Origin of the sequence: Amycolatopsis nalaikhensis, assembly GCF_030264295.1 — a bacterium.
In the GTDB taxonomy this organism is placed as follows: domain Bacteria; phylum Actinomycetota; class Actinomycetes; order Mycobacteriales; family Pseudonocardiaceae; genus Amycolatopsis; species Amycolatopsis nalaikhensis.
Genome location: NZ_CP127173.1, coordinates 2,666,897 through 2,721,766, shown reverse-complemented (window position 1 = coordinate 2,721,766; position 54,870 = coordinate 2,666,897). Strand labels below are relative to the sequence as shown.

Annotated in this window: 57 protein-coding genes, 1 tRNA gene and 1 pseudogene (2 of these 59 only partly in view); 33 read left to right on the top strand and 26 right to left on the bottom strand. The window is 70.8% G+C overall.

Annotation, left to right across the window (positions count from 1 at the left end; all coding sequences use genetic code 11):
* Window positions 1-318, top strand: partial view of a cytochrome P450 gene (locus tag QP939_RS13500; protein WP_285457093.1) — the end only. 897 nt of this gene lie to the left of the window's left edge; 318 of the gene's 1,215 nt are visible here — the last part of the coding sequence; its start codon lies off the left edge, out of view; it ends in the stop codon at window positions 316-318.
* Window positions 319-334: 16 nt separating this feature from the next.
* Here QP939_RS13500 and QP939_RS13495 read toward each other — a convergent pair whose 3' ends face one another.
* From QP939_RS13495 to QP939_RS13480, 4 genes are read right to left on the bottom strand one after another with little or no spacing between them, the layout of a single operon-like run.
* Window positions 335-1,726, bottom strand: a complete 1,392-nt coding sequence (locus QP939_RS13495) for an alpha/beta fold hydrolase (protein WP_285457092.1) — start codon at window positions 1,724-1,726, stop codon at window positions 335-337.
* 44 nt (window positions 1,727-1,770) lie between these two features.
* Window positions 1,771-2,910 carry an SMP-30/gluconolactonase/LRE family protein gene (locus QP939_RS13490; RefSeq protein WP_285457091.1) on the bottom strand — a complete coding sequence of 380 codons (1,140 nt, stop codon included), beginning with the start codon at window positions 2,908-2,910 and terminating at the stop codon, window positions 1,771-1,773.
* Window positions 2,911-2,962: 52 nt separating this feature from the next.
* Window positions 2,963-3,601 (bottom strand): pyridoxine/pyridoxamine 5'-phosphate oxidase, encoded by a 639-nt coding sequence (locus tag QP939_RS13485; protein WP_285457090.1) that lies wholly within the window; start codon window positions 3,599-3,601, stop codon window positions 2,963-2,965.
* Window position 3,602: 1 nt separating this feature from the next.
* The gene (locus QP939_RS13480) at window positions 3,603-4,286 is read right to left on the bottom strand and encodes a hypothetical protein (protein WP_285457089.1); all 684 of its coding nucleotides are present in this window, start codon (window positions 4,284-4,286) and stop codon (window positions 3,603-3,605) included.
* Window positions 4,287-4,389: 103 nt separating this feature from the next.
* Between QP939_RS13480 and QP939_RS13475 the strand changes: the two genes are divergently transcribed.
* Together QP939_RS13475 and QP939_RS13470 are read left to right on the top strand one after the other, a co-directional pair.
* Complete coding sequence (locus QP939_RS13475) at window positions 4,390-4,917, top strand: DUF2020 domain-containing protein (RefSeq protein WP_285457088.1); 528 nt, start codon at window positions 4,390-4,392, stop codon at window positions 4,915-4,917.
* Window positions 4,918-5,063: 146 nt separating this feature from the next.
* Window positions 5,064-5,516 carry a DUF6918 family protein gene (locus tag QP939_RS13470; protein ID WP_285457087.1) on the top strand — a complete coding sequence of 151 codons (453 nt, stop codon included), beginning with the start codon at window positions 5,064-5,066 and terminating at the stop codon, window positions 5,514-5,516.
* Window positions 5,517-5,577: 61 nt separating this feature from the next.
* Here QP939_RS13470 and QP939_RS13465 read toward each other — a convergent pair whose 3' ends face one another.
* Window positions 5,578-6,114, bottom strand: a complete 537-nt coding sequence (locus QP939_RS13465; protein ID WP_285457085.1) for a hypothetical protein — start codon at window positions 6,112-6,114, stop codon at window positions 5,578-5,580.
* Between the two features lie 154 nt (window positions 6,115-6,268).
* Here QP939_RS13465 and QP939_RS13460 point away from each other — a divergent pair, with 154 nt between their 5' ends.
* Entirely contained in the window at window positions 6,269-6,787 is a 519-nt protein-coding gene (locus QP939_RS13460; protein ID WP_285457083.1) for a peptidylprolyl isomerase, read from the top strand.
* 38 nt (window positions 6,788-6,825) lie between these two features.
* The gene (locus QP939_RS13455; protein WP_285457082.1) at window positions 6,826-7,785 is read left to right on the top strand and encodes a rhomboid family intramembrane serine protease; all 960 of its coding nucleotides are present in this window, start codon (window positions 6,826-6,828) and stop codon (window positions 7,783-7,785) included.
* Here the strand turns inward: QP939_RS13455 and QP939_RS13450 are convergent.
* Both QP939_RS13450 and crgA read right to left on the bottom strand, forming a co-directional pair.
* Window positions 7,782-8,201, bottom strand: coding sequence for a PH domain-containing protein (locus QP939_RS13450; RefSeq protein WP_285457081.1), 420 nt, complete (start codon window positions 8,199-8,201; stop codon window positions 7,782-7,784). The genes QP939_RS13455 and QP939_RS13450 overlap by 4 nt on opposite strands.
* Window positions 8,202-8,271: 70 nt before the next feature.
* Window positions 8,272-8,538, bottom strand: coding sequence for a cell division protein CrgA (crgA, locus tag QP939_RS13445; RefSeq protein WP_043787021.1), 267 nt, complete (start codon window positions 8,536-8,538; stop codon window positions 8,272-8,274).
* Between the two features lie 334 nt (window positions 8,539-8,872).
* Here crgA and QP939_RS13440 point away from each other — a divergent pair, with 334 nt between their 5' ends.
* From QP939_RS13440 to QP939_RS13430, 3 genes are read left to right on the top strand one after another with little or no spacing between them, the layout of a single operon-like run.
* Window positions 8,873-9,886, top strand: coding sequence for a class E sortase (locus QP939_RS13440; RefSeq protein WP_285457079.1), 1,014 nt, complete (start codon window positions 8,873-8,875; stop codon window positions 9,884-9,886).
* Window positions 9,886-10,041, top strand: a complete 156-nt coding sequence (locus tag QP939_RS13435) for a hypothetical protein (RefSeq protein WP_043787019.1) — start codon at window positions 9,886-9,888, stop codon at window positions 10,039-10,041. The genes QP939_RS13440 and QP939_RS13435 overlap by 1 nt, the downstream gene beginning before the upstream one ends.
* Window positions 10,014-11,027: an LLM class flavin-dependent oxidoreductase gene (locus QP939_RS13430; RefSeq protein ID WP_285457078.1), complete on the top strand. Its 1,014-nt coding sequence runs from the start codon at window positions 10,014-10,016 to the stop codon at window positions 11,025-11,027. The genes QP939_RS13435 and QP939_RS13430 overlap by 28 nt, the downstream gene beginning before the upstream one ends.
* On the opposite strand, the gene QP939_RS13425 is transcribed toward QP939_RS13430, so the two are convergent.
* The 3 genes from QP939_RS13425 to QP939_RS13415 all read right to left on the bottom strand — a co-directional run bounded on the left by QP939_RS13425 (window position 10,996) and on the right by QP939_RS13415 (window position 12,925).
* Window positions 10,996-11,388, bottom strand: coding sequence for an SCO5389 family protein (locus tag QP939_RS13425; RefSeq protein WP_285457077.1), 393 nt, complete (start codon window positions 11,386-11,388; stop codon window positions 10,996-10,998). The two genes, QP939_RS13430 and QP939_RS13425, sit on opposite strands and share 32 nt — an antisense overlap.
* Window positions 11,389-11,480: 92 nt before the next feature.
* Entirely contained in the window at window positions 11,481-12,215 is a 735-nt protein-coding gene (locus QP939_RS13420) for an ABC transporter permease (RefSeq protein WP_285457076.1), read from the bottom strand.
* The gene (locus tag QP939_RS13415; protein WP_285457075.1) at window positions 12,212-12,925 is read right to left on the bottom strand and encodes an ABC transporter ATP-binding protein; all 714 of its coding nucleotides are present in this window, start codon (window positions 12,923-12,925) and stop codon (window positions 12,212-12,214) included. The genes QP939_RS13420 and QP939_RS13415 overlap by 4 nt, the downstream gene beginning before the upstream one ends.
* A 169-nt stretch (window positions 12,926-13,094) precedes the next feature.
* Between QP939_RS13415 and QP939_RS13410 the strand changes: the two genes are divergently transcribed.
* Entirely contained in the window at window positions 13,095-14,924 is a 1,830-nt protein-coding gene (locus tag QP939_RS13410) for a sensor histidine kinase (protein WP_285457074.1), read from the top strand.
* Window positions 14,858-15,520: a response regulator gene (locus tag QP939_RS13405; protein WP_285457072.1), complete on the top strand. Its 663-nt coding sequence runs from the start codon at window positions 14,858-14,860 to the stop codon at window positions 15,518-15,520. Before QP939_RS13410 ends, QP939_RS13405 begins: the two co-directional genes overlap by 67 nt.
* Here QP939_RS13405 and QP939_RS13400 read toward each other — a convergent pair.
* Window positions 15,517-16,837: pseudogene (locus QP939_RS13400) on the bottom strand (FAD-dependent oxidoreductase). The gene QP939_RS13405 and the pseudogene QP939_RS13400 overlap by 4 nt on opposite strands.
* Before the next feature lie 112 nt (window positions 16,838-16,949).
* On the opposite strand from QP939_RS13400, the gene QP939_RS13395 reads away from it, so the two are divergent.
* Genes QP939_RS13395 through QP939_RS13380 form a run of 4 tightly spaced genes read left to right on the top strand, consistent with a single transcriptional unit; the run spans window position 16,950 to window position 19,427 of the window.
* Window positions 16,950-17,594 carry an aminodeoxychorismate/anthranilate synthase component II gene (locus QP939_RS13395; RefSeq protein WP_285457071.1) on the top strand — a complete coding sequence of 215 codons (645 nt, stop codon included), beginning with the start codon at window positions 16,950-16,952 and terminating at the stop codon, window positions 17,592-17,594.
* Window positions 17,591-18,382 (top strand): ABC transporter ATP-binding protein, encoded by a 792-nt coding sequence (locus QP939_RS13390; protein WP_285457070.1) that lies wholly within the window; start codon window positions 17,591-17,593, stop codon window positions 18,380-18,382. Before QP939_RS13395 ends, QP939_RS13390 begins: the two co-directional genes overlap by 4 nt.
* A complete protein-coding gene (locus tag QP939_RS13385) occupies window positions 18,370-19,011 on the top strand; it encodes a hypothetical protein (protein WP_285457069.1) in 642 nt (213 codons plus the stop codon). The genes QP939_RS13390 and QP939_RS13385 overlap by 13 nt, the downstream gene beginning before the upstream one ends.
* Window positions 19,008-19,427 carry an effector-associated constant component EACC1 gene (locus QP939_RS13380; RefSeq protein ID WP_285459736.1) on the top strand — a complete coding sequence of 140 codons (420 nt, stop codon included), beginning with the start codon at window positions 19,008-19,010 and terminating at the stop codon, window positions 19,425-19,427. Before QP939_RS13385 ends, QP939_RS13380 begins: the two co-directional genes overlap by 4 nt.
* Window positions 19,428-19,485: 58 nt before the next feature.
* On the opposite strand, the gene pknB is transcribed toward QP939_RS13380, so the two are convergent.
* From pknB to QP939_RS13345, 7 genes are all read right to left on the bottom strand, one after another.
* Window positions 19,486-21,447: a Stk1 family PASTA domain-containing Ser/Thr kinase gene (gene pknB / locus QP939_RS13375; protein WP_285457068.1), complete on the bottom strand. Its 1,962-nt coding sequence runs from the start codon at window positions 21,445-21,447 to the stop codon at window positions 19,486-19,488.
* Window positions 21,444-22,760 (bottom strand): serine/threonine-protein kinase, encoded by a 1,317-nt coding sequence (locus tag QP939_RS13370; RefSeq protein ID WP_285457067.1) that lies wholly within the window; start codon window positions 22,758-22,760, stop codon window positions 21,444-21,446. The genes pknB and QP939_RS13370 overlap by 4 nt, the downstream gene beginning before the upstream one ends.
* A gap of 3 nt (window positions 22,761-22,763) precedes the next feature.
* Window positions 22,764-24,230 (bottom strand): peptidoglycan D,D-transpeptidase FtsI family protein, encoded by a 1,467-nt coding sequence (locus QP939_RS13365; RefSeq protein ID WP_285457066.1) that lies wholly within the window; start codon window positions 24,228-24,230, stop codon window positions 22,764-22,766.
* Window positions 24,227-25,714, bottom strand: a complete 1,488-nt coding sequence (locus tag QP939_RS13360) for an FtsW/RodA/SpoVE family cell cycle protein (RefSeq protein WP_285457065.1) — start codon at window positions 25,712-25,714, stop codon at window positions 24,227-24,229. Before QP939_RS13360 ends, QP939_RS13365 begins: the two co-directional genes overlap by 4 nt.
* Complete coding sequence (locus tag QP939_RS13355; RefSeq protein ID WP_285457064.1) at window positions 25,714-27,111, bottom strand: PP2C family protein-serine/threonine phosphatase; 1,398 nt, start codon at window positions 27,109-27,111, stop codon at window positions 25,714-25,716. Before QP939_RS13355 ends, QP939_RS13360 begins: the two co-directional genes overlap by 1 nt.
* Window positions 27,108-27,569, bottom strand: a complete 462-nt coding sequence (locus tag QP939_RS13350; RefSeq protein WP_003079002.1) for an FHA domain-containing protein FhaB/FipA — start codon at window positions 27,567-27,569, stop codon at window positions 27,108-27,110. The genes QP939_RS13355 and QP939_RS13350 overlap by 4 nt, the downstream gene beginning before the upstream one ends.
* A 100-nt stretch (window positions 27,570-27,669) precedes the next feature.
* On the bottom strand, window positions 27,670-28,905 hold the full coding sequence (locus QP939_RS13345; protein WP_285457063.1) for an FHA domain-containing protein: 1,236 nt from the start codon (window positions 28,903-28,905) through the stop codon (window positions 27,670-27,672).
* Window positions 28,906-29,035: 130 nt separating this feature from the next.
* Here QP939_RS13345 and QP939_RS13340 point away from each other — a divergent pair.
* Window positions 29,036-29,118: transfer RNA gene (locus QP939_RS13340), tRNA-Leu, on the top strand.
* A gap of 94 nt (window positions 29,119-29,212) precedes the next feature.
* Here QP939_RS13340 and QP939_RS13335 read toward each other — a convergent pair.
* The 3 genes from QP939_RS13335 to QP939_RS13325 all read right to left on the bottom strand — a co-directional run bounded on the left by QP939_RS13335 (window position 29,213) and on the right by QP939_RS13325 (window position 31,243).
* On the bottom strand, window positions 29,213-29,953 hold the full coding sequence (locus tag QP939_RS13335) for a S1 family peptidase (protein ID WP_285457062.1): 741 nt from the start codon (window positions 29,951-29,953) through the stop codon (window positions 29,213-29,215).
* Window positions 29,954-30,058: 105 nt separating this feature from the next.
* A complete protein-coding gene (locus QP939_RS13330) occupies window positions 30,059-30,811 on the bottom strand; it encodes a S1 family peptidase (RefSeq protein WP_285457061.1) in 753 nt (250 codons plus the stop codon).
* A gap of 57 nt (window positions 30,812-30,868) precedes the next feature.
* Entirely contained in the window at window positions 30,869-31,243 is a 375-nt protein-coding gene (locus QP939_RS13325) for an FKBP-type peptidyl-prolyl cis-trans isomerase (RefSeq protein WP_285457060.1), read from the bottom strand.
* Window positions 31,244-31,383: 140 nt separating this feature from the next.
* On the opposite strand from QP939_RS13325, the gene QP939_RS13320 reads away from it, so the two are divergent.
* The 4 genes from QP939_RS13320 to QP939_RS13305 all read left to right on the top strand — a co-directional run bounded on the left by QP939_RS13320 (window position 31,384) and on the right by QP939_RS13305 (window position 37,110).
* On the top strand, window positions 31,384-34,602 hold the full coding sequence (locus QP939_RS13320) for a penicillin acylase family protein (RefSeq protein ID WP_285457059.1): 3,219 nt from the start codon (window positions 31,384-31,386) through the stop codon (window positions 34,600-34,602).
* Between the two features lie 72 nt (window positions 34,603-34,674).
* Window positions 34,675-35,715, top strand: a complete 1,041-nt coding sequence (locus QP939_RS13315; RefSeq protein WP_285457058.1) for a trans-sulfuration enzyme family protein — start codon at window positions 34,675-34,677, stop codon at window positions 35,713-35,715.
* A gap of 61 nt (window positions 35,716-35,776) precedes the next feature.
* Window positions 35,777-36,526: a hypothetical protein gene (locus QP939_RS13310; protein WP_285457057.1), complete on the top strand. Its 750-nt coding sequence runs from the start codon at window positions 35,777-35,779 to the stop codon at window positions 36,524-36,526.
* Window positions 36,523-37,110 (top strand): class F sortase, encoded by a 588-nt coding sequence (locus QP939_RS13305; protein WP_285457056.1) that lies wholly within the window; start codon window positions 36,523-36,525, stop codon window positions 37,108-37,110. The genes QP939_RS13310 and QP939_RS13305 overlap by 4 nt, the downstream gene beginning before the upstream one ends.
* Here QP939_RS13305 and QP939_RS13300 read toward each other — a convergent pair.
* Window positions 37,096-38,136: a patatin-like phospholipase family protein gene (locus QP939_RS13300; protein WP_285457055.1), complete on the bottom strand. Its 1,041-nt coding sequence runs from the start codon at window positions 38,134-38,136 to the stop codon at window positions 37,096-37,098. The two genes, QP939_RS13305 and QP939_RS13300, sit on opposite strands and share 15 nt — an antisense overlap.
* Before the next feature lie 10 nt (window positions 38,137-38,146).
* On the bottom strand, window positions 38,147-38,893 hold the full coding sequence (locus QP939_RS13295) for a FadR/GntR family transcriptional regulator (protein ID WP_285457054.1): 747 nt from the start codon (window positions 38,891-38,893) through the stop codon (window positions 38,147-38,149).
* A 67-nt stretch (window positions 38,894-38,960) separates the two neighbouring features.
* On the opposite strand from QP939_RS13295, the gene QP939_RS13290 reads away from it, so the two are divergent.
* From QP939_RS13290 to QP939_RS13245, 10 genes are all read left to right on the top strand, one after another.
* Window positions 38,961-40,451, top strand: a complete 1,491-nt coding sequence (locus QP939_RS13290) for an ABC transporter substrate-binding protein (RefSeq protein WP_285457053.1) — start codon at window positions 38,961-38,963, stop codon at window positions 40,449-40,451.
* Window positions 40,448-41,392 (top strand): ABC transporter permease, encoded by a 945-nt coding sequence (locus tag QP939_RS13285; RefSeq protein WP_285457052.1) that lies wholly within the window; start codon window positions 40,448-40,450, stop codon window positions 41,390-41,392. The genes QP939_RS13290 and QP939_RS13285 overlap by 4 nt, the downstream gene beginning before the upstream one ends.
* Window positions 41,392-42,198: an ABC transporter permease gene (locus QP939_RS13280; RefSeq protein ID WP_285457051.1), complete on the top strand. Its 807-nt coding sequence runs from the start codon at window positions 41,392-41,394 to the stop codon at window positions 42,196-42,198. The genes QP939_RS13285 and QP939_RS13280 overlap by 1 nt, the downstream gene beginning before the upstream one ends.
* On the top strand, window positions 42,195-42,926 hold the full coding sequence (locus tag QP939_RS13275) for an ABC transporter ATP-binding protein (protein WP_285457050.1): 732 nt from the start codon (window positions 42,195-42,197) through the stop codon (window positions 42,924-42,926). Before QP939_RS13280 ends, QP939_RS13275 begins: the two co-directional genes overlap by 4 nt.
* Complete coding sequence (locus QP939_RS13270; RefSeq protein ID WP_285457049.1) at window positions 42,923-43,693, top strand: ABC transporter ATP-binding protein; 771 nt, start codon at window positions 42,923-42,925, stop codon at window positions 43,691-43,693. Before QP939_RS13275 ends, QP939_RS13270 begins: the two co-directional genes overlap by 4 nt.
* Window positions 43,686-45,098, top strand: a complete 1,413-nt coding sequence (locus QP939_RS13265) for an aldehyde dehydrogenase family protein (RefSeq protein WP_285457048.1) — start codon at window positions 43,686-43,688, stop codon at window positions 45,096-45,098. Before QP939_RS13270 ends, QP939_RS13265 begins: the two co-directional genes overlap by 8 nt.
* The gene (locus QP939_RS13260; RefSeq protein WP_285457047.1) at window positions 45,095-45,847 is read left to right on the top strand and encodes an SDR family NAD(P)-dependent oxidoreductase; all 753 of its coding nucleotides are present in this window, start codon (window positions 45,095-45,097) and stop codon (window positions 45,845-45,847) included. Before QP939_RS13265 ends, QP939_RS13260 begins: the two co-directional genes overlap by 4 nt.
* A gap of 12 nt (window positions 45,848-45,859) precedes the next feature.
* Window positions 45,860-47,245, top strand: coding sequence for an amidase (locus QP939_RS13255; protein ID WP_285457046.1), 1,386 nt, complete (start codon window positions 45,860-45,862; stop codon window positions 47,243-47,245).
* Between the two features lie 62 nt (window positions 47,246-47,307).
* Window positions 47,308-47,823, top strand: coding sequence for an RNA polymerase sigma factor (locus QP939_RS13250; RefSeq protein ID WP_285457045.1), 516 nt, complete (start codon window positions 47,308-47,310; stop codon window positions 47,821-47,823).
* Window positions 47,816-48,640 (top strand): CU044_5270 family protein, encoded by an 825-nt coding sequence (locus QP939_RS13245; RefSeq protein WP_285457044.1) that lies wholly within the window; start codon window positions 47,816-47,818, stop codon window positions 48,638-48,640. Before QP939_RS13250 ends, QP939_RS13245 begins: the two co-directional genes overlap by 8 nt.
* Before the next feature lie 2 nt (window positions 48,641-48,642).
* On the opposite strand, the gene QP939_RS13240 is transcribed toward QP939_RS13245, so the two are convergent.
* On the bottom strand, window positions 48,643-49,506 hold the full coding sequence (locus tag QP939_RS13240) for an HpcH/HpaI aldolase/citrate lyase family protein (protein WP_285457043.1): 864 nt from the start codon (window positions 49,504-49,506) through the stop codon (window positions 48,643-48,645).
* Entirely contained in the window at window positions 49,503-50,573 is a 1,071-nt protein-coding gene (locus QP939_RS13235) for an HpcH/HpaI aldolase/citrate lyase family protein (RefSeq protein ID WP_093945709.1), read from the bottom strand. The genes QP939_RS13240 and QP939_RS13235 overlap by 4 nt, the downstream gene beginning before the upstream one ends.
* Window positions 50,574-50,994: 421 nt before the next feature.
* On the opposite strand from QP939_RS13235, the gene QP939_RS13230 reads away from it, so the two are divergent.
* Genes QP939_RS13230 through QP939_RS13220 form a run of 3 tightly spaced genes read left to right on the top strand, consistent with a single transcriptional unit; the run spans window position 50,995 to window position 53,253 of the window.
* Entirely contained in the window at window positions 50,995-51,645 is a 651-nt protein-coding gene (locus tag QP939_RS13230; protein ID WP_285457042.1) for a hypothetical protein, read from the top strand.
* 10 nt (window positions 51,646-51,655) lie between these two features.
* Entirely contained in the window at window positions 51,656-52,306 is a 651-nt protein-coding gene (locus QP939_RS13225) for an SDR family oxidoreductase (protein ID WP_285457041.1), read from the top strand.
* Window positions 52,303-53,253, top strand: coding sequence for a ribose-phosphate diphosphokinase (locus tag QP939_RS13220; protein WP_285457040.1), 951 nt, complete (start codon window positions 52,303-52,305; stop codon window positions 53,251-53,253). Before QP939_RS13225 ends, QP939_RS13220 begins: the two co-directional genes overlap by 4 nt.
* Here the strand turns inward: QP939_RS13220 and QP939_RS13215 are convergent.
* Entirely contained in the window at window positions 53,250-54,545 is a 1,296-nt protein-coding gene (locus QP939_RS13215; protein WP_285457039.1) for a D-arabinono-1,4-lactone oxidase, read from the bottom strand. The genes QP939_RS13220 and QP939_RS13215 overlap by 4 nt on opposite strands.
* An 86-nt stretch (window positions 54,546-54,631) precedes the next feature.
* Here QP939_RS13215 and QP939_RS13210 point away from each other — a divergent pair, with 86 nt between their 5' ends.
* Window positions 54,632-54,870, top strand: partial view of an amino acid deaminase/aldolase gene (locus QP939_RS13210; protein ID WP_285457038.1) — the beginning only. Its footprint extends 946 nt past the window's final position; 239 of the gene's 1,185 nt are visible here — the first part of the coding sequence; its start codon is at window positions 54,632-54,634; the stop codon falls past the right edge of the window.

Here is a 54,870-nt window from a genome sequence, read left to right as displayed (position 1 = left end):
GAACTCGGCGGCGAGACGATCCCGAAGGGCTCGACGGTCGTCGTGTCCCTGCTGGCCGCCAACCGCGACCCGCAGCGCTTCGAGAACCCGGACGAGCTGGACATCCACCGCAACGCGCGCGGGTTGCTGTCCTTCGGCCACGGCGTCCACCAGTGCCTCGGCCAGCAGCTAGCCCGCATCGAGATGCGCGCGGGCTTCGAGGGCCTGCTGCGCCGCTTCCCGACGCTGGCGCTCGCCGTCCCCGCCGAGGAGGTGCGGCTGCGGACGGACATGAACATCTACGGGGTGCACGAGCTGCCGGTCACCTGGACGGCTTGAGCGGGCTGGCCGGTGCTCAGCGCAGGAAGCTGAGCACCGCGTCCCGGCCCGCGTGCCCGCGCTCGCGGTTCTGGATCGAGTGCGACTCGCCCGGGACGATCACCAGCTGACCGCGCGGCGCCTGGGCCGCTTCCTCCCGCGCCCACTCCAACGGCGTCGACAGATCGCGGTCGCCGTTGAGCAGCAGCACCGGGACGTCCGGCAACGGCCCGGCCGGGTTCGAGCCGGGCCGTTCCGCGGGCCACGGCAGGCAGCTCTGGATGAATCCTTGCTGCGTCGCCACTTCCGTGGTGTACGGCCAAGTCGCCGAAGGCGGCAACGCACGCGCGGCCAAGGACAACAGCGGCTGCCGCAACGCGACCGGCGTCGCCGCGGAGCCCCACGGGAAGCGCTGGTCCGCGCACAGGGTCGCCGCGTGGAGGCCGGCGCTGAACGACGCCGGGTCGTCGCCGCCGGACTTGTACGCCTCCAGCAGTTCGTCCAACCGCGACGGTGCGCCGGAGCGGGCCGCGTGCACCGCGCCGATCACGTCGCCCGCTTCGGGATTGCGGTAGGTGGGATCGACGAACTCGTACGTCACGATCAGGTCGAAGATCTTCACGCCGTCCGCAGTGCCGCGATTCCGGACCACCCACGCCAGGTCCTCGGCCGGGTCGTAGCCGCACGCCGGGGCCACCGCGCACGCCGCGCGCAGCACGCGGGCCTCCGCCGTCAGCCCGGTCAGGTACAGCGATGCCGATGCCGTCGCGTGGTGCGGCAGCACCGAGTCCAGCACCACCTTGCTGACGTGGCCCGGGTGCGCGATCGCGTACCGCGCCGCCGTGAACGAGCCGTACGAGACGCCGTCGACCACCATCTTCGGCACGCCCAGCGCCTGGCGGAGCTGGTCGAAGTCCGCGACCGTCTGGTCGGTCGAATACAGCGGTGCCGTCTCGCCGAGGATGCCCGCGCACTCCTTCACCGCTTCGGGCGTCGGCGTCGCGATGTCCGAACTGCCCATCTGCGCCTGCAGGCCGGGGCACTTCAACGCGCCCTGTGGCCCGGTCCCGCGCTGGTCGAGCATGACGAACCGGTAGTCCTTCGCGACCTCCGGCAGCCGTTGCGTCGCGATCCGCGTGATGGACCCGACGCCGCCCTGGCCGGGGCCGCCGGTCAGGAACAGCAGCACGCCCTTGGGCGCGGTCACGTTGTCGGCGGTCGCGACGGCGAGGTCGAGCGTGCCCGGCAGCCGGCCCGTGTGGTCGAACGGGACGGTCAGCGTCGAGCACGTGAAACCCGGTTGGCCCGGGCACGGGTGCGGATCCGTCAGCTTCGGTCGTCCCCCAGGACGCGCGTCGGCCGCGGCCACACCCCCGAGTGCGGCGGTCAGCGCCAGGACCAGCCCGGCGGTCAGGATCTTCGAGCGCATGACTGCATCATGCGCACAGCCGCCCGCGCCCGGCATACCCCCGATCAGGGCTTCACGCAGGAGATCTTCGCGCGCACCGGGCCCGTCGGAGTGGCTTCGCCCGCCGTGTTCGGTGAGTTGTCGCGGCGGTTGCCGTCGGACTGCGTGACGCAGAGACGGCCGTCCGGCAGCAGGACCGGGCTGGTCGGGAACTCCAGCGGTCCGCCGTTGCGCAGCTTCGTCGTCGCGTCGGCCAGGTTGCGGAAGTACTCGATGACGCGGCCGTCGCGGCGGGCCAGGACGATCGCGTTGCGCTCGTTGACCGCCGTCCAGACGTTGCCCGCGCGGTCGAGGACGATCCCGTCGGCGCCCTCGAGGTACGGGTGCTGCACGTCGACCGCGTCCAGGCACAGGGTGTTCGCCGGGAACGCGACGTCGCAGCCGGTCGACGCGCGCGGGCGGCCCGAGCGGTCCATCGGCACGCGCCAGAGCGCGCCGCGTGCGGTGTCGGCGATCAGGAGGGTGCCGTCGGCGGTGAACGCCAAGCCGTTCGCCACGATGTGCTGCGAACCCGCGGTGTCCGCCGCGGTACGCCCGTTCGGCGTGATCGTGACCGTGCCGGGCGGCAGGCCGCGCACGTCCCGGCCGATCCCGCCGACGCCGTTGACCGCGTTGACGTCGCTGACCATCGGCTGCACGCGGAACGCCTCGGCCGCGACGCCGTCCGCGCCGGCTCGCCACACGCGGCCCTGTCCGGTGCCGCCGTCGGAGATCCACAGCGCGCCGTCGCGGTCGAACGCGAGTCCGTTCGCGCCGGGGACACCGCGGGTGAACACCGTCGCGGACGGCGGGTTCGCCGCGTCCGGCACGAACGACACGACGGTCTCGCCGTTCGCGACGTACAGGCGGCCGTCGCGGTCGAACGCCAGCCCGGCGGGGTTGCACGGACCCGGGATCGTGCCGACGACCGCCGCCGGACCACCGGAAGCCGCGACGCGGTAGACGGGACAGGGATCGGCCCCGCGCGCCGGTGAGTAGAGGTTGCCGCGGCCGTCGGTCGTCAGACCCTCCAAGCCGAGCGGTGCGGCGAACACCGTCTCGAAGACGGCCGGGTGCTGCGACGGCGACACTTCCCCCGCGGAGGCACCGGAAAGCAGTCCGGCGGACAACGCGGCGGTGGCGGTCAGGACGACGGCTCGGCGCATCAGGGCCTCCCGATTTGTCGGGTTTCCTGCCTACGCCGCCGCACCGGGCCCGTCAAGGCCAGAGGCGCTCGCGGACCCAGCCGCCGTCGGTCTTGCGGTACCGCAGCCGCACGTGGCGGCGGTCGTGGCTGGCCTGCCAGAACTCGACTTCGTCCGGGTCGACCAGGTACCGCGTCCACGTCTCCGGGGCCACGCCGGGGTTTTCTTCGACCCACCGCTCGGCTTCCGCGGCCGCCGCGTCGAGGTCGGCCGGGTCGTGCAGCACCTGCGACTGGTGCCCGATGAACGCCTCGACGCGCGACGCCGGCGGCCGGGCCAGGAAGTCTTCGGCCGACACCTCGGGTGCGGCGGGGGAGACCGGACCGCGCAGCCGCACCTGGCGGCCGCGTCCCGGCCAGAAGAACGTCAGCGCCGCACGCGGATCTTTGCGCAGCTGCAGGCCTTTCGGGCTTTCGGAGCTGGTCGCGACCGCCCAGCCGCCGGGGCCGACGTCCTTGAGGATCACCACGCGCGCGTCGGGCGCGCCATCGGCGTCCACAGTGGACAGCGTGACGGCGTGCGGCGCCAACACGTGCTCGCCCGCTTCGGTCAGCCACTCCAGGAAGAGCGCCCGCGGGTCCGCCGGCGCCGTTGCCGGCGTGAACACGGGAAGTTCTTCGGGGAAGGACGGCCAGCCGCGCAACGCCACCATGTCAGTAACCGTACGGCCCCTGCTGCGGCGGGTGGCCCGGCGGTGGGTAGACCGGTGGCTGCGGGCCCGCCGGGCCGACGAACGGCGGCGGCGGCACTTGCGGCGCAGGCTGTTGCTGCTGCCAGCCCGGCGGCGGCTGCTGCCCCTGGGGCGGGAGCTGCTGCTGTTGCTGGGCCTGCTGCCACTGCACCTGCTGGTACACCTCGGCGGGCTGCGGGAAGCAGTACGTCAGCTTGGCGTTCACCGAGCCCTGCACCGCGGCGCCCCAGAACTTCCCGCCGACGAACGCGTACATCTGCCCGGCCGACAGGTCGACCGCGACCATCCGCGTCTCGCCGCCGAACTGGTTGCTCGACTTCGCGGACGCGGCCTGCGCGGCGTCCGGGTACACGCGCTGGCCGACGAGCCCGGCGATGACGACCGAGGCCGCCGTCCAGCCCATCGTGCCGATCAAGTTGGCGCGCGCGTGCTGCGTGGCGCGGCCGGTGAAGTCGTACAACGCGGCGGCGCTGACCTCGGGCACGGCCGCGGCGATGACGCAGTAGTTCATCGTCGACATCAGCACGGACTCGGTGAACAGCCCGACGACGGCCGTCGCGGGGCCGATCTGCACGGAGTTCAGCCGGCCGCCGGATCGCTGGATCCGTTCGGCGACCGCGCCGAGGTACTGCTCGGGGGTGAGCACGCCGGGACCTCCCTCACTGAGACGGCCATCGTCGCACGCGGAGCCGTCTCGCCGTCGTCAGCCAGCGGTTTTCACACACGCTTCATGGTTGACTGTCCGCGCTATGCGACGACTCGTACTTCTCGCGCCCGCCGTGGCCCTGCTGGCCGGCTGCGCGCCCACCATCGTGGCCGGCACCGCGACCCCCAGCCCGCCGTCCGCGTCCACGGCCGCGGGCGGCGAGCTGCCACCGGACCCCCAGCCGGGGGCGACCGAGGACTGCCCGTACCTCGACAAGGAGTTCGTGGCCGAGTCGAACGGCCAGCACGTGTCGAAGGTGCGCGTGTCGGCCGACCAGCCGCACCCGGCGTGCTTCTTCTACCGCCCCGACGGCAAGGTCCAGCTCACCGTGCGTGTCTACGTCGGGGACGCGAAGACGGCGACGGCGCTGGTCAACAAGGCGGCGCCGGTCGACACGTCGAACCCGGCCAGCGACCCGAGTGGCTGGAAGGGGGGCTACCAGTCGACCGATGACGGGGCCGTCTACGCGGTCGCGAAGGGGACCGCGGCGGTCATCGCGACCACCAACCAGAAACAGAGCGTGAAGGCACGCACAGTGGTCAAGAAGGCTATCGCTGCCCTGAAGCTCTAGGTAGCGGGCTCCACACGGGTGAGTGATGTTGATCTTGTATTACCCTGTGCGTCACGCGCAGGCTTCGTGGACTCGCGCACCGCAGCCATCGGGGGATCCCCACCCCGGGGCCGGGCACAAAATCTGCAACGCAAAGGACAAGATTCGTGGCTGACACCCTCAAGGACATCCTGCTCGACTCCAGCCGTCGTCCGGCTGTCGTGAGCGACTTCGAAGGCCTCGTCGACGCCGAGGTCTCGGACAAGGGCGGCGTTTCGGGTGCCGTCGTCAAGACCGGCTTCGCCGCGGTCAAGAAGATCAAGCCGGGCATCATCCCGTCGGCCGTCGACACGCTGCTGCCCGACTTCGCCACCGCGCTCGAGCCGTTCTACGGCGACTACCGCGCCAAGGGCGGCAACGACTTCGGTGCCTACCTGTCCAGCCGCTCGGACGAGGCTTCCGACGCGCTGCTGAGCGTCACCGACTCCCGCGCGGAGCGCAGCAGCCGCGACAGCATCAAGAAGGTCTACTCGAAGCTGCGCCCGAACGGCAAGAAGAACGTCGAGGAGGCCCTGCCCCGCCTCGGCCAGCTGATCGACAAGCACGCCGCGAACGCCTGATCGCACGCAGCACTGAAGAGGCCCCTCGGGTGCACGCCCGAGGGGCCTCTTCCTGTGCGGCTCAGTTCTTCTTCTCGGCGGGCGCCGGGGACGGCGCCTTGCCGTTCGCCTGCGGGCTCGGCTTCGCCGCTTCGGCGGGCTTCGGCGCGGGCGGGGTGGCCTTCGGCGGCGCGGGCGCGACCGGCGGCTCCTGCTTGGACCGGAGCGCGTAGGCGGCGCCGGCGCCGACCACGAGCAGGCCGACCAGCCACGGCCACTTGCGCCGGGAGCGCGTGCCCTTCGCGGCGGCCTTGGCCTCGACGACGGCGGCGTAGAAGTCCTTCTTCGCCGCCTTGAAGTCCTTCTTGCCGCGGCGCTTCGACTCGCCGGCCGCCTTCGCGGCCTTGATGGCGGCCTTCTTCGCCTTGCGGCCCGGCTTGCGCAGCTCGGAGAGCCGGGCGAGGGCCTCCTTGCGGGCGGCCTTCGAGCTCTTCTTCAGCTCCTTGCGGGTCAGCTCCGTCTTCTTCGCCAGCTGCTTCTGCACGCGGCGGCCGGACTTGGTCCCTTCGGAGACCAGCTTGTCGGCGGCGTCGACGGCCTGGGCTGTCGCCCGGGACATGGCCTTCACCTCATCAATCGTTTTGACACTGCTCTGTTGCCCGTAACCTATCGTGCCCTTTTTCGCGCGGCTTCGCTCCGTCTTCCTGCGTGAGTACCCGGTTACTCACCCCGCAAAGCCCCCGGAACCCCCAAAAGCCTGAACGGATGGCACGATGATGAGCGTGAAAGCTACGCTGCACACCAACCAGGGTGACATCCACCTGAACCTGCTCCCGGACCACGCGCCGAAGACGGTCGCGAACTTCGTCGGGCTCGCGGAGGGCACCAAGGAGTACACCCAGCCGAACGCGGCGGGCACGAACTCCGGCCCGTTCTACGACGGTTCGATCTTCCACCGGGTCATCGACGGCTTCATGATCCAGGGTGGCGACCCGACCGGCACCGGCCGCGGCGGCCCCGGCTACAAGTTCGGCGACGAGTTCCACCCGGAGCTGCAGTTCAGCAAGCCGTACCTGCTGGCCATGGCGAACGCCGGGCCGGGTACCAACGGCTCGCAGTTCTTCATCACCGTCGCGCCGACCACCCACCTGAACTTCCGGCACACGATCTTCGGCGAGGTGGCCGACCAGGAGTCGCGCAACGTCGTCGACGCCATCGCGCGCACGTCGACGGGTCCGGCGGACCGTCCGCTGGCCGACGTCGTCATCGAGAAGATCACCATCGAGCACTGACGGTCTCTCCGCGTGGGTTTCGGTAGGTTGGTTCCATCGTGAACCAACCGCCGAACCCCGCCGCCGAACAAGCCGCGCTCCCCGGGTGCTGGTGGCACCCGAACCGCCCGACCGGGCTGAGCTGTTCCCGGTGCGGGCGTCCGGCGTGCCCGGACTGCCTCCGCGAAGCCCCCGTCGGCTTCCAGTGCACCGACTGCGTGCACAGCGGCGGCCAGCGGCAACGCCGTCAGCACCGCGGGTACCAGGAGGCCGGGTTCGGCCAGCGCACCGTCTTCGGCGCGCGCCTGTCGCAGTCGGTGCTCGTCACCCAGGCCATCCTCGCGGTGAACGTCCTGGTCTACCTGTTCACCGTGCTGCAGGCGAAGAGCCTCAACGACAACGACCTGTCGTCGGCCTTCCAGTACGGCGCCCTCTACGGCGACGCGACCATGGGCCACGGCGAGTGGTGGCGCGTCCTGACCAACGGGTTCCTGCACTACGGGCCGATCCACATCGCGGTCAACATGTTCTCGCTGTGGATGATGGGCCGGTCGCTGGAACAGGTCTGCGGCCGCGGCCGTTACCTCGCGCTCTACTTCGTCTCGATGCTTGGCGCGTCCACGGCGGTGCTGTTGTTCGGCGACCCCCGCGGCTTCCCCGGCACGGCGGGCGCGTCCGGCGCGCTGTTCGGCCTGATGGGCGCCTACGCGGTCACCGTGCTGAAGCTGCGGCTGAACCCCACCGGCCTGATCATCACGCTCGCCCTGAACGCCTTCATCACCTTCGGCATCCCGGGCATCTCGATCTTCGGGCACCTCGGCGGCCTGGTGACCGGCGCGCTGATCACCGTCGCGCTGCTCTACGCCCCGCAGGTCAAGCAGGCGCAGTGGCAGGCGATCGGCATCGGGATCATCGTCGTCGCGCTGCTCGGCCTGCTGGTCTATCGCGGCGCGCAGGCCGCGCCCGCGACCTGCGAATTCGTCCAGTACCGCGTCGGCCTGTACTACACCTGCGGCTAGCTCCGCGCGCGCAGCGTGCTGAGGACGTCCAAGACGTCGCGCGGGTCTTCGCCCAGGTCGAGCCAGCCGAAGACGTAGAGCTCGTCCTCGTGCTCGACCTCGAGGGTGACGCCGTCGCGGCCGAATCGCCTGGTGGTGCGCAGCCGCGTGCGGGTCTGCGGCCAGGGCAGCCGGTGCGAGCCGCCGAGCGTGCGGGCCACCAGGCCCTCGGCGTCGGCGGCCAGGCGTGGCCGGACGAGCGTCGCGTGGGCGGCGAACGCCCCGACGGCCACCGCCGCCAGCGCGAACAGCACCAAGCCGCCGCGGTCGCCGGTCAGCGCGTCGGCCACCACGCCGACCAGCAGCAACGCCGTGACCGCCCAGGCCGATACCACAACGGCCGACCGCGGCGCCCAGGAGGTGGGGTAGTTATCCACAGGGGTTATCCACACTGGGGATGAGTCACACCGGTGTAATTCGGCGTCAAGCCGCCATTCGGAGTAATAATCAGCGCCAGCGCATAGTCATGAGCAGACCCGCGATCATCAGCGCGAACCCGCCGGCGAAGTTCCAGTTGCCCAGGTCGGCCATCCAGGAGATCTTGTCCCCGGCGATGTAGTTCACCAGCAGCCAGACCAGGCCGAGGAGCATCAACCCGAACATCGGGATCTTCCAGGCCAGGCCGGTGGGACCGGCGGCACGCACCTTCACCGGCGTGCGCCGGTCGGCAGGCGGGGTGTAAGCGGTCTTCTTGCGGACCTTGGACTTGGGCATCGTCAGTTTCCTCGCGGTGCTGTTCGGGCTCGTCTGGTGGCGATGTCCCGCTCGGGGTGCGCAACCAGCGCCACGTGCACACGTTAACGTAAATGACCGCAGGAAAGCAGCGGCCGGGAGTGGTCGGATTTCCCGTACCGTGACGTCGGGGTCACCCGGTGAACCTTATTCAGCCGTCGGCCGGCGCAAGGGTCACCGCAGGTGGCCACGTGCGGTCCGTGGCGCCGTCCTAACCAGAATAAGGTTCAGTGTTCGACGCGGCTTGAGAGGAGCTTGCGTGGCTACGCGCGAAGGACCGGATGACGACCGGCGCAGACAGCCCGGACAACGGCCGATGCCCCCGCGGCGCACACCCCCGACACCTCCGCGCGGCCAGCTGCCGCCCCGCCGTCCCCAGGGCCAGCCGCCGCGACGTCCGCAAGGCCCGCCGCCGCGTCGCTACACCAGCCCGCCCCCGCCGCCCGGTGCGAACGAGGAGACCGTCGTTTTCGCCCCCGTCGGGAAGGGCGGCACCGCGACCAAGGAGAAGCCCGGTCCCGCGCCGCTCGGCAAGGGCGGTGTCGCCATCCGGACCGCCGGCGAAATCCTGATCACGCTGGGCCTGGTCGTCCTGCTGTTCATGGTCTACGAGCTGTACGTGACCGACCTGTTCTCGGCGGGCAAGCAGTCCGAGGCGAGCGACCAGCTCGACGGCGAGTGGGCGCACGACCGCACGCTGCACCCCGAGCTCGTCGACGGCAAGGCGTTCGCCCGCATCCACATCCCGAGCTTCGGCGTCGACTACAACTTCACGATCCAGGAGGGCACCGACGAGGCCGCCCTCGAAGTCGGCCCCGGCCACTACAAGGGCACGGCGCTGCCCGGCGAGCCCGGCAACTTCGCCGTCGCCGGCCACCGCGTCGGCAAGGGTGCCCCGTTCAACGACCTGGACAACCTCTCCTCCTGTGACCAGATCGTGATCGAGACCTCGACCGACTTCTACATCTACAAGGTCCTGCCCTACGACGACGAGATCGAGAACTGGGCGGGCGGCAAGGGCGCCGACCCGAAGTGCAAGGGCGTCTCGACCCTGCGCGACGCGAACGCCGAAGACGGCGGCGCGTACAGCGAGACGTTCGGCCGCAAGGTCGTCCTGCCGAGCCAGGGCACGGCGGTGAACCCGGTCCCGTACAAGGACGCCGAGGTGCTCCCGAAGGCCCAGCAGGCGGCCCTGCTGACGCTCACGACGTGCCACCCGCAGTTCTCCGCCCGCGAGCGGCTCATCATCACGTCGGTGCTGACCCAGCAGGTGCCGAAGAACCAGGTCAAGGACTACGGCGACCTGCTCTCGAAGATCGGGGAGGCCTGATGTACGCCTGGATCTGGCGGAAGCTCCCCGGCCCGTTCGCGGCGAAGCTGACGATCGCGGTCGTGCTGGTGCTCGGCGTCGTCGCGCTGCTGATGTTCGTGGTGTTCCCCTGGCTGGAGCCGCGGCTGTGGTTCAACGAGGTCGCGGTCAACTGAGGTTCGGCGTCTTCCTGGTCAGCGGTCGCTTCCCCGGCCAGGCGGACGGCGACGTCCTCCGCCGGTCGGTCCGCGCCGCCGAGCTGGCCGAAGAGGCCGGCTTCGACGACGTCTGGTTCGCCGAGCACCACTTCATGCCCTACGGCGTGTGCCCGTCGGCGATCACGCTGGCCGGGCACGTGCTCGGCCGGACGTCGCGGATCGGCGTCGGCACGGCGGTGAGCGTCCTGTCGACGACGCACCCCGTCGCGCTGGCGGAGCAGTGGTCGATGCTCGACGCCGTGTCCGGCGGACGGCTGCGGCTCGGCGTCGGGCGCGGCGGCCCGTGGCAGGACCTCGAGGTCTTCGGCACCGGGCTGGCCCGCTACGAGCACGGCTTCGAGGAGACGCTCGACGTCTTCCTGCGCGCGACCACCGGCCGCGTCGAGGCGAGGGGAAGGCACTTCGGCTTCCGGGAGGTCCCGGTGGTGCCGACGCCCGAACGTCGGCCGGATGTCGTGGTCGCGTGTGGCGGGCCGAAGTCGGACGCCGTCCGGCAAGCCGCCGCGCGAAATCTGCCGCTGCTGCTCGGCCTGCACGCCGACGACGAGGAGAAAGCGGCGACCATCGCGGCCTACGGGAAACCCGCGGACCACGTCTCGACCGTGCTCTGCCAGGTGGGCGACGCCGACGTCGTCCGGCGAGCGCTCCCGGCGTGGCTGAAGGACGGGCTCGGCGCGCACGTCACGGTCGACGGGCGGCCCGGCCCCACCCGGGATCCGGGGGAGTACACCGAACGGCTCTGCGAGATTCACCCGGTCGGCGACGCGGCGCACTGCGTCCGGACCCTGGAAACGAGCCTCCGGCGCACCGGCGTCTCCCACGTGCTGATGCTCGTGGAAGCGTCGGGTACGCCGGAGGGCACGTTCGAAAACATCGCGCGGATCGGCACCGAGGTGCTGCCCGCGCTGCGGGCTAGCAGTCCCGCAGCTCCGGGCTCTGGTTGAGCAGCTGGCCGCGCGGCGAGACGAACGCGCGGTAGCGGTCACCGTCCACTTCGGACGTCTTGAAGACGGCGACGCGGTGGCAGTTCTGGAAGGCCAGCTTGACGCCGAAGTGGCGCTCGAGGCCGCCGCGGATCGCGTCCGAGGCCAGCGCCCGCAGCAGCTGCCCGCGGGCGGCCTCGCTCGGCGGTGGCGTCTCGTTGTCGGCGAACCCGTCCGCCGCGCCCCCGGCGTCGGCGATGACGCCGGTGATGACCTCCCAGGCGTACGGCAGGGATTCCTTGACGCAGGTGACGAACTCGGCGTCGGTGACCTCCCCGCGCTCGGCCTTCTCCAGCAGCGCGGGTGACACGTCCAGGGACATCGAACCTCCAGTTTGAGCAGGGCCACCCTCTTGGCTACCTGCCGGGTGGCCCGGCCACAAGAGAAAACGATGATCATCACCACTTTGGCGGATCACTCCCAGCGGAAGAGTTTCGCCGCCAGCGCCGTGCCGATCACGGCGAACGCGGCCAAAACCACCAGCTGAAGGGGCTGCACGCCGGTGCCGACCCAGGCGTCCTGCAGCGGCTGCGAGCCCGGCGGCACGTAGTCGCCGATCCGGCGGACGACCTCCGGCAGCAGCGGTCGCGGCAGGTAGACGCCGCCGAAGAACATGATCGGCAGGAACGCGACCATCGCGACCCCGGTGGCGGCCTTCGACGTCCGGGCGACGGCGGCCGCGATCAGGCCCAGCGCGAAGGTCGAGACCACGCCGAGCAGCAGCGTCGCGGCGAACGACAGCGGGTGCTTCGGCATCGGGACGTCGTAGACGGCGTTGGCCAGCCCGAGCACGAGCGCGATGCCCGCCAGCGAGACGACGACGTGGATCAGCAGCTGCGCGCCCAGCAGGTTCGCCGGGTGCACCGGCGTCGTCGCGAGCCGCCGCAGCACGCCCTGCTCGCGGTAGGTGGCGACGGCCGCCGGGATCGACTGCAGGGCCAGCATCGCGAGGCTGACGACGATCAGCGACGGCACCCACGCGTCGATGAACCGGTAGCCGCCCGCCGCGTCGCTAGGCTTCGTCATGCCCGGGATCGCCCCGATCGCAAGCAGCAGGACCGACGGCAGCAGGATGCCCGCGACCGCCATGAACGGCGAACGGAGGAAGAGCTTCGTTTCGGTGGCGGTGATCTTGGCGAAGGTGTTCACAGTGCGCTCCTGGTCAGCGAGACGAACGCGTCGTCCAAAGTGGACGCGTTGGCGGATCGGCGGAGTTCGGCCGGGGTGCCGGTGGCGACCACGCGCCCGGCGTCGAAGATCGCGACGCGGTCGCAGAGCCGCTCGGCCTCGTCCATGAAGTGGGTGACGAGCAGGACCGTGACGCCGGTAGCGCGCACGCCCTCGACGAGCCGCCACGTTTCGCGGCGGGCGTGCGGGTCGAGGCCGGTGGTCAGCTCGTCGAGGATGGCCAGATCGGGCTGGCCCACCAAGGCGAGCGCGATCGACACGCGCTGCTTCTGGCCGCCGGAGAGCTTCCCGAAGGCGCTGCGGGCGTGGTCGCGCAGGTCGAGCTGGTCGAGCAGGACGTCGATGTCCGCGGGGTCCGGGTAGAAGGAGGCGAACAGCTCCAGCGCCTCGCGCACCCGCAGCTTCGCGGGCAGCGCGCTCTCCTGGAGCTGGACGCCGACGCGGCGGGTGAGCGCCGCGCGGTCGGTCGCGGGGTCGAGGCCGAGCACGGAGATCGTGCCGCCGTCGGCGCGGCGGAGGCCCTGGAGGCATTCGACGGTGGTGGTCTTCCCGGCGCCGTTCGTGCCGAGGATGCCGAAGATTTCGCCGCGCTCGACGGTGAACGAAACGCCGTCGACCGCGACCCGGGTGCCGTAGCGCTTGCGGAGGTCGGTGACTTCGATGAGTGGCATGGCTTCGAAACTACGAAGCGGCGCCCGCTCGCGTAATGACGCTGAATCCCCAGCTCAAGTAGGGTTTTGCTGACGCGGGGGTGGGGCTGGGCCCACCCCGTTCGGGGAGCTTCGGGCAGTGCGCGGCCGCCGGTCGTCCGGCGAAGATCTCGGGGGAAGGAGGTGCCGGATGACGTACCTGCGGGCACTGGGCCGGGCGCTGGCGCTGGCCGCGTTCGCGTTGCTCAGCTGGTTCGACGTCTTGGTCGAGCTGGTCGCGTTCGCGCTGCTGTGCGGCGGGCTGGTCTTCTTCCTCGGACCCGCCGTCGAATGGGCGCGCGGCCGGTCGGCGCGGGCGCGCGTGCTGGCCGCGCGCTGGTGCGACGTCGAAATCGCGGCGCCGTACCAGCCCGAGCCGCCGGAGCCGGTGCGCGAGCGCGACGGCTGGTACCGCGACGGCAACACGCTCTACAAGCGGGCGTTCTGGATCCGCTGGCAGCGCCGGCTCACCTGGGCGCTGGAAGACCCGGCGGCGGAACGCGAATTCGGCTGGCAGCTGGTGAACCCGCTGGTGACGCTGCTGCTGCCGGTCGCCGTGCTGCTCGGCGGCCCGTCGGTGCTGCGCGGCTACGGCCGGTGGACGCGCTGGTTCCTCGGCCCGCGCCCGCCGGTCGACGAGAGCCGCAAGCGGTGGCTGCACCGGCACCTCGAATCGCTCGGCCACCAGCTCGGCATCCTCGCGCTTTCGGTGGTGCAGTTCGTCTTTTCGGTGTGGCAGCTGGTCGTCATCGTCGGTGCCGTGCCGGTCGCGGCCCCGGTCGTGCTGTGGAGCCGGACGATCACGGACACTCTGCGCCGCGAGGTCGGCAACTGGACGGGCGTGCGGATCGCGCGGCCGTACCTGCCGCCACCTGGGTTGCCGGTGCCTCGGCCAGACGGGCTCTACCAGGTCGGCAAGCAGCTGTACGAAGAGCCGTTCTGGCCGGTGCAGCAGGCCCGCACGCGGTGGGTCCTGCGCGACCGGGCCACCTGGCGCGACCTGGCGGGCGGCGGCCTGATCCCGCTGGTGTCGCTGGCTTTGGTGCTGCCGACGGTCGCGTTGCTGGGCTGGGGTCTCGTCGGCGTGCTGACGCTGTGGGTGTGGCGGCCGTTCGTGTCGTCGCCGGTCGAGTGGCTCTTCCTGCCGTCGGTGTCGACGCACCTCGGTGCGCTCGCGCAGACGCCGCTGATCCTGGCGATGTTCGTTGCGGGCTTGGCGCCGACGCCGTGGCTGGCCCGCCAGCAGGCCCGGTTCGCCCGCGTGTGGCTGGGGCCGACGGAGTCGTCGCGGCTCGCCCAGCGCGTCGAGCGGCTGAAGCAGACCCGCACGGACGTCACGGTGACGCAGGCGGCGGAGCTGCGCCGGATCGAACGCGACCTGCACGACGGCATCCAGTCGCGGCTGGTCGCGATGGGGATGAAGCTCGGCGCGGTCGAGGCGCTGGTGGACACGGACCCGGCGGCGGCGAAACGGCTCGCGGCCGAGCTGCGGGCGGCGTCGTCGGAGGCGCTCACCGAGCTGCGGGTGCTGATCCGCGGCATCCACCCGCCGGTGCTGTCCGAGCGCGGGCTGCTGGACGCCGTGCGCGCGATGGCGCTGGACAGCCCGCTGAAGACGCAGGTCACCGGCTCGCTGCCGGGGCGCGTCGAGGAACCGGTGGAGGCGTGCGCGTACTTCGCGGTGTCGGAACTGCTGGGCAACGCGGCCAAGCACGGCGCGCGGCGAGCGTCGATCGAACTCTCCTTCGCCGACGACCTCCTGACGGCGACGGTGTCCGACGACGGCCCGGGCGGCGCGAACCCGGCCGGCGGGTCGGGGCTGCGCGGGATCGAGCGCAGGCTGGGCGGGTTCGACGGTAAGTTGACGCTGACCAGCCCGATCGGCGGCCCGACGAAGGCGACCCTGGAGATCCCGTGTCAGCTCGACTCCCCACCACCGCCGTCGTCGCCGAAGACCAGTACCTCCTCCGAGACGGCTTGACGCACCTGCTGGCGGCGCACGGGTTCGACGTCGTCGCGGCGGTCGGCAGCGGCCCGGAACTGGCTGCCGCGTTGCGCACGCTGCGGCCCGACGTGTCCATTGTGGACGTCCGAATGCCGCCGACGCACACGGACGAGGGACTGCAGGTCGCACTGGCGGCCCGCCGCGAAACACCGGGGCTGCCGATCCTGGTGCTGTCCCAGCACGTCGAGCAGCTGTACGCGCGCGAGCTGCTGGCCGACGGCACCGGCGCGATCGGCTACCTGCTCAAGGACCGGGTGTTCAACGCGGAGCAGTTCATCGACGCGGTCCGCCGGGTCGCCGCGGGCGGCACGGTGATGGATCCCGAGGTGATCGCGAAACTGGTGGCGGGCAACGCTTCCGACCCGCTGTCGGCGTTGACGCCTCGCGAGCGCGAAGTGCTGTCGCTGATGGCGGAGGGCTGCTCGAACGCGGCGATCGCGTCCCGGCTGCACTTCAGCGAAGGCGCGGTCGGCAAGCACACGGCGAACATCTTCGCGAAGCTGGACATCACCGCTTCGGACGACACGAACCGCCGTGTGCTGGCCGTACTCGCTTATCTCGGTGCGGCTTAGCCGCGCGAGACCCGGGTCATCTCGTCGCGCTCCACGACCTTGATCCGCTCGCGTCCCGCGGCCGAACCCAGCGCCTTCTCGTGGGCGTCGAGGCGACCCCAGCCTTCCCACGTCGTGAACGGGATCCCGCGCGCGGCCAGGAACTCGAGGATCGCATCCGGCGACGCGTACTTCGGCGGGGTGAGCGTCTCGGCGTCGGCCAGCAGGCTCGCGATCGTCTCCGCCGCGTCGCCCTTCGTGTGGCCGATGAGCCCGACCGGGCCGCGCTTGATCCACCCGGTCACGTACACCCCGGGCAGCTGGTTCTCGTCGAGGTCGAGCACGCGGCCCGCCTCGTTCGGCACCACCCCGGCGGCGTGGTCGAACGGGATCTCCGCCAGGTGCGAGGACAGGTAGCCCACCGCGCGGTACACCGCCTGGACGTCCCAGTCGTGGAACTCGCCGGTGCCGCGAACGGTGCCGTCGCCGGTCAGCTCGGTCCGCTCGGTGCGCAGGCCGGTCACCCGGCCGTCTTCGCCCAGGACCTCCGACGGCGAGTGGAAGAAGTGCAGGTGGAGCCGCTTCGGGCGGGTGCCCTGGTCGCGGATCGCCCACTCCTGCAACGTCTTCACGACCATGTCGATCTGCTTCGACGCCCGCAGCGCCGCGACGCTGCCCTCGTCGAACTCGATGTCCTCGGGGTACACGATGACCTCGACGTTCGGCGAGTGGTCGAAGCTCGCGCAGCTCCAACGGCGTGAACTTGGCCTGCGCCGGCCCGCGGCGGCCGAACACGTGCACGTCGGTCACCGGGCTGGACTTCAGCCCCTGGTAGACGTTGTCCGGGATGTCCGTCGTCAGCAGCTCGTCCGCCGTCTTCGCCAGGATGCGGGCCACGTCGAGCGCGACGTTCCCGACGCCGAGGACCGCGACCGAGGTGGCGGTCAGCGGCCACTCGCGCGGCACGTCCGGGTGGCCGTCGTACCAGGACACGAAGTCCGCGGCGCCGTAGCTGCCGTCCAGGTCGATGCCCGGGATGTCGAGCGCGCGGTCGGCGGACGCGCCCGTCGAGAAGATCACCGCGTCGTAGAACTCGCGCAGCTCGTCGAGCTTGATGTCGGTGCCGTAGTCGATGTTGCCCAGCAGCCGGATGTTCGGCTTCGCCAGCACCTTCTCGAGCGCCGTCACGATGCCCTTGATGCGCGGGTGGTCGGGCGCGACGCCGTAGCGGATCAGCCCGAACGGCGCGGGCATGCGCTCGAACAGGTCAATCGTGACGTCGGCGTCGGACTTGTCCAGGATGTCGGCGGCGTAGATGCCGGCAGGACCAGCGCCCACCACGGCCACGCGAAGAGATCGGCTCACACCCTCCACGGTAAGTTAGGCTCACCTAACCAGAAATGTGATTTGGCGTACGGTCCACCAGGTGGGAGCCGGTAAGCTCGGCCCCATGCGCGTTCTCGTCGTCGACAACTACGACAGCTTCGTCTACAACCTGGTCCAGTACCTGGCCCAGCTCGGCGCCGACTGCACGGTCTGGCGCAATGACGTCGTGGACCTCGACCGCGTGCCCGAGTTCGACGCCGTGCTCGTCTCGCCCGGCCCCGGCACCCCCGAACGCGCTGGTCAGAGCATGGACGTCATCCGCAAGTGCGCCGAGACGCGCACCCCGATGCTCGGCGTCTGCCTCGGCCACCAGGCACTGGGCGTCGTCTACGGCGCGACCGTCGACCGCGCGCCCGAGCTGCTGCACGGCAAGACGAGCCAGGTGCGCCACACCGGCGCCGGCGTCCTCAAGGACCTCCCCGAGGAGTTCACGGCCACCCGGTACCACTCCCTGACCGTCCTGCCGGAGACCATTCCGGAAGAGGTCTTCGAGGTCACCGGCCGCACCGAGTCCGGCATCGTGATGGGCATGCGCCACCGCGAGCTGCCGCTGGAAGGCGTCCAGTTCCACCCCGAGTCGGTGCTCACCGAAGGCGGCCACCGGATGCTGGCGAACTGGCTGGCCGCGGCGGGCCACCCGGTGGACCCGGCCCGCGTCGACGAGCTGGAGCGGGCGACCAAGGCACTGCAGAAGGCCGCTGTTGCGTGATCCGGCTGGCGGGGGTCGGCAAGCGGTACGGGCGTGGTGACTTCGTCCTCCGCGACGTCGACCTGAGCGTCGAGCCCGGGCACGTCGTCGGCGTCCTCGGCAGCAACGGCTCCGGCAAGTCGACGCTGCTGCGGATCATGGCCGGCGTCTCGCAGCCGACCACCGGCACCGTCGCCGGCACCCCGCGCATCGGCTACCTCCCGGACCGCTTCCCGGCGGGCCAGCGCATGGGAGCCCGCGCGTACCTGCGGCACATGGCGCGCATCCGCGGGCTGACCGACCTTTCGGTGATCGACCCGCTGCTCGAGCGGCTCGCGCTGGTCGGCGGCCCGACCGCGCCGCTGCGGACGTTGTCCAAGGGCAACGCGCAGAAAGTGGGGCTGGCGCAGGCCGTCATGGTGCGGCCCGATCTGCTGATCCTCGACGAGCCGTGGTCCGGCCTCGACGTCGGGACGCACGCGATCCTCGGCGAGCTCGTCGCCGAGACGCGGGCGCGCGGGGCGAGCGTCGTGTTCACCGACCACCGGCCGCAGGTGGTGCACGACCACGCCGACGTCGTCCACCTGATGAACGATGGACAGCTGACGGCCGAAAGCGCCGAGCCGACCACGCGGATCGTCCTGCGCGGCCGCAGCACCGACTGGGCGGACGAGCCCGGCGTGCGGCACGCGGTCGTCGAAGGCGCGCACGTGGTGCTCACCGTCGAGGTCGCCAGCGTGGACGCGGTTCTGCTGCGGGCGTTGAAGGACGGCTGGTCCGTGAGGGAGGTGGCGCCGTGCTCGCCCTGACGCGCTACTACCTGGCGCTGCTCGGCCATTCGCAGCGGTACCTCCCGGCGTTGCTGGCGTACCTCGCGCTGTGCGTGATCCTCTACGCCGACCCGAACTCGCCGCCGCTGCCCCTGTTCGGCGTGAGTGCGGGCGGTTTGCTCGTCGTGTCGTGCTGGCTGACGATCGCGCTGCTCGACATCGAGGACCCGGTGCAGCGCCTGGTGACGTTGAGCCACGCCCGCCAGTGGCGACGGATGATCACCGGGGCGATCTGCACCGTGCTGGTCTGTTCGGCCGTGCTGACGGTGATCACCGAGGCGTGGTCGGCGCTCAAGTCGTTGAAGGTCCAACCCGCGGCGCTGGGCATCGGCCTGCTCGCCCACCTCGCGTGCGCGCTGGTGGGGATCGCGATCGCGCTGCCGTGCTCGCGGCTGCTGGTGCACCGGATCGGCTGGACGGTGCTCGCCGCCGTGGTCGCCCTGATCGTCGTGCTGCTGGCGAAGATCCCGCTGGTCCACCCGCTGCTGCACGCGCTGACCGACGACGAACCGGTCGGCGGCCCGCTGGCGCTGGCGCTCGTGACGTCCGTGATCGTGCTGGCCGCGAGCTACTTCGCCGTGTCGGGACTCGTGCGCCGTCGCTCCTGACTGCAATTTGCAGAATTCAATTCCCGTACCGGCCTTCCAGCGAGACCGTCCGGCCGACTAAGGTTCGGGTCTCTCCGGTTCCGGGCGAAGGGAGAACGGGTGACGGCTGGGATCGTCGCGATCACCGTGCCAGACTCCGACGGCGAGCTCCCGAGCTCGCCGCCTGGCTGCGCGGAGAAGACGAACTCCGCGGCCGCGTCCAGCTTTTCGACGCCGTCGTCGTCGGCGTCACCAGCAACTCCGCCGGCGTCTTCTGCCGCTCGCTCTTCGCGTGGCTGCGGCGGTGCCGCGAAGCCCGCGTTTCCCTCAAGGTCAAGCGCTCGGGCGCGGCCGAGGAACTCGAACTCCACTGCGGTGCCGCCAGTGACGCCGACCAAGTGCTCGGCGCCGTCCGGGGATTCCTCGACAAAGCCTGAACAAACGAAGAGGCCCGCACGGCGAACCGTGCGGGCCTCTCTCGGTCAACTCCGGGGATCAGCCCCCGCCGGGGGTCGACGTCGTCGGGAACAGGCCGCCTTCCGACACGCCCACCGTGATCTTCTGGTCGTTGTCGATCTCGGTGCCGGGCGAGACGCTCTGCTTGGTGACCGTGCCCTCCGGCTCCCGGCTGAGCTTGTCGGACTGCTGGTTGAGGGTGCCCTTCCAGCCCATGCTCTCCATCTTCGACTGCGCCTCGTCGACCGTCATGCCGACCAGGTTCGGCATCTGGATCTTGGTGTCCTGGGGGCCCGTCGACACCGTCAGCGTGACCGTCTCACCCACCGCCAGCTGGCCGCCGTTGGGGTTCTGGGTGATTACCGTGTCCTTCGGGACCGTGTCGGACGCCTGCTCGACCTTCTTCGTCTTGAAGCCCGCCGCGCGCAGCGACGAGTCGGCCTGCGAGTACGGCTTGCCGGTGAAGTCGGTGACCGTCTTGAGTTCCTTGGACTTGGCCACCGTGATCTTCACGCTGCTGCCCTGGTCGACGTCCGTGTCGGCGGCCGGGGTCTGGTTCTGCACCAGGCCCGCCTGGTTCGGGTCGTTGACCTCGATCTCGTCGACGGTCGGGTCCAGCGTCAGCTTCGCGTCCTTCAACAGCTGCTCGGCTTGGTCGCGCGTCTTGCCCTTGAGGTCCGGCACCTTGGCCTTGCCCGGGGCGACCCCGACGTACAGCGTGATCTTCGTGTTGGTCGCGACCTGCACCCCGACCGACGGGTCGATCTTGATGACCCGGTTGATGTCGTCCTGGGTGCACGACGGGCTGCCGTCGGTCGGCTGAACGCCGCACGTCACGTTCTTCGGCTCGACCGTGCCGTTGAAGCCCTTGCTGATCAACGTCTCCCGGGCCTGCGGCACCGTCTGGTGCACCACGTCGGGGATCGCCACCAGGTTCGTGTCGTTGCTCTTGAACGCGTTGGACAGCCACATGATCAGCAGCACCGCGCCCAGCACGAACAACGCGCCCAGCACGGCGAGCAGCGTGCGACGGCGGCGCTTCGCGCGCGGGTCTTCGTCGTCCGGTGCGTCGTACTCCTCGTAGCGCTGCGGCTGGCGCCGGTCGGCGTTCATCACCTGCGTGCGCTCGTCCTCGGACATCACCATCGGCGCCGCCGGGCGCTGGCCGGACAGGGTGCGCACCAGGTCCGAGCGCATCTCGGCCGCCGACTGGTAGCGGTTCGCCGGGCCCTTGGCCAGCGCCTTCAGCACGACCGCGTCCAGCTCCGGCGCCACCGCCGGGTTCACCGACGACGGCGGGTTCGGGTCCTCCCGGACGTGCTGGTAGGCCACCGCGACCGGGGAATCACCCGTGAACGGCGGCTCGCCGGTGATCAGCTCGTACAGCACGCACCCGGCGGCGTAGACGTCCGACCGCGCGTCGACCGACTCGCCGCGGGCCTGCTCCGGCGACAGGTACTGCGCCGTGCCGATCACCGCGGCCGTCTGGGTCATCGCGGACTGGCCGTCGTGCATCGCGCGCGCGATGCCGAAGTCCATCACCTTGACCGCGCCGTTCTTCGTGATCATCACGTTGGCCGGCTTGACGTCGCGGTGCACGATGCCGTGGCGGTGCGAGAAGTCCAGCGCCGCGCAGACGTCGGCCATGACCTCCATGGCCCGCTTCTGCGACATCGGGCCTTCGGTCTTGACGATGTCGCGCAGCGTCCGGCCTTCGACGTACTCCATGACGATGTACGGCAGCGGCCCGAACTCGGTGTTGGCCTCACCCGTGTCGTAGACCGCGACGATCGCCGGGTGGTTCAGCGCGGCGGCGTTCTGCGCCTCGCGGCGGAAGCGCTCCTGGAACTGCGGGTCCCTGGCGAGGTCGGCACGGAGGATCTTGATCGCGACTTCCCGGCCGAGGCGCACGTCGTGGCCGTGATGGACCTCGGACATGCCTCCGTAGCCGAGCGTCTCGCCCAGCTCGTACCGGTTGGAGAGCAGTCTGGGTGTGCTCATCTCTGGGTGCCGTTCCATTCCGTCCAAGGTGCGGTCATGATGCCTTGCTGGCCATCGTCGGTCGTGCCGGGAGTGTCCGCCGGGTAGGCGCTCGACGCGGGCGGTTCCTCGGTGGGCGGCTGTCTGCCCGGGACCACCTGGCTCGACGTCTGGCCGGTGTGCGGTGGCGACCCGGAGCTGCCGAGCATCTTCGCCACCAGCACGATGGCCGCCACCAGGACAACGAGCAGGATCGCCGCGAGCAGCGCCCACCAGCCCCACTGGGACTTCTTCCTGGCCGCCGGCGCCATGACCGGGCGCATCGCGGGCCGGGACTGCGGGCCGATGGCGACCATCGGGTTCACCGCCGGAGAGGGCGGGCCGCCCGGCATCTGCTGCTGGGGCGGCAGCTGCTGCGGCACGGGTTGCTGGGGTGGCTGCTGCTGCGGCTGCTGTCCGGTCGCGTACGCGGCGTTGACCAGCCCGGACGGCGTCGGCAGCGGCATCCCGGCGCGGACCGCGGCGACGGCGTTCGCGAACTCGCCGCCGTTGTTGTAGCGCTGCCGCGGGTCCTTCACCAGCGTCGCCTCGATCACCGCGCGCGCGGCGGGCGGGACGTCCGGCGGCAGCGGCGGCGGGATGTCGCGGATGTGCATCATCGCGACCGTGACGGCGTTCTCCGACAGGAACGGCCGGTGCCCGGCCAGGCATTCGTAGCCGCACACGGCCAGCGAGTAGACGTCGGACGCCGGCTCGGCCGGGTGCCCGAGCGCCTGCTCCGGCGCGATGTAGTGCGCGGTGCCCATGACCATGCCGGACCGGGTGACCGGCGCCGCGTCGGCCGCCTTGGCGACGCCGAAGTCGGTGATCTTCACCTGGCCCGCCGACGTCACCAGGATGTTGCCCGGCTTGACGTCGCGGTGGACCAGACCTTGCTCGTGCGCGGCCTGCAGGGCGTTGCCCGCCTGCTCCAGCATGTCGAGCGTGAACTCCGCCGACAGCCGCCCGTGCTTGGCCAGCAGGCCGGCCAGCGGGTCGCCGTCGACGAGCTCCATCACCAGGTACGCGATCGACAGGTCGCCGTCGAAGATGGTCTCGCCGTAGTCGTGCACCGCGGCGATGCCGGGGTGGTTGAGGGACGCCGTCATCCGCGCTTCGGTGCGGAAGCGGTGGAGGAATTCGGCGTCGCCGGAGAGTTCGGCCTTGAGGATCTTGACGGCCACGGTCCGGTCCAGCCGGGTGTCGCTGGCCTGCCAGACCTCGCCCATCCCGCCGACGGCGATCCGGTTCGTCAGCTTGTACCGCTCGGCCAGCAGCTGACCCGAGGACAGCATGCGCTATCCACCCCCGAGCTTGGCGTTGATCGCCGCGCGGCCGATGTCCGCCGCGACCGTGCCGCCGGTGGCCGCGAGCCCGCGGTTGCCGCCGTCCTCGACGATCACGGCGACCGCGATCTGCGGGTCGTTCGCCGGGGCGAAGGCGGTGTACCAGGCGTGCGGGGCGGTGTTCTTGGAGTCCGTGCCGTGCTCGGCGGTGCCGGTCTTCGACGCGATCTGGATGTCGGCGCGCTTGCCGCCGCCCTTGGTGAAGCCCTCGGAAGCGATCATCATGTCCTTGAGGATCGCGGCGTTCGACGACGACAGCGCCGGGGTGCCGGTGAGTTCGGTGGGGCTGTAGTCCTCGATGGTCGACAGGTCCGGCGCCAGCACCGACTGCACCAGCTGCGGCTTCATCGCCATGCCGCCGTTGGCCACGGTGGCCGCGAGCAGGCAGTCCTGCAGAGGGGTCAGGCGGACGTCGCGCTGGCCGATGCCGCTTTGGTAGAGCGCGCCCTGCGAGTCGAGCGGGCCGACGGTCGACGCGGCGACCTTCATCGGCACGGTCAGGTCGGTCTGCCCGATGCCGAAGTTCGCCGCCGTCTTCTTCATCTTGTCCGCGCCGAGTGCGCCGGCGAACTGCGCGAAGGGCACGTTGCAGGAGTGCGCGAGCGCGTCCTTGAACGTCGTGCCCGGGCAGGCCGCGCCGGCGTAGTTCTCCAGCGTGACGCTGGTGCCGGGGAGCTTCGTGTTCGGCGCCGGGTCGACCGGGGTGTCCGGGCCCTTGCCGTCCTCGAGCACGGCGGCCGCGGTGACCAGCTTGAACGTCGAGCCCGGCGGGTAGGTCTCCGAGATCGCCCGGTTCAGCATGGGCTTCTTCGGGTCCTTGATGTTCGCGTTCCAGGCGTCGGTCTGCGCCTTCGACGTGTGCGAAGCCAGCTGGTTCGGGTCGTACGACGGGGTCGAGACCATCGCGAGGATCCGGCCGGTCTTGGGCTCCATCGCGACGACGGCGCCGGTGTAGCCCTTCTGCGTCATCAGGTCGTACGCGGCCTTCTGCACGGCCGGGTCGATGGTGAGCCGGACGTTGCCGCCGCTCGGGTCGCGGCCGGTGACCATGTCCGACAGCCGCCGCACGAACAGCCGCGGGTCGGAGCCGTTGAGGACGTCGTCCTCGGCGCGCTCGAGGCCGCCCGCGCCGTAGTTGATCGAGTAGTAGCCGGTGACCGGCGCGTACATCGCGCCGTCGGCGTAGGTCCGCGTGTACTTGTACTTGTCGTTCGACGGCACGACGTTGGCCAGCACCTCGCCGCCGGGCGCGACGATCTTGCCGCGCTGGCGGGCGAACTCGTCGTAGAGCACGCGGGCGTTGCGCGAGTCGGTGCGGTAGTCGTCGGCCTTCACCACCTGGATGTAGGTGGCGTTCGCCAGCAGCAGGACGATCATGACGAGCATCGCCATGCCGACCTTGCGGAGCGGGGTGTTCATGCCTGTGCGCCCCCGTCCGCCGGCGGGCGCTGCACGAGCACGGTGTGCGCTTCCGCGATCGGCGCCTGCGGCTGCTGCTGCGGCTTGGGCCGGGCGGCTGGCCGGCGGGCGGCGTCGGAGATCCGGAGCAGCAGCGCGACCAGGATGTAGTTCGCCAGCAGCGACGAACCACCCTTGGACAGGAACGGGGCGGTGATACCGGTCTCCGGGATGAGTTTCGTGACCCCGCCGACGACGACGAAGATCTGCATGACCATGGTGAACGCGAGCCCGCCGCCGAGCAGCTTGCCGAACGTGTCGCGCACCGCGAGGGCGCTGCGCATGCCGCGCATGGCGACCAGCAAGTACAGCATCAGGACGGCGGCCAGCCCGATGAAGCCGAGCTCCTCGCCGATGGCCGCGGTGATGAAGTCGGTGGCCGCCTCCGGCACCATGTCCGGGCGGCCCGCGCCGAGCCCGGTGCCGCCGACGCCGCCGGTGCCGAGCCCGAACAGGCCCTGCGCGAGCTGGTAGCCGCCGCCGGCCTGGTCGTAGGTGGCCAGCGGGTCCAGCCAGTTCGCGACGCGCTGCTGGACGTGGGTGAAGAGGTTGTACGCGATCACGCAGCCGACGGCGAAGAAGCTCAGCCCCAGCACGACCCAGATGGCCCGCTCGGTCGCGACGTACAGCATCACCAGGATGACGCTGAAGAACAGCAGCGACGTGCCGAGGTCCTTCTCGAACACGAGGATGCCGATGCAGACGAACGCGGCGATCAGGATCGGCCCGAGGTCGCGGGCGCGCGGCAGCTCGACGCCGACGAGCTTCTTGCCCGCCACCATGAACAGGTCCCGCTTCGACACCAGGAACGAAGCGAAGAAGATCATCAGCAGGATCTTCGCGAACTCGCCGGGCTGGATGGAGAAGAACGGGAGCTTCAGCCACACCTTGGCGCCGTTGACCTCGGACAGGCTCGACGGCAGCAGCGCGGGCAGGGCCAGCGCGACGATCCCGACCAGGCCGGCGGTGTAGCCGTAGCGGGTCAGCGTGCGGTGGTCGTTGACGACGATCAGCACGACGACGAACAGGGCCAGCGAGACGACCGTGAACAGCACCTGCTTGGTGACGTCCGGGGTGAAGTCCTTGCCGTTCTGGGCGGCCCGCTCGGCCAGCGCCAGGTCGATCCGGTGGATCATCACCAGGCCGATGCCGTTGAGCAGCGCGACGCAGGGGAGCAGCACCGGATCCGCGTACGGCGCCCACTTGCGGACGGCGAGGTGCGCGGCGGTCAGCACGCCGAGGTAGGCCAGCCCGAGCCAGAGGATCGACGCCGTGAGCTCCTGCTCCTGGTTCGCCTCGACCAGCACCAGCGCGATGGTGACGATGAACGCGGCGAAGCCCAGCAGCACCAGCTCGGTGTTGCGGCGGGTCGGGACCTCGCGCGGCGGGTTCGTCTGGAACTGGGCGGCGAGGGGTTCGGCGGAACGCGCGACGGGCTGGCCCATCAGTTACCGCCTCCCGTCGTCGGTGCCGTCGAACTCGGCGTCGAGCAGTCCCTCCCCGCTGGCTGGTTCGCCGACGACGGAGCAGTGGAACCCGCCGGCGCCGACGGGGTCGTCGTCGGCGAGACCGGGTTGGTCGGCGTCGGCGAGGTCTGGCCGCCCGCCGGCGCGCAGTTGTTCAAGCGCTTGTGCAGCTGCAGAAAGTCGTCGATGTACTTCCGGGCGTCGTCCAGGCTGTCCTTCTTGACGCCGTTCTGCACCGCGAGCCGCGCGTCCTCCTGGAGCTGGCTGACCCGCAGCTTGTCCGTGCACACCTGGTTGGGCGGGCAGGAGCCCTGCTCGTAGGTGTGCAAGTCGATGCCGAGGATGCTGCCGGGGACGCCGCGGTAGATCACGACCTCCTCGTCCGCTCCCTCGCCGACATAGTACTGACTCAGCACGAAGTACCGGGTCGCGATGGCGGCCGCGGCGAGCACCACGAGGACCACCAGCGCCCCGGCCAGCCAGCGGAACCGCTTCCGGCGCTTGGCCTTCGGGTCTTCGGTCGGCTGCGGCAGCTCGGGACGCGGTTGTGGCGGCGGCTGGGTGAGCGCCCTGGCCCGCGCCGCGGGGGAGTCGCCCTGGTGCCGTTCGTCGCTGCCGTCGCCGGCGGCGCCGCCCACGATGGGCGCGTCCTCGCCGAAGTCGACGTCGACGACGTCGGCGATGATCACCGTGACGTTGTCGGTGCCGCCGCCCTTGAGCGCCAGCTCGATCATCCGGTCCGCGCACTGCTGGGGGTCCGGGATCTGCACGGCTTCGGCGAGCGTCTCGTCGCTGACCATGCCGGACAGGCCGTCCGAGCAGATCAGGTACCGGTCGCCGGAACGCGCTTCGCGCACGGTCAGGCTCGGCTCGACCTCGTGCCCGGTGAGCGCTTTGAGCAGCAGCGACCGCTGCGGGTGGACCGCCGCCTCTTCCGGCGTGATCCGGCCCTGCTCGAGGAGTTCGTTGACGAAGCTGTCGTCGCGCGTGATCTGCGCGAACTGCCCGCCGCGCAGCAGGTACGCGCGCGAGTCGCCGACGTGCACCAGCCCGAGGCGGTTGCCGGCGAACAGGACGGCGGTGAGCGTGGTGCCCATGCCGTCGAGGTCCGGGTCCTGCGAGACGAGCTCGGCGATCGCCGCGTTGCCGTTCGCCACGGCCTCCCGCAGCTGCGCGAGCAGGTCGTCGCCCGGCTCGTCGTCGTCGAGCGGGGCGAGCGAGGCGATGACCACCTTGCTGGCCACTTCGCCCGCCGCGTGGCCACCCATACCGTCGGCGAGCGCGAGCAGGCGAGGGCCGGCGTACACGGAGTCCTGGTTGCTCGAACGCACCAGGCCCCGGTCGCTGCGGGCTGCGTAGCGGAGGACGAGAGTCATGGGCGAAGCTCGATCACCGTCTTGCCGATCCGGATGGGGACTCCGAGCGGGACCCGGAGGGGTGCAGTGACCTTAGCCCGGTCGAGGTAGGTCCCGTTCGTCGAGCCCAGATCTTCCACGTACCAGTCCTCACCGCGCTGGGCGATCCGGGCGTGCCGGGTCGACGCGTAGTCGTCGTCGAGCACCAGCGTGGAGTCGTCGGCGCGGCCGATCAGGATCGGCCGGCCGTCCAGCGCGATGCGCGTCCCCGCCAGCGCCCCGTGGGTCACGAGCAGCTGTTGCGGGGACTTGCTGTTGCGCGGCTTCTTCTCCTTCTTGCGCCCGAAGGTCGGCACCTGGACGCGCATGCCCGACGCCGCGTAGAGGTCCGAGCGGACGACTCTGAGCGCGGCGAACACGAAGAGCCAGAGCAGCACGAGGAAGCCCACCCTGGTGAGTTGTACGACCAGCTCTGGCACTTGGTGTGTCCGCTCCCGACTCGTCCGCGCAGCCGCGACGCGGGTACGCCGCGGTCCCCCCGCACGTCAATTCTGCGGGAACAGTATTCCGTGCCCGGAGTCAGCCCTGTGTACGGAACACGAGGGACGAATGCCCCACCCGGATGACGTCGCCGTCGGCGAGCTGCCAGGTCTGGACCGGGGTGCCGTTCACGGTCGTGCCGTTGGTTGACCCGATGTCGGCGAGCGTCGCGCTCTGGCCGTCCCAGGTGATCTCGAGGTGGCGGCGCGAGACGCCGGTGTCGGGCAGGCGGAAGTCGGCGTCCTGGCCGCGGCCCACGACGTTCCCGCCCTGCTTCAGCGAGTACGTGCGGTTCGAGCCGTCGTCGAGCTGAAGGCTCGCCGCGAGCTGACGCCCCGGCGCGGGCTGGCCGTAGCCGCCGGCCTGCTGCGCGTACGGGTCACCGGCCGGCTGGCCGTACGCCTGCTGCTGGCCGTACTGGTCGTAGCCGCCGCCGGCCTGCTGCTGGCCGTACTGGTCGTACCCGCCCTGCTGCGCGTAGCCGCCCTGGTCGTAGCCACCGCCCTGCGGCTGGCCGTAGCCCTGGTCGTAGCCGCCGCCCTGGGGCTGCGCGTAGCCGCCCTGGTCGTAGCCACCGCCCTGCGGTTGACCGTAGCCCTGGTCGTAGCCGCCGCCCTGGGGCTGCGCGTACCCGCCCTGGTCGTAGCCACCCTGCTGCTGCCCGTACTGGTCGTAGCCGCCACCCGGCTGCTGCTGCCCGTACTGGTCGTAACCGCCCTGCTGGCCGTAACCCTGGTCGTACCCGGGCTGCTGGCCACCCTGCTGTCCGTAGCCGTACTGGCCCTGCTGGCCGTACGGGTCACCCTGGTCGTATTGGCCGTAGCCGGGGGGCTGGCTCATTGCTGGGTCTCCTGCGTTGCTGGGTCGTGCCGACCGCGGTGAACCGGCGCCTGAGGGGCGGGCGTCGGGATCGACGGACGAACGGGTCTTGAACTGTCCAGTATGCAGCGCCTCGTTGCGCTCGAGTGATACGACGACGTCACCATAGGTGTCCAGGCCTTCGGCGGCGAGGTGTTCCGCCACCGCCTTGGCCAGCACCTGGGTGACCCGCTGCTCGTCACCGGCCATGCGCTCGTGGTCAGCCGCCCCCAAGGACACGATGTAGTGATTCGGGGCGAGCTGCCGACCGCCTGCCAGCTCACGAACGTTCTCCTCACTCTCCCGCTCGAGGGCGATCGCCACTTCCTGCGTGACGACGTTGCCACCGAACATGCGCGCGAAAGTGTTCCCCACCAGGTTCTCGAGGCGTCTGTCGAAACGCTCGGCGCGGCCCACCGGGGAAAACCTCCTCACACGTGTGCTTCCGCACCGATCCTATCCGGGTAGGCGAGCCCGGACACGGCCCCCGGTGAAACCCGCGAAAACCACCTGCTAGTCTTCTCATCGCTGCCGCAAGGAAGCACTCGGGCGAGTGGCGGAATGGCAGACGCGCACGGTTCAGGTCCGTGTGTCCGAAAGGACGTGAGGGTTCAACTCCCTCCTCGCCCACTCGAAAAGGGCCCCGGCTGGTTGCCGGGGCCCTTTTTCGTGCGCTGACCAGGTCGTGGGCTTTCTCACCCGAGGCTGTTCGCCCTGGGCGAAGTTACGCCGTGTGGGTGGCGATCCAGTCGGCGATCACGTCCGCCCGGCTCGTCGTCTCGATGCCCGCGTGGGGGCAGCCCGGCCCCGTCGCCTCCACCGCCACCAGCTCGCCGTCCGCGAAATACGGTGCTCCCGAGTCGTACGTGCACGCGCTCGTCGTGATCTCCGGGGCCGCGCCGCGGACGCCGAGGGTGGTCTGGTCCACCTTCGCGACCGTCACCGTGCCCTGCTGCATGCGGGTCGCCGGGGCCGGGTTGGTGCCCGTGAGGCTGCCCCAGCCCGCCAGGGTCAGCTGGCGGCCCACCTTCGGCACCGCGCGGCTCACCTCGAGCGGGGTCACCGTGCTCACCGGGGTGTCGAGGCGGACCAGCGCGACGTCGTTCTCCTTCGCCTGGAGGACCTCGGTCGCCTTGCGGGCCACGCCCGATTCCGTCGCCTCGTCGACCAGGCCGAGCGTCACCGTCGTCGGGTACGGCACCTTGCCGGACACGCGGGTGCGGTGCGCGTCGTGGAAGCAGTGGCCCGTCGTCAGGACCCAGCCGGGCGCGACCAGCGTGCCGGTGCAGTAACTGCCGTACGTGGAGCCGTCCGGGCGCGGGATCTTCGTCATCGCGAGCTTCGCCACGAACCCGAACTGCCCCGGTGGGACGTCGGAGCCGTGCGCGACGGCTGGTGCGGCCAGCGCGGCCGGGGCGGTGGTGATGGTCAGGACAGCGGCGGCGAGCAGGGCGCGCAGGCGCATCTTTCCCCTTCGTCGGATGGATGATCGACGTTCGAGGCTATGGCCGCGGCCGCGTGCGGGGTATTCCCTGGCCGGGCGTCACCCGGGTGACGCCCGGCCGGTGGGTCAGGAGATGTGCGCGGCGATCCAGTCCGCGACGACGTCCACGCGCGCGGTCGTCTCGGCCTGGTCGTGGGGGCAGTCCGGGCCGTCGCTCTCGACCGAGACGATGCGGCCGCCCTTGCCGGAGGGCACGAAGTACGGCGCGCCCGAGTCGTACGTGCACGCGCTCGTGGTCGACGTCGGGGCGAAGCCCTTGACCCCCACGTACTGCGGGTCGACCGTCGCGACCTTCATCTGCCCCTGCTGGAGATTCGTGCCCGGGGTCGGGTCGACCGAGGTGAGGCTGCCCCAGCCGGCGAGCGTCACCTTCTGGCCCACGACCGGGGTCCGGCGGTTCAGCGTCAGCGGCTCGATGCCGAAGACCGGCTTGTCCAGCTGCGCGATCGCGATGTCGTTGCTCGGCGACTGGTACACCGTCACGACGTTGCGGGTGACCCCCGGCTGGTCCACGGTCGTCGTGCCGAGCAGCACCGACGTCGGGTACGGCACCGGGCCGGACACCGGGTTGCGGGCGGCGTCGTGGAAGCAGTGGCCCGCCGTGATGATCCACTTCTTGGCGATCAGGGAACCCGAGCAGGCGCTGTTGTACTTCGTGCCGTCGGGGCGCGGGATGTCGGTCATGGTCAGCTTCGCGGCGAACTTGAACGTCCCTTGTGGAACGTCGGAACCGTTGGCCACGGCCGATGCCGGGGCGGCGGTGACCACGGCCGCGGCGAGCGCGAAGAAAACGGTGGAAAGCAAAGCGCGAGTGCGCATTCGGAAGTCCCCCAGTGCGGGTCGGCGGTGGCGGACTTCCCGCCACCGCCGGACAACCTAGTTCACGCCGACCAGGTCGACGACGAAGATCAGGGTTTCACCGGGCTTGATCACGCCGCCCGCGCCGCGGTCGCCGTAGGCCAGGTGCGGCGGGATGACGAGCTTGCGGCGGCCGCCGATCTTCATGCCCGCGACGCCCTGGTCCCAGCCGGAGATGACCTGGCCGGCGCCGAGGCCGAACCGCAGCGGCTCGCCGCGGTTCCAGGACGCGTCGAACTCCTCGCCGGTCGAGTGCGAGACGCCGACGTAGTGCACGGTGACGGCCTTGCCGGGCGTGGCCTCCGCGCCGTCACCGACCGTGATGTCGGTGATCTCGAGTTCGGCCGGCGGGGGTCCGTCCGGGCGGTCGATCTGGGGCTTTTCCAAGGTCATGGGGGCCACCGTACCCACGCGTGACCGGCTGCGCCGAACGGACTACGTCCAAGGAGGGAAAAACGCGAAAAGTCTTCACACTTGTCCTACTGCTCGGTAGCGTGCGCTTCGTCACTCTTCTGGACGGAGGGGAGCCCGGCATGCGACGAGGCATCCGCGCCCTGACCCTGACGGCACTGGGGGCCCTCGTGGCCGGGCTCACCCAGGTCGCCGCCACCGCGCCGGCCGCGCAGGCGGCCGTGTCGCCCGACGACTACTGCGGCGGGCAGTGCGGTGACATCCTGCCGCCCGGCGAAAACGGCAACGCCACCCTCGCCGACATCCTGGCGCACAAGGTGCTCGGGACCCGCCCGGCGCACGCGTCCGACCAGCTGGGCAAGTACGCCTCGCTGGCCGGCGGCTACAAGTCGCTGACGACGAGCACGATCAACCAGTACTTCAACGACTCCTCCTTCGGCGTCCCCGCCGACCAGGTCGCGAGCACGACGAAGCCGCGTTCCGACGTGACGATCGTGCGGGACAAGGCCCTCGGTGTCCCGCACATCACCGGCACCACCCGCGCCGGCACCGAGTTCGGCGCCGGGTACGCGGCCGCGCAGGACCGGCTGTGGCTGATGGACGTCCTGCGCCACGCCGCGCGCGGGCAGGTCACCCCGTTCGCCGGGGGCGCGGAAGCCAACCGCGAACTCGAGCAGCAGTTCTTCTCGAACGCGCCGTACACCGAAGCCGAGCTGCAGCAGCAGATCGACAAGGTCGCGAGCAGCGGCCCGCGGGGCGCGCAGGGCCTCGCCGACGCGCAGGCCTACGTCGACGGCATCAACAAGTACATCACCGACTCGCACAGCGGCCGGTACTTCCCCGGCGAGTACGTGCTGACCGGGCACATCGACTCGATCACCAACGCCGGCACGATCGACCCGTTCAAGCTGACCGACCTGGTCGCACTCGCCTCGCTGGTCGGCGCCGAGTTCGGCGCGGGCGGCGGCGGCGAGGTGCAGAACGCCATCGCGAAGCTCGCGATGCAGGAGAAGTACGGCGTCGTGCAGGGCGAGAAGGTGTGGCAGAGCCTGCGCTCGGAGGACGACCCCGAGACGACCAAGACGCTGCACGACGGCCAGACCTTCCCGTACGGCAAGACGCCGGCGAACGCGGTCGGCCGCGCCATGCCGGACAAGGGCTCGGTTTCGCCGCAGCAGCTGGTGTTCGACAAGACCGGCTCGGCTTCGACCGCAACGCCGTCCACTGTGGACGTCGCCGCGCCCGCCGAGCAGGAGCCCGCGCGAGGGATGTTCGAGAACGGCGTGCTGCCGGCGAACATGCTGAGCGAGAAGCACGGCATGTCCAACGCGCTGCTCGTCTCCGGCGCCAAGACCGCCAGCGGCCACCCGGTCGCCGTGTTCGGCCCGCAGACCGGGTACTTCGCCCCGCAGCTGCTGCTGTTGCAGGAGCTGCAGGGGCCGGGCATCAGCGCGCGCGGCGCGGCCTTCGCGGGCCTGAGCATGTACGTGCTGCTCGGCCGCGGCCAGGACTACTCGTGGAGCGCGACGACGTCGGCGCAGGACATCATCGACACCTACGCGCTGCAGCTGTGCGACCCGAGCGGTGCCGCGCCGACGAAGGACTCGAACTACTACACCTACCAGGGCCAGTGCGTCCCGATGGACACCGTGGAGGTCAAGAACGCCTGGAAGCCCACGGTCGCCGACGGCACCGCGGCGGGCTCGTACACGTTGCGCAGCTACCGGACGAAGTACGGGCCGGTGCAGAGCCGGGCTACCGTCGGCGGCAAGCCGGTGGCGTACGCGGCCCTGCGCTCGACCTACTTCCACGAGGTCGACTCGCTGATCGGCTTCCAGGAGCTGAACGACCCCGGCTTCGTCAAGTCCGCGCAGGACTTCCAGCGGGCGGCGCAGGACATCAACTACACGTTCAACTGGTTCTACGCCGACTCCAAGGACATCGCCTACTACAACTCGGGCGCGAACCCCGCCCGGCAGTCCGATGTGGACCCGAACATGCCGGTGTGGGGCGACCAGGGGCACGACTGGACCGGCTGGAACCCGGCCGGGAACCAGGCGACCTACACGCCGCCGTCGCAGCACCCGCAGTCGATCAACCAGGACTACTACGTCAGCTGGAACAACGCGCAGGCCAACGGCTACGCGGCCGCGGGCGCGGACAAGTCGGCCGTGCACCGCGTCGACCTGCTCGACTCGCGCGTGAAGAAGCTGATCTCCAGCGGTACCAAGGTCACCCGGGTCAACCTGACCCAGGCCATGGAGGAGGCCGCGCTGGCCGACCTGCGTGCCGAGCGCGTGCTGCCGCTGCTGCTGCAGGTGCTCGACAAGGCACCGACCACCGGCGCGGCCGCGGACGCCGAAGCGAAGCTCAAGACGTGGCTTTCGCACGGGCAGCAGCGCACGGAGACTTCGCCGGGCAGCAAGGCGTACGCCGATGCCGACGCGATCCGCATCTTCGACGCCTGGTGGCCGCTGCTCGTCCAGGCCGAGTTCAAGCCGGGCATGGGTGACGCCGCCTACACCGCGATGACCGGTGTGCTGGGCATCAACGAAAGCCCGTCCGGCTGGCAGAACGGCAACGGGCAGCACACCGGCCAGCCGCACAAGGGTTCGTCGTTCCAGTTCGGCTGGTGGGGCTACGTCAGCAAGGACATCCGGCAGGTGCTCGGCCAGCCGGTGGCGGGCCCGCTCGGCCAGACGTTCTGCGGCGGCGGCGACGTCACCGCGTGCCGCCAGGCGCTCGTCGACTCGCTGACCACCGCCGCGGGCCAGGCCGCGAACACCGTCTACCCCGGTGACGCGAACTGCTCCGCGGGTGACCAGTGGTGCGCCGACACGATCATCCACAACCCGCTCGGCGGCATCACGCAGGACAAGATCAGCTGGCAGAACCGCCCGACGTTCCAGCAGGTCGTCGAGTACGCCGCGCACCGCGGCGACAACATCGCCAACCTGTCGGCGGGGAAGACGGTCAGCGCCACCAGCGCCGAGACCGGCTTCTACAACTCGCCGGCGTCGAACGCGATCGACGGCAACGCCTCGACCCGCTGGGCCAGCGACTGGAGCGACGACCAGGCGATCACCGTCGACCTCGGTTCGGTGCAGCAGGTCAGCCGGGTGGTGCTGAGCTGGGAAGCCGCGTACGGGAAGAGCTACCGGATCCAGCTCTCGCCGGACGCCGTGCACTGGACGGACGCGGCGTCGGTCACCGACGGCGACGGCGGGCAGGACAACGTCGCCTTCGCCCCGACGTCGGCGAGGTTCGTGAAGCTGCAGGGCGTCCAGCGCGGCACGAAGTACGGCTACTCGCTCTACGAGTTCGAGGTGTACGCGCACTGAGCCCGGCCGGGCCGCCCGTGGACGCGCGGGCGGCCCGGCCACCCCCTTCGGGCCGCGGGTTACCGTGAGCGCATGGACGACTGGACGCCCCGCACGAAGGCCATCGCCACCGGCCGGCCGCACGGCCCCGGCGAGCCGCTGAACACGCCGCTCGTCGCCACCAGCACCTACCAGGCCGGTGGCGATTTCGTGTACGCGCGCGGAGACGGGACGCCCACCTGGCACGCGCTGGAAGAGGCCGTCGGCGCGCTGGAAGGCGGGCACGCGACGGCGTTCGCGTCCGGCGTAGCGACCCTGTCCGCCGTGCTGGACCTGCTGCCGGTCGGGTCGCGGGTCGCCGTGCCGACGTTCAGCTACGCCGTGACACGCGGGGTACTCGCCCACGCGCAGAAGCTCGGCAAGCTCGCCGTCACCGAGCTCGAGCCGACCGACACCGCGGCCTGGGTCGCCGAAGCCGCGACGTCGGATCTGGTCTGGCTGGAGTCGCCGACCAACCCGACGCTCGACGTGATGGACATCGAGACCATCGCCGCCGCCGCGCGCGGCCGGGTCGTCGTCGACAACACCTTCGCGACGCCGTTGCAGCAGCGGCCGCTCGAGCTCGGCGCCGACGTCGTCGTGCACAGCGCGACCAAGCTGATCGGCGGGCACAGCGACCTGCTGCTCGGCGTCACGATCGCCAAGGACCCGGCCGTCGCGGAGGAGCTGCGCGGCGCGCGGACCCGCGTCGGCTCGACGCCCGGCGCGCTCGAGGCGTGGCTCGCGCTGCGCGGCCTGCGGACCATGCCGGTGCGGCTGGCCGAGCAGTCCCGCACCGCCGCGCTGCTGGTCGAGCGCCTGCGCGAGCACCCCGCGGTGACCCGCGTCCGGTACCCCGGCTTCGGCATGATGGTCGCCTTCGACCTGGCCGACGCCGAGACGGCCGACCGGTTCTGCGCGTCGGTCCGGCTCATCGTGTCGGCGACCAGCCTCGGCGGTGTCGAGAGCCTGGTCGAGCGGCGGGCGTGGCTGGCGGGCGAAGAGCGCGTCCCGCCGGGCCTGGTCCGGTTCAGCGTCGGGCTCGAGGACCCCGAGGACCTGTGGCGTGACCTGGCATCCGCGCTAGGGGAGTAACGCGGACGGGTGACACCTCGATAGTCCGGCCATCGCAGGTCACCGCCGTAGGGAGTTCGTCGTGGGTAGAGCGCTGAGCCGGGTCGCCGGGGTCGTTTTCGCGGGTGCGCTGGCCACCTTCGCCGCCACACCCGCCGCGTTGGCCCAGACGGACCCGACCACGGCGCCGTCGTCGACCGAGACCAGCACGTCCGAAACCACCACGACGACCACGACCACGTCGGAAGCACCGGCTTCGGAGACCACGACTCCGTCCACTCCGGTCACGACCACCGGCACCAGCACCCCGGCCCCGGCCCCGCAGAACCGGGACCTCAAGACGACCGACAGCCCGGAATCGACCACGACGGCCGCCGACGACAGCGAACCGCCGAAGGACGACTACGTGGACGCCGTCGGGCACGGCTTCGTCGGGCTCGGCGGTGAAGGCGTCCTGGTCGTCGCGTGCGCGTCGGGCAAGGTCGGCGACGTCTACACCCAGAACCTCAGCGTGACGGCGGGCCCGGACCAGGACGAGTCCGACGGCCGGTACTGGAACTACACGGTCAGCGTCGTGACGCCGCCGACCGAGGCGACCGGCCGCTTCGCCTTCTTCTGCGACGGCGTCGAGCACATCGGGCTCATCGACTTCGAGCAGGAGCAGCCGCCGACGTCGTCGAGCAGCACGCCGACCAGCACGAGTGCCGCGTCGAGCACCGCCCCACTGACCACCGCGACGTCGGCCCCCGCCGGTAACAACGCCCCGAAGGCCCAGGTCAAGGTCGCGCCGCGGGGCGGGGTCGAGACCGGCTTCGGCGGTACCGCCGGATGACCGCCCGCCGGGTGGGCGCGGTCGTCGCCGCGCTCGCCCTCGTGCTGGCCGGCTGCGCCACCGCCGAACCGCAGGCCGCCCCGCCCGCCAAGCCCGTGCCGTCTTCGGTGCCGGTCAGCGTGCCGTTCAAGGGCCTGCGGCCGACGTCGGTGAAGATCCCGAAGATCGGCGCGGAGTCCAGCCTCCTCGCGGTCGCGGTCAAGACCGACGGCTCGATCTCCGTCCCGTCGGTGCACACGCCGATGCAGGCCGCTTGGTACAAGCTCTCGCCGGTGCCCGGTGACGTCGGCCCGGCGATCGTGCTCGGGCACGTCGACGGCGACAAGAAGCCCGGCATCTTCTACAAGCTCAAGGACCTCGTGCCCGGCGACGAAGTCGACATCGACCGCAGCGACGGCCGGAAGCTGAAGTTCGTCGTCGACCGCGTCACGCAGGTCCCGAAGGACACGTTCCCGCGCGAAGCCGTCTACGGGAACAGCGACAAGCCTGAGCTGCGGCTGATCACCTGCGGTGGCGCGTTCGACCACGCCGAGCACAGCTACCAGGACAACATCGTCGTCTACGCGAACCTAGCCGACGCCTGATCCCGGGTAAGGAAAGGATTTCGGCGCGGCGGCAGCAGGATCGACCCAGCGCCGCAGCCCGGCGTCGCAAGCCGCGTAACCCCAGTTGATCAGCTGGTCCTGCACCCGCTCCGGCAGCTTCGTCAGCCGCGTCTTCGTCTCGGCCAGCCGCCGGGTCAGCGCGGCGGGCGCGGGCAAGGCGTCCGGCAGTTCGAAGTTCTCGATGTCGCTGTAGGTCGCCCAGTACGCGCCGCCGAACTGCTTGTCCTGGTACGCCTTCAGCAGCGAACCGGTGCGCAGCTCGCGGACCTGGTTGTCCATCACGGTCAGCACGCGGAACATCTGCATCGGCCAGTTGTGCCGCGGGTTCGTCTCGTGTCGCATCTTCTTGCCCGCGTCGCTGACCAGCACGACCGCGCGCTGGTTCTCGATCGGGTCGAGGCCGAGGTTGTCGTACACGCCCGCGTCGCTGAGCACGATCTTGCGCGTCGGTTCGTGCGGGTCCGGGATGACGACCGGCGAGAGCATCGGCGGGAACGCCGAAGACGCGGCCACCGCCGTCGCGAGCGGCACCCGCCCGTGCGGGCCGGGCTGCCGGAAGAACCACCACAGCGAGCCGTCCTGCAGGCTGGTCGCGGTGAACACGAAGTTCGGCCCGGCCGGGTCGAGGTCGGCGAGGCAGCAGTCGCCGAAGAGGTGCTTCGCGTAGCGGCGCGCGAGCTCTTCGCCCGCGCTGCGGCCGGGGATGACCATCGCCTTGAGCGTCACCGGGACGTCGAGGTGCGTGCGGGCCAGTTTCCGCAGCGGCTGCACGATTTCCTTGCCGAAGTTCTCCGCGACGCCGTCGTCGCCGAAGTACAGCTTGTGCCACGCGTGCGCGAGCACTCCCGCGGCGATCGAACCGCCGGAAACGCTGGAGACGGTGGTGAGTTTCGGCAGCCAGCCCAATTCGTTGAGCCGCCAGAGCGCGCCGGCGTGGAAGAGCATCGCGCGGTAGCCGCCGCCCGAGAGCGCGAGCCCGACGCCGTCCCGTTCCGCCGCTTCCACCCGGCCGAGTTTACGGCCGCAGCAACGGGGTGAGGAGCGCTCGTCGCTCGGCGGGGACGTATTCGGCGTAGTTGTCGTACAGCGCCTGTTTGGCCAGCTGGGCCGCGCCGGTGCCGTCGGCCGCGCGGATCGCGTCGAGCACTTCGGCGTGGTGCGCGAGCCACGCGCGCATCAACGAAGTCCGGTTGCTCGCGTGCTCGAGCTTGTCCTCGATCAGTTCCAGCACCACCCCGCGCACGACTTCTTCGCTGACCACCAGCAGCGGATTGCGCGAGATGCGCGCGATCACTTCGTGGAAAGCGACGTCCGCGCGGCTGAACTCGGCGTAACCGTGCGAAACGCCTTCGCGCATCGACTCCAATGCCGCGTCGAGGCCGGTCAGATCGTCGTCGGTGCGCAGCTGCGCGGCCAGCAGGTGCGCCGAGCCGTCGAGGATCATCCGGAACTGCAGGAGCTCGGCGAGCCCGACGTGGTTCGCCCGGGCGAGCCGGTGCATGGACCGGTGCAACGCGGCGGGCGACGCGGCCAGTACCTCGGGCCCGCGCGGGTCGCCGGGGCGCGACCGGATCATTTCGGCGGCCTGCAGCACGCGCAGGGCTTCCCGGATGGTCGAGCGGCCGACGCCGAACTGCGTCATCAGCTCGCGCTCGCTGGGCAGGCGTTCGCCCGGCTTGAGCTCGCCGCTGATCACGGCGTGCTCGATCTGCTCGACGACCCGCTCGTACGCGCGGACCGGAGCCACCGGTTCGAACCGCATCCCTTGACCTTCTCGTCCCCGCAATGTCAGGCTACTGGTCAGACCAGTGTACTTACCTGGAGGCTGGATGAAAGCCCGGATTCCCGCGTTGGCGGCGGCGCTGCTGCTCGCGATCACGGGGTGTTCGGCCGGCTCGTCGGCCAGCGTTTCCGCTGGTCCGGACACGCTTTCCGTCGGCTTCACGGCGGAGCCCGCGAACTTCGACTTCACCAAGACCGACGGCGCCGCGATCCCGCAGGCGCTGCTCTACAACGTCTACGAAGGCCTGGTGCGGCTCGACGCGCAGGGCCGGGTCGTGCCGCTGCTCGCGCAGTCGTGGACGATCAGCCCGGACCGCAAGACCTACGACTTCAAGCTCCGCGACGGCGTGAAGTTCAGCAACGGCGCGCCCTTCACCGCCGAGGACGTCAAGTTCTCGCTGATGCGCGTCAAAACCGACTGGACGATCTCGATCAAGTCCACGATGGACGTCGTCGACCACGTCGACGTCGTGGCGCCGGACCACGCTCGGGTCGTGCTGTCGAAGCCGTCGAACGGCTGGCTGTTCAGCCTGACCAGCCGTCTCGGCGCGATGTTCAGCCCGACCGGCGTCGCCGATCTGGCGAACAAGCCGATCGGCACCGGGCCGTACGTCGTGGCGGCGCGCAAACGCGGCGACTCCGTGGTGCTCAAGGCGAATCCCGCGTACTGGGGCCGGAAACCGGCGTACACGACGGTCGTCCTCAAGTACATCAAGGACCCGACCGCGTTGAACAACGCGTTGTCCAGCAACGGGATCGACGTCATCTCGGCGATCACCGCGCCGGACTCGATCCCGCAGTTCCAGGCCGACGACCGGTTCCAAGTCATCCAAGGCACGTCGAACAGCGAGGTCACCCTCGCCATGAACAACGCGCGGCCGCCGTTCAACGACGTGCGCGTGCGGCAGGCGATGATGTACGCGATCGACCGGAAGGCGTTGCTGGACACGGCGTGGGCGGGGCGCGGCACGCTGATCGGCAGCATGGTTCCGCCGACCGATCCCTGGTACGAGGACCTTTCGAACGTCTACCCGTTCGACCCGGCCAAGGCGAAGGCGTTGCTGACGGAGGCGGGGGCGACGAACCTGAACCTGCGGATGCGGATCCCGAACCTGCCGTACGCGGTGTCGGCCGCGCAGGTCGTGCAGTCGCAACTGGCCGACATCGGCGTGCGGACCACGATCGAGCCCCTCGACTTCCCGGCGGTGTGGCTGAAGCAGGTGTTCACCGACCACGACTACGACCTGTCGATCATCCAGCACGTCGAAGCCCGCGACATCACGACGTTCGGGAAACCCAAGTACTACTGGGGTTACGACAGCAAGCGCGTCCAGCAGCTGCTCGCCGAGGCCGACAGCGGGACGCCGGAGCAGCAGGTCGCCGACATGAAGCAGGTGGCGCGGCAGCTCAACACCGACGCCGCCGCGGACTGGCTCTTCCTGTTCCCCAACGTGATCGTCGCGAAGGCGAAAGTCGGCGGGTTCGTGCAGAACCAGGTCAGCGAGTCCTTCGACCTCACCGGGCTGGCGCCACGATGACCGCCAAGGTGCTGCGCCGGGTGGCGATCTTCGTGGTCAGCGTGCTGGTCGCGTCGATCGTGGTGTTCCTGTTCATGGCCGTGCTGCCGGGCGATCCGGCGCAGGTCGCGCTCGGCGTCAACGCGACGCCGGAGCTGCTCGCGAAGACGCGCGCGGAGTTCGGCATCGACCGTCCGCTCGTCACGCAGTACTTCGACTGGATCGGCGGCGTGCTGCACGGCGACTTCGGCCGCTCGTACGTCACGCGCGAAGCGATCGGCCCGCAGCTGCTCGACCGCCTCGGCGTCACGCTCTGGCTGGTCGGGGCGGGAATGCTGGTGGCGCTGGTGATCGCGATCCCCGCCGGCACGTTCGCCGCGGTGAAGCACCGGAAGGCGTCCGGCGCGGGCGTTTCCGGGCTGTCGCAGATCGGTGTCGCGATCCCCGCGTTCCTCGCTGGGATCATCCTGGTGCAGATCTTCGCGGTGCAGCTGCGCTGGCTGCCGTCGGGCGGGTGGACGCCACCCGACCAGGACTTCGGCGAGTTCTTCCGCGGGCTCGTCCTGCCCGCGCTGTCGCTCGGCCTGGTGCAGGGCGCGGTGCTCACGCGATATGTGCGTTCGGCGGTGCTGGACACGCTCGGCCAGGACTACCTGCGCACCGCGCGGTCGAAAGGCTTGCGTCCTGGGCAGGCGTTGGTGCGCCACGGCTTGCGCAACGCGTCGGTCCCGGTGGTCACCGTGCTCGGGCTGCAGCTGGCGACGCTGCTGATCGGCGCGGTCGTCGTCGAGCGCGTGTTCGTGCTGCCGGGGCTGGGCTCGATGCTGCTCGACGCCGTCGGGTCCCGCGATCTGCTGACCGTGCAGGGCATCGTGCTCGTGCTGGTGGTCGGCGTGCTGCTGGTCAACTTCGTCGTCGACGTCCTCTACACCGTGCTCGACCCGCGATTGCGAGGTTCGTGATGCGCAATCTCGTCCTGGGCGGGGTGCTCGTCGGCCTGGTCGTGGTGGCCGCGCTGCTGTCGTTCCTGTGGACGCCGTTCGACCCGGTGAAGGTCGACGCGACGCACCGGCTGCTCGGCTTCGGCGCGTCCCACTGGTTCGGCACCGACAAGTTCGGCCGGGACGTGCTCAGCCAGATCATGGTCGGCGCGCGGACCACGCTGTACGTCGGTGTCGTCGCGGTCGGGATCGCCGCGGTGATCGGCACGCCGCTCGGCATCCTCGCCGGGATGTCGCCGCGCTGGCTCGGCGAGTTCGTCATGCGGGTCAACGACCTCGTGCTCGCGTTCCCCGCGCTGCTGCTGGCGATCATGTTCGGCGCGGTGTTCGGCGCCGACACGCTCACCGCGATGGTCGCGATCGGCATCGCCACCATCCCGTCGTTCGCGCGGATCGCCCGCTCCGGGACGCTGCAGGTGATGAGCACGGAGTTCGTGCTCGCCGCGCGCGCCGGCGGCCGGTCGCGGCTGACCATCGCCGTGCGGCACGTGCTGCCGAACATCTCCGGCCTGCTGATCGTGCAGGCGTCGGTGTCGTTCGCGATCGCCGTGCTGGCCGAAGCGGCGTTGTCGTTCCTCGGCTTCGGCACGCGGCCGCCGACGCCGTCGTGGGGCCGGATGCTGCAGGAGTCCCAGGAGCTGCTGACCGTGCACCCGCGGCTGGCGTTGGTGCCGGGCATCGCGATCGCCGTGGCCGTGCTGGGGTTCAACCTTCTCGGCGACGGCCTGCGCGACCGCCTCGACCCACGATTGGCGGCCCGCGTATGACGCTCTCGGTGCGTGGCCTCAGCGTTTCGTCCCTGGTCCGCGACGTCTCCTTCGACATCGGGCCCGGCGAGCGCGTCGGCCTGATCGGCGAGTCCGGGTCCGGCAAGTCGCTGACGGCACTGTCGATCATGGGCCTGCTGCCGGAAGAACTCCGCGCGTCCGGTTCGATCCGGCTGGGTGACCGCGAACTGCTCGGAATGTCCGAAAAGTACCTCTCCCAGCTGCGCGGCGACGAGCTGGCGATGGTGTTCCAGGAGCCGATGACGGCGTTGAACCCGGCCATGCGCGTCGGCCGCCAGGTCACCGAGCCCGGCCGGATCCACGGCCGCCGCCACCGCGCCGAGGACCTGCTCGCTTCCGTCGGGCTGGCGGGCACGGCCCGCGCGTACCCGCACCAGCTGTCGGGCGGACAACGCCAGCGCGTGGTCCTCGCGATGGCCTTGGCGAACGAGCCATCGCTGCTGATCTGCGACGAGCCGACCACGGCCCTCGACGTCACGGTCCAAGCCCAGATCCTCTCGCTCATCAAGACGGCACTTTCACGTGAAAGTGCCCTCCTGTTCATCACGCACGACCTCGCGGTGGTCGCTTCGGTGTGCGAGCGCGTGCTGGTGATGCTCGACGGCGAGATCGTCGAAGCGGGCCCGACGCGTGAAGTGCTGACGTCGCCTTCGCACGACTACACGCGGAAGCTCCTGGCCGCCTCGGACCTGGAGGCCCGGCGATGATCATCGAAGTCCGAGAACTCGAACGCCGCTACGCCCGCCGGGACGTCCACGCCCTGCGCGGCGTCAGCTTCGACGTCGAAGCGGGGCAGCGGTTCGGCATCGTCGGCGAGTCCGGCTCGGGCAAGTCGACGCTGGTCCGGCTGCTGGCCGCGCTCGACAAGCCGACCGCGGGCACCGTGTCGTTCCAGGGTCGACGTATCGACAACCTGCCCGAACGCAAGCTGGGGTTCCTGCGCTCGGAGCTGCAGATCGTCTTCCAGGACCCGATGGGCTCGCTCGACCCGCGGATGCGCGTGCTCGACATCGTGTCCGAGCCGCTCGGCCGCCGCGAGCCGGACCGCGTCGCCGAGCTGCTCGCCGCCGTCGGCCTGCCGTCCGACGCCGCGCAGCGCTACCCGCACCAGTTCTCCGGCGGCCAGCGCCAGCGGATCTCGATCGCCCGCGCGCTCGCGCCGAACCCGAGCGTCCTCATCGCCGACGAGCCGGTCAGCGCCCTCGACGTCTCCGTCCGAGGGCAGATCCTCGACCTGCTCGCGTCCTTGGTGGACCAGTTCGCGCTGACCCTGATCTTCGTGTCGCACGACCTCGGCGTCGTCCGGCACGTCTGCGACCGCGTCGCGGTGATGCGCCGCGGCGAGATCGTCGAGCTCGGCGACGTCGATCAGGTCTACGACGCGCCGCGGCACGAGTACACCCGGGAACTGCTGGCCGCCGCACCCAACCTGCGCGCGGAGCTGGCCCGGTTGAGCGGAGGTGACGATGGCTGAGTACCCGGACGGCCTGCCGGTCGGCGCGGGCTGGGTGTCCACTGTGGATGTCGCGGAAATCGTTTTCCCCTACGACGGGAGTGTCATCGGCACCGCGCCGATCGGGACTCCCGAGCTGGCTACGCGCGCTGTGGACGAAGCTGTCGCCGTCGCGCGCGAAGTGGCTTCGCTGCCTTCGCGGACTCGTCGTGCCTTGTTGAAAGACGTCGCCGCCGCTCTGTCGGCTCGGCGCTCCGAATTCGAAGACCTGCTCGTGCTGGAGACCGGCAAGCCGCTCGTCGACTGTCGCGTCGAGGTCGCGCGCACGATCGTCACGTGGGAAGCTGCCGCCGAAGAGGTGTCGCGGCTGCACGGCGAGACCGTGCCGCTGGACTTGCTCCCCTCGGGTGACGGCCTGGTCGGGTTCTGGAAGCGGAAGCCGATCGGCGTCGTCGTCGGCATCGCGGGCTTCAACTACCCGCTGCTGCTGGCGTCGCACAAGATCGCGCCCGCCATCGCCGCGGGCTGCCCGGTGATCGTGAAGCCCGCGCCGCAGACGCCGTTGGCCACGCTCTGGCTGGTCCACCTCGTCCGGTCGCTCGCGCCGGTTCCCGCCATGGTCCAGCTGGTCACCGGCGACGCCGCGGTCGGCGCGGCCCTGACGACCGACCGCCGGATCGGCGCGGTGTCCTTCACCGGCTCGGCCGCGGTCGGCCACCGCATCGCGCGGGACGCGGCCCCGACGAAGACGTTGCTGGAGCTGGGTTCGAACGCGGCGCTCGTCGTCGCCGACGACGCTGATCTCGAAGCGGCCGTGGACGCCGTGCTGCGCGGCGGCTTCTACGCGTCCGGGCAGGCGTGCATCTCGGTGCAGCGGGTGCTGGTCGTCGCATCGGTGGCCGAGGAGTTCACCGAACGGCTGCTGGCCCGGCTCGACGAGGTCGTCGTCGGCGATCCGCGTGACGAGAAGACACGGGTGTCCGCGCTGATCGACCCCGCCTCCACCGAGCGCGTCGCCGCGTGGATCGAGAAGTCCGGCGCTCGCCGGGTCGGCGGCGGTGTCGAGGGCACCGTGCTGCGGCCGACGGTCCTCCTCGACGTCCCGGACGGCGTCGAGGCCTGGGACGAGGAGATCTTCGGTCCGGTCGTCTGCGTGCGCACAGTGTCCGATGTGGACGAAGCGTTCGCCGCGGTCAACGCGTCCCGCTACGGGCTCCACGCCAGCGTCTACAGCCGGTCGCTGAACACGGCGTTCCGCGCGCTCGACGAACTCGAAGTCGGCGGCGTCGTCGTCAACGAGGTGCCCGGCTTCCGCTCGGACACCATGCCCTACGGCGGCGTGAAGGACTCCGGCATCGGCCGCGAAGGACCGCGGTTCGCCGTCGAAGAGCTGACCGTGACGAGGATGGCGGTGCTGCGCCCGTGACCTACGAGAACCTGTTCCGCCTGGACGGCCGCCGCGCCGTGGTGCTCGGCGCGGGCGGCATCGGCCGCGAAGCCGCGCGAGCCTTGGCCGCGCACGGCGCCGACGTGGTCTGCGCGGACCGCGACCTCGAAGCCGCGCGCGAGGCGGGCGTGGGGGAGCCGTACGAGATCGACCTGCTGGAACCCGACGCCGTCGAGCGCGCCGCGGTGGAGCTGGGCGACGTCGACGTCGTCGTGCTCACTGCCGCGATGAACGTGCGCAAGCGGCTGGTCGACTACACCCGCGAGGAGTTCGACCGCGTCGTCACGCTCAACCTGGGCGCGACCTTCGAAGTCGTGCGGGCGTTCGGTGGCCGGATGGCCGCGCGCGGGCGCGGCAGCATCATCGGGTTCTCGTCGATCCGCGGCACGACCGTCGAGCCGGGCCAAGGGCCGTACGCGGCCACGAAAGCCGGGCTCGTCCAGCTGTTCCGCACGGCCGCGGCGGAGTTCGGCCCGGCCGGGGTACGGGTCAACGCGATCGCGCCCGGCGTCGTCGAAACGCCGTTGACCGCGCAGATCAAGGCCAACCCGGAGTGGTACGACGCGTACGCGATGAAGAGCGCGTTGGGGCGGTGGGCGCGTCCGGACGAGCTGGCCGGAGCCGTCGTGTACCTCGCTTCGGACGCTTCGACGTTCGTGACCGGCTCCGTGCTGGCGGTGGACGGCGGCTGGACCGCCGTCGACGGCCGCTTTCTTCCGCCCGCTTAGTGAGGAGGGGCTTTGACCGAGCTACCCGACCTGACCGCCGTCGACCTCGTCGCGCAGTACCGCGCGAAGACGCTCTCGCCGGTCGAGGTGACCGAAGCGGTGTTGGCGCGCATCGAAGCGCGAGAGCCGGAGTTGCACGCGTTGTACGCGTACGACCCTTCGGGGGCTCTCGATGACGCGAAGGCGTCCGAAGCTCGCTGGGCGTCCGGCGAACCGCTGGGCCCGATCGACGGCGTCCCGCTGACGCTGAAGGAGAACATCGCCACGCGCGGCACGCCGGTCCCACTGGGCACGGCGGCGACCGCGCTGGTCCCGGCCGCGGAGGACGCCCCGGCGGCGGCGCGGGTCCGCGAGTCCGGCGGCGTGCTGCTGGCCAAGACGACCATGCCGGACTACGGGATGCTGACGTCCGGCCTCTCGAGCTTCCACACGACGGCCCGCAACCCCTGGAAGCCGTCGGCGACCCCGGGTGGCTCGAGCGCGGGCGCGGGCGCGGCGGCCGCGGCGGGCTACGGGCCGCTGCACGTGGGCACCGACATCGGCGGCTCGATCCGGCTGCCCGCGGGCTGGTGCGGCCTGGTCGGGCTGAAGCCGAGCTTCGGCCGCGTGCCGGTCGACCCGCCGTTCCTCGGCCGCGTCGCCGGGCCGATGACGCGCACGGTTGCCGACACGGCGTTGCTGATGAGCGTGCTCTCGCGGCCCGACGCGCGTGACCACCTGAGCCTGCCCCCGGTCGACCTGCCGTGGTCTTCTTTGGATTCTTCGCTGACCGGCTTGCGCGTCGGCCTGCACCTCGACTCCGGCCCCGGCCTCCCGGTCGACCCGGTGACGCTCGACGCCGTCACCGCGGCGGCGCGGGTGTTCGAGAGCGCGGGCGCGGTGGTCGAGCCGGTCGGGCCGTTCCTGACCCGCGAAATGCTGAACGGCCTGGACGTCTTCTGGCGCACCCGAGCCTGGTCGGACATGTCGGCGTTGCCCGCCGACCGGCGCGCGAAGGTCCTGCCGTACATCGCGGACTGGGCCGCGGGCGGCGCGGACGTGTCCGGAGTGGACGTTTACCGCGGCTTCGCCCAGATCGACGCGATCAGCGTCGCGGCCTTGCGCGCGACCTCGGCGTTCGACGTCGTGCTGTCCCCGACGTGCCCGGTCGCGGCCCCACCGGCGGAGTGGGCGTCGCCGACGAACGACCCGGCGCGGCCGTTCGAGCACATCGCGTTCACGGTGCCGTACAACATGTCCGGCCAGCCGTCGGTGTCGCTGAACTGCGGGTACACCGACGACGGCCGCCCGATCGGCCTCCAGCTCACCGGCCGCCGCTTCGACGACGTCGGCGTCCTCCGGACGGCCGCGGCGTACGAACGCCTTCGCGGGCCGCAGCGCCCCTGGCCGATCGGATAGGGAAGAAGTTCCGCTCCTCCGGCGAAGTGGTGGTGAAGCTGTCGCCGACGGGAAGGGAACCCATGACCGAGGCAGCCCCGGTGAACGGCATCGAGCGGTTCACCGAGGTGCACGACCGCCACTTCGCCGAGATCTACCGCTACGTCGCCGGCCGCCTCGGCGCGCAGGTCGCCGAGGACGTCGCCGCCGAGACGTTCCTGGTGGCCTTCGACCGCCGCGAGACGTTCGACCCCGCCCGCGGCGAGCTGCGCGCCTGGCTGTTCGGCATCGCGACGAACCTGGTGTCAAGACACCGCCGCAAGGAAGCCCGCCACTACCGCGCGCTCTCCCGGCTCGAACCGCCCCGGCCCGCCGATGGCCACGAAAACCGCGTCGTCGTGGCCGGGCAGCTGGGGAAAGCGCTGGCCCGGCTCACTTCGGGCGAGCGTGACGTCCTGCTGCTGGTCGCCCTCGCCGACCTCGGCTACGCGGAAGTCGCCGAAGCGCTCGGCATCTCCCCGGGCACGGTCGGCTCCCGGCTGACGCGCGCCCGCAAGAAACTCGCTCCCGTTCTCGCCCCGGAGGCCACCGATGACTGACCTCGAGACGCTGCGCACGGCCCTGCTCCCGGACGAACCCGCCCAGGACGTCGTCGACCGCAGCCGTCACCGCCTCCAGAACCGGATGCTCGGCGCCCGACGGCGTCGGGCGCGCCCGTTCGTCGTCGGCGCCGGTCTGGTGGCGGCCGCGGCAGCCGTCGTGGTGGCGACCCTGCCCGCGACTCCGGCGCCGCCGCCTCCGCGGGCCGTGGCACCAGCCGAAACCGGCCCGGCGGTCCTCCTCGCGGCCGCCAGGGTCGCCGAGCGAGCCCAGGTCGGCACCGGCAAGTACTGGCACTCGACGACGAAGGTGGGCAAGGAGACCTGGGAGTACTGGACCACCACCGACGGGCAGGAGTGGTACCGCGGCGCGAACACCCACGGCAAGGCCGAGCCGACGCCGCGCCCGAGGCCCTATCGCTTGACCGGCACCGAAGTCACGCTCAGCCAGATCCTCGCGCTCCCGACCGAGCCGTCGGCACTCCGGAACTGGCTGGAGAACGGCCTGAAAACCCTGCCGGAAAGTGAGCGGGGCACCGCGGTCCTCCAGTCGCTGATCACGCTGGTCTCGACCGTGCCGTCACCCCCGGCGGTCCGGGCCGCGGCGTTCCGCGCGATCGCCGCGGACCCGGGCGTGCACGCCCTCGACGACCGGACGGTCGAACTCCCGGGCGGCGGCCGTCTCGTCGTCGACCCGGCGACCGGCGAGGTGGACAGCTCATCGGTGTTCCTCGGCGCGGACGGCAAACCGGCCACGAACGCGAACGGCGACACGTACGCGGTCAGTGCCGAGTGGACGGACGACCTGCCGACGTGACCTCAGCCCTTGACGGCTTCGGCCAGCGCCAGCACGCGCCGCGCGTTGTCGACGTGCAGGTTCTCGATCATGCGACCGTCCACCGTGACCACGCCGCGGCCTTCCTTCTGCGCTTCCTCGAAGGCCTCGATGATCCGCCGCGAGCGGTCGATCTCTTCCTCGGACGGCGCGAAGATCCGGTTGCACGGCTCGACCTGCGCCGGGTGGATCAGCGTCTTCCCGTCGAAGCCGTACTGCCGTCCCTGCTCGCACTCGGCCTCGAAGCCCTCGAGGTCCTTCACGTCGTTGTAGACGCCGTCGAGGATCGCCTTGCCGGTCGCGCGCGCGGCCAGCAGGCACAGGGAAAGCCCGCCCAGCAGCGGCCCGCGGCCCGGGACGAACTCCGCGTGCAGTTCCTTGGCCAGGTCGTTCGTGCCCATCACCAGCACGGTCAGCCGCTCGGACGCCGCCGCGATCTCCTCGGCGTGCAGCATCGCGACCGGCGTCTCGACCATCGCCCAGATCTTCGTGTGGTCCGGGGCGCCGCCGAGTTCGAGCGCGCGCTCGATGTTGTGCACCTCGGCCGCCGAGTTCACCTTCGGCACGACCACCGCGGCCGGGCCCGCCGACGCCGCGGCGCGCAGGTCGGCGTCGTGCCACTCGGTGTCCAGGCCGTTGACCCGGATGGTCACTTCCCGCGAGCCGTAGTCGCCCGAAGAAGCAGCCGCGCAGACGCGTTCCCGCGCGGCTTCCTTCGCATCGGGAGCGACGGCGTCCTCGAGGTCGAGGATCAGCGCGTCCGCCGGGATGGTCTTGGCCTTCTCCAACGCGCGTTCGTTCGCGCCGGGCATGTAGAGAACAGAGCGTCTCGGCTTCAGCTCGGTCATCCGAGGGCCTCCTTGGTGGCGGCGTCGTAGGCGGCCGCGAGTTCGGGGTCGTCCGCCGCGAGGGCGTCGGCCAGTTCGGCGACCACGCGGCACTGCTTCACCGACGCGTCGTCCTGCATCTTCCCGTCGATCATCACCGCGCCCGTGCCGTCGCCCATCTCGGCGATCACCCGGCGCGCCCAGGCCACATCGGACGGCGAAGGCGAGAACACCTTCTTCGCGATGTCGATCTGCACCGGGTGCAGGCTCCACGCGCCGACGCAGCCGAGCAGGAACGCGTTGCGGAACTGGTCCTCGCACGCGACGACGTCGCGGATGTCCCCGAACGGCCCGTAGTACGGCAGGATCCCGTGCATCGCGCAGGCGTCGACCATCCGCGCGACCGTGTAGTGCCACAGGTCCTGCTGATAGGTCGTCCGGCCTTCGGTGAGGTCGTCGCCGACCGGGTCGGTCCGCACCAGGTAGCCGGGGTGGCCGCCGCCGACGCGGGTCGTCTTCATCCGGCGGCTCGCGGCCAGGTCGGCCGGGCCGAGCGAGATGCCCTGCATGCGCGGGCTCGCGCCGGCGATCTCCTCCACATTGGCCACACCGCTCGCCGTCTCGAGGATCGCGTGCACCAGCAACGGCTTCGTCAGGCCCGCGCGCGCTTCGAGCTGGGCCAGCAGCCGGTCGACGTAGTGGATGTCCTGCGCGCCCTCGACCTTCGGCACCATGATCACGTCGAGCTTGTCGCCGATCTCGGTGACCAGGGTGATCAGGTCGTCGAGCACCCACGGCGAGTCGAGGCTGTTGACGCGCGTCCACAGCTGCGTCTTGCCGAAGTCGTTCGCCTTGGCGATCGCGACGAGCCCGGCGCGCGCGGCCTCCTTGCGGTCGGCCCGGACGGCGTCCTCGAGGTTGCCGAGCAGGACGTCGACCTTCTTCGCGATGTCCGGCACCTTCGCGGCCATCTTCTCGTTGCCGGGGTCGAAGAAGTGGATCATCCGGGACGGCGTCACCGGGATCTCCCGCACGGGAGCGGGCGCGCCCAGGGCGAGCGGGGCGAAGAAGTCCTTCGGGGAGCGCATAGGTCCTCCACGGCGACGACTAAGTGACTGATCGGTAACTTTAGTCGCGGGGCCGCGTCACCGCTGCGGCGTAGCTCACCGCCGTGTGGGTGACGGCGGACAACCGCAGCTCAGCGGCCCACGTCCACTGTGGATTTTCCCGGGGTTGCGCCGAATGGGCTAGTCGAGGCGAGGGATCCGATCCTGCCGCGGGTAGTCGGCCGCGGGCGGACGGTAATGCCACTCACCTCGCTCTCACTCGGTTGGCCGCACCGTTCGACCGAAGTCGGATGACCGCCTACCGACCGGTCATCGACCGCTGGGCGCCGCCGATCGCAGCCACTCGCACTACCCGGCGACTCCGCGCCGCCGCGCTGTTAGACAAGTCATGTGCCGGTTTTCCCCGGTCACGGTGCAGTGCAGGTTTGAAGGAGGCGGACTCGTGGCGGCTACACCTCAGAACACCGAGCGCTCGACGGTCGCCGGTGGCGCGAAGCGCAGCCGGTCGATGCCGAGCCGCGTGGTGCCGCCGATCGAGCTCCCCGCGGGCGTCGACGAACTCGCCACCGCCGCCGCGGCCCAGCTGGGCTGGAACGGCGTAGTCCTGCCTGAGATCACGATCCTGGGCCGCAAGGTCTGCGTGGTCGCCAAGCTCCGCACCGACGTGCACGCCGAACGCATCGCGATGGGTGCCGGCCCGGTGGCCGACCGCGCCACCGTCGACACCTGGACCTGGCCGGAGCTGGCCGGAACCGCCCCCGCCCCGGCCGCCGAGATCGTCGGCGTCCTGGCCGTCGCGCGCCACTGGCGCACCGCGATGGCCTCCGCGGTTCCGTTCGCCCGCTACGGCGAGGCCGCGATGGTGCTCCCGTCGCCGACCGTCCTCACCGAGGACTACGTCGGCAACTGCCTCCCGCGGGCCCGCGCGTACGGCCTCGCCGTCGTGACGGCCGACCCGAACGCCGTCGTCGACCTCGACCTCGAGGGCCGCACCGAGCGCGTCGTGCTCGCCGAGGACCCGGTTTCCCGCCTGGTCAACGAGCTGGTCTACGACCACCTCCTGCGCACCGCAGAGGCACCCGCTTCGCACTAAGGTCGGCTCCATGCGAGTCGTCATTGCTGGTGGACACGGTCAGATCGCGCTGCGGCTGGAGCGGCTGCTCGCCGCGCGCGGTGATGAAGCGGTAGGCATCATCCGGAACCCCGCCCACGCGGCGGACCTCGAAGCCGCCGGCGCCCAGGCCGTGGTGCTGGACCTGGAGAACTCCGATGTGGACGCCGTCGCCGACGTCCTGAAGGGCGCGGACGCCGCGGTGTTCTCCGCCGGCGCGGGCCCGGGCAGCGGCACCGCCCGCAAGGACACTGTGGACCGAGGCGCGGCGGCGCTCTTCGCCGAAGCGGCCGAGCGCGCCGGTGTCCGGCGGCACGTCCAGGTCGGGTCCATGGGCGCCGACAACCCGGAGAACCCCGACGTCACCGAGGAGTTCCGCGCCTACCTGCGTGCCAAGCGCGCGGCCGAAGACGACCTCAAGGCCCGCGACCTCGACTGGACGATCCTCCGGCCGGGGCAGCTGACCGACGACCCCGGCACCGGCCTGGTCCTGCTGGCCGAGAAGACCGGCCGCGGCCCCGTCCCACGTGACGACGTCGCCGCCGTGCTCGTCGGCCTGCTCGAGACGCCCGCTTCGAGCCGCCGCACCCTGGAGCTGATCTCCGGTGAGGCCGCCATCGGCGAAGCGATCTCCGCGCTGTGATCACTCAAGCTTCCAGAGAAATCGCCGTCTTCAGCGGCAGTGCCCACCCCGAGCTGGCCGAAGAGATCTGCGAGCACCTCGGCGTCCCGCTGCAGCCGGCCGAGATCCGGCGGTTCGCCAACGACTGCCTCGAGGTGCAGCTGCAGGCCAACTGCCGCGAGCGAGACGTCTTCATCATCCAGCCGCTGGTCAAGCCGGTGCAGGAACACCTCGTCGAGCTGCTCCTGATGCTCGACGCGGCGCGCGGCGCTTCGGCGTCGCGGATCACCGCCGTGATGCCGCACTACTCGTACGCGCGCTCGGACAAGAAGGACGCGCCGCGCATCTCCCTCGGCGGCCGCCTGGTCGCCGACCTGCTGGTGACCGCGGGCGCGAGCCGCGTGCTCGCGATGACGCTGCACTCGCCGCAGGTCCACGGCTTCTTCAGCGTCCCGGTCGACCACCTGCACGCCCTGCAGGAGCTGGCCAAGCACTTCCGGCAGTACGACCTTTCGCGCGCGACCGTCGTCTCGCCGGATCTGGGCAACGCGAAGGAGGCGTCGCACTTCGCGCGCCTGCTCGGCGTCCAGGTCGCGGCCGGGGCGAAGGAACGCTTCCCCGACGACCGCGTCCAGATCACCTCGGTGATCGGCGAGATCACCGGCCGCGACGTGATCGTCCTCGACGACGAGATCGCCAAGGGCAGCACGGTGCTGGAGCTGCTGGACAGGCTGGCTGAGCTGAAGCCGCGCTCGATCCGCGTCGCGTGCACGCACGGGCTGTTCGCGGCGAAGGCCATCGAGCGCATCGGCAGCCGTCCCGAGGTGCTCGAGATCGTCTGCACGAACACCGTGCCGGTGCCGGAAGAAGAGCGCACGGAGAAGCTGAAGATCCTGTCGATCGCGCCGGCGCTGGCCGAAGCGATCCGCCGGATCCACAACGGCGAATCGGTGTCCGCGCTGTTCTAAGCCGGGCCGAGCACCCGGTCCAGGTAGGTGTTGCTGAAGACGCCGTTGGGGTCGGTTTCCTTGCGCACGCGCAGGAAGTCGTCGAAGTGCGGGTAGCGGGAGCGGAGGACGCCGGCGTCGAGGTCGTGCATCTTGCCCCAGTGCGGGCGGCCGCCGACGGCGCCGGCGATCTTCTCGAACGCGCCGAAGTACTCGCGGTAGGGCATGCCGACGAACTGGTGGATGGCGATGTAGGCGGAGTCGCGCCCCTGCGCGGTCGACAGCCAGATGTCGTCGGCCGCGGCGACGCGGACCTCGACCGGGAACATCACCGGGTCCTTCAGCTTCGGCACCACGGCGCGTAGTTCGGCGAGCACGTCGAGCACTGATTCACGTGGAACAGCGTATTCCGTTTCGGTGAAGCGGACATTGCGCGCCGTGACGAAGACGCGGTGCGAGACGTCGCTGTACTCACGCGCGCTCAGGACGTTCGACGCGAAGCTGCCGAGCGACGGCACGAGCCGCGGCATCAGGCGGCCGGTCCGGCAGAGCCCGCCGAAGGCGACGTTCTCCATGATCTGGTAGTCCACGAACTCGCGGACCTTGCTCAACGGCTGCGCGGTATCGCACCGGTTGTTGCGCTTGACCAGGGCGTTCTTGCCGTAGGGGAACCAGTAGAACTCGAAGTGCTCGTTCTCGTCGGCGAAGTCGTGGAAGCCCTCGAGCACCTGCTCCAGCGGCTCCGGCCGTTCCTGCGCGCGCAGGACGAACGAGGGCTCGCACCGCAGCGTCACGGTCGTGATGACGCCGAGCGCGCCGAGGCCGACGCGAGCGGCGGCGAAGAGGTCGGGACGTTTGTCGGCCGAGCAGGTGACGACCGAGCCGTCGGCCAGGACGAGCTCGAGCGCGGCGATCTGCGTGGCGATGCCGCCGAGCTTCGCGCCGGTGCCGTGGGTGCCGGTGGAAATCGCGCCGGCGATGGTCTGTGCGTCGATGTCACCGAGGTTGGTCATGGCCAGCCCGAGCGCATCGAGAGCGGCGTTGAGCTGCCGGATCGTCGTGCCCGAGCGGATGGTGACGAGCCCGGTTTCGAGGTCGGCCTGCTCGATGCCGGTCCAGTGCCGCAGGTCGAGCGCATCGGAGTCGGCGGCGGCGATGGCCGTAAAGGAATGCCCGCTGCCCCAAGGCCGCAGGGTCCGCCCGGCGGCGGCGACGCCTTCGACGGCCGCCGCGATCTCCGCCGCGCTGCGGGGTTGGTGAACGTGCTGCGGCGAGGCGGACGCCGTGCCCGCCCAGTTGGTCCACCGGGTCATGCGCGCACCCTTCATTCCGTCGAGTGCCCGAAACAGTAAGTGAATAGTATTCGCGTTTCAAGCCTTCGTGTCGTACTTTAGACCTCGTGACCAGTGCGACGGTGTACGACTTGGCGACCAAGGACCTCGATCCGCCCTTGGCCGTGGTCGACTTGGCGGCGTTCGACGCGAACGCCGAAGACCTCCGGCGCCGAGCCGCGGGCAAGCCGATCCGGGTGGTCAGCAAGTCGGTGCGCTGCCGGGCGCTGCTGGAGCGGGTGCTCGCGATGCCGGGCTTCGAGGGCTTGATGTGCTACTCGCTGGCGGAGGCGGTCTGGCACGTCGA

Coding starts and splice junctions, on each gene's coding strand:
- QP939_RS13495 (WP_285457092.1), bottom strand. CDS start 1,726: ATGCGCTCGAAGATCCTGACCGCCGGGCTGGTCCTGGCGCTGACCGCC.
- QP939_RS13490 (WP_285457091.1), bottom strand. CDS start 2,910: ATGCGCCGAGCCGTCGTCCTGACCGCCACCGCCGCGTTGTCCGCCGGA.
- QP939_RS13485 (WP_285457090.1), bottom strand. CDS start 3,601: ATGGTGGCGTTGCGCGGCTGGCCGTCCTTCCCCGAAGAACTTCCCGTG.
- QP939_RS13475 (WP_285457088.1), top strand. CDS start 4,390: ATGCGACGACTCGTACTTCTCGCGCCCGCCGTGGCCCTGCTGGCCGGC.
- QP939_RS13465 (WP_285457085.1), bottom strand. CDS start 6,114: ATGTCCCGGGCGACAGCCCAGGCCGTCGACGCCGCCGACAAGCTGGTC.
- QP939_RS13460 (WP_285457083.1), top strand. CDS start 6,269: ATGATGAGCGTGAAAGCTACGCTGCACACCAACCAGGGTGACATCCAC.
- crgA (WP_043787021.1), bottom strand. CDS start 8,538: ATGCCCAAGTCCAAGGTCCGCAAGAAGACCGCTTACACCCCGCCTGCC.
- QP939_RS13440 (WP_285457079.1), top strand. CDS start 8,873: ATGCCCCCGCGGCGCACACCCCCGACACCTCCGCGCGGCCAGCTGCCG.
- QP939_RS13435 (WP_043787019.1), top strand. CDS start 9,886: ATGTACGCCTGGATCTGGCGGAAGCTCCCCGGCCCGTTCGCGGCGAAG.
- QP939_RS13425 (WP_285457077.1), bottom strand. CDS start 11,388: ATGTCCCTGGACGTGTCACCCGCGCTGCTGGAGAAGGCCGAGCGCGGG.
- QP939_RS13415 (WP_285457075.1), bottom strand. CDS start 12,925: ATGCCACTCATCGAAGTCACCGACCTCCGCAAGCGCTACGGCACCCGG.
- QP939_RS13410 (WP_285457074.1), top strand. CDS start 13,095: ATGACGTACCTGCGGGCACTGGGCCGGGCGCTGGCGCTGGCCGCGTTC.
- QP939_RS13395 (WP_285457071.1), top strand. CDS start 16,950: ATGCGCGTTCTCGTCGTCGACAACTACGACAGCTTCGTCTACAACCTG.
- pknB (WP_285457068.1), bottom strand. CDS start 21,447: ATGAGCACACCCAGACTGCTCTCCAACCGGTACGAGCTGGGCGAGACG.
- QP939_RS13370 (WP_285457067.1), bottom strand. CDS start 22,760: ATGCTGTCCTCGGGTCAGCTGCTGGCCGAGCGGTACAAGCTGACGAAC.
- QP939_RS13365 (WP_285457066.1), bottom strand. CDS start 24,230: ATGAACACCCCGCTCCGCAAGGTCGGCATGGCGATGCTCGTCATGATC.
- QP939_RS13360 (WP_285457065.1), bottom strand. CDS start 25,714: ATGGGCCAGCCCGTCGCGCGTTCCGCCGAACCCCTCGCCGCCCAGTTC.
- QP939_RS13355 (WP_285457064.1), bottom strand. CDS start 27,111: ATGACTCTCGTCCTCCGCTACGCAGCCCGCAGCGACCGGGGCCTGGTG.
- QP939_RS13335 (WP_285457062.1), bottom strand. CDS start 29,953: ATGCGCCTGCGCGCCCTGCTCGCCGCCGCTGTCCTGACCATCACCACC.
- QP939_RS13330 (WP_285457061.1), bottom strand. CDS start 30,811: ATGCGCACTCGCGCTTTGCTTTCCACCGTTTTCTTCGCGCTCGCCGCG.
- QP939_RS13325 (WP_285457060.1), bottom strand. CDS start 31,243: ATGACCTTGGAAAAGCCCCAGATCGACCGCCCGGACGGACCCCCGCCG.
- QP939_RS13320 (WP_285457059.1), top strand. CDS start 31,384: ATGCGACGAGGCATCCGCGCCCTGACCCTGACGGCACTGGGGGCCCTC.
- QP939_RS13315 (WP_285457058.1), top strand. CDS start 34,675: ATGGACGACTGGACGCCCCGCACGAAGGCCATCGCCACCGGCCGGCCG.
- QP939_RS13305 (WP_285457056.1), top strand. CDS start 36,523: ATGACCGCCCGCCGGGTGGGCGCGGTCGTCGCCGCGCTCGCCCTCGTG.
- QP939_RS13295 (WP_285457054.1), bottom strand. CDS start 38,893: ATGCGGTTCGAACCGGTGGCTCCGGTCCGCGCGTACGAGCGGGTCGTC.
- QP939_RS13290 (WP_285457053.1), top strand. CDS start 38,961: ATGAAAGCCCGGATTCCCGCGTTGGCGGCGGCGCTGCTGCTCGCGATC.
- QP939_RS13285 (WP_285457052.1), top strand. CDS start 40,448: ATGACCGCCAAGGTGCTGCGCCGGGTGGCGATCTTCGTGGTCAGCGTG.
- QP939_RS13280 (WP_285457051.1), top strand. CDS start 41,392: ATGCGCAATCTCGTCCTGGGCGGGGTGCTCGTCGGCCTGGTCGTGGTG.
- QP939_RS13275 (WP_285457050.1), top strand. CDS start 42,195: ATGACGCTCTCGGTGCGTGGCCTCAGCGTTTCGTCCCTGGTCCGCGAC.
- QP939_RS13270 (WP_285457049.1), top strand. CDS start 42,923: ATGATCATCGAAGTCCGAGAACTCGAACGCCGCTACGCCCGCCGGGAC.
- QP939_RS13265 (WP_285457048.1), top strand. CDS start 43,686: ATGGCTGAGTACCCGGACGGCCTGCCGGTCGGCGCGGGCTGGGTGTCC.
- QP939_RS13250 (WP_285457045.1), top strand. CDS start 47,308: ATGACCGAGGCAGCCCCGGTGAACGGCATCGAGCGGTTCACCGAGGTG.
- QP939_RS13245 (WP_285457044.1), top strand. CDS start 47,816: ATGACTGACCTCGAGACGCTGCGCACGGCCCTGCTCCCGGACGAACCC.
- QP939_RS13240 (WP_285457043.1), bottom strand. CDS start 49,506: ATGACCGAGCTGAAGCCGAGACGCTCTGTTCTCTACATGCCCGGCGCG.
- QP939_RS13235 (WP_093945709.1), bottom strand. CDS start 50,573: ATGCGCTCCCCGAAGGACTTCTTCGCCCCGCTCGCCCTGGGCGCGCCC.
- QP939_RS13225 (WP_285457041.1), top strand. CDS start 51,656: ATGCGAGTCGTCATTGCTGGTGGACACGGTCAGATCGCGCTGCGGCTG.
- QP939_RS13215 (WP_285457039.1), bottom strand. CDS start 54,545: ATGACCCGGTGGACCAACTGGGCGGGCACGGCGTCCGCCTCGCCGCAG.